At 69.0% G+C, this 55,162-nt stretch carries 53 protein-coding genes and 2 tRNA genes (1 of these 55 cut by a window edge); 17 read left to right on the top strand and 38 right to left on the bottom strand.

Features of this window, described 5'->3' with window-relative positions; genetic code table 11:
* Positions 1-230 carry the 3' portion of an MFS transporter gene (locus MCHT01_RS04755; protein WP_067062995.1) on the top strand. It extends 1,036 nt beyond the left edge of the window, so the window shows 230 of its 1,266 coding nt (coding positions 1,037-1,266); its start codon lies off the left edge, out of view; the stop codon is at positions 228-230.
* 102 nt (positions 231-332) lie between these two features.
* On the opposite strand, the gene ppk2 is transcribed toward MCHT01_RS04755, so the two are convergent.
* Positions 333-1,259, bottom strand: a complete 927-nt coding sequence (gene ppk2 / locus MCHT01_RS04750; protein WP_067062992.1) for a polyphosphate kinase 2 — start codon at positions 1,257-1,259, stop codon at positions 333-335.
* A 25-nt stretch (positions 1,260-1,284) separates the two neighbouring features.
* Positions 1,285-2,901 (bottom strand): inorganic phosphate transporter, encoded by a 1,617-nt coding sequence (locus MCHT01_RS04745; protein WP_067062990.1) that lies wholly within the window; start codon positions 2,899-2,901, stop codon positions 1,285-1,287.
* A 351-nt stretch (positions 2,902-3,252) separates the two neighbouring features.
* Here MCHT01_RS04745 and MCHT01_RS04740 point away from each other — a divergent pair, with 351 nt between their 5' ends.
* The gene (locus tag MCHT01_RS04740) at positions 3,253-4,599 is read left to right on the top strand and encodes an epoxide hydrolase family protein (RefSeq protein WP_067063113.1); all 1,347 of its coding nucleotides are present in this window, start codon (positions 3,253-3,255) and stop codon (positions 4,597-4,599) included.
* Positions 4,600-4,745: 146 nt separating this feature from the next.
* Here the strand turns inward: MCHT01_RS04740 and clpA are convergent, their stop codons facing one another.
* A complete protein-coding gene (gene clpA / locus MCHT01_RS04735) occupies positions 4,746-7,067 on the bottom strand; it encodes an ATP-dependent Clp protease ATP-binding subunit ClpA (RefSeq protein WP_067062987.1) in 2,322 nt (773 codons plus the stop codon).
* On the bottom strand, positions 7,064-7,420 hold the full coding sequence (gene clpS, locus MCHT01_RS04730; RefSeq protein ID WP_067062985.1) for an ATP-dependent Clp protease adapter ClpS: 357 nt from the start codon (positions 7,418-7,420) through the stop codon (positions 7,064-7,066). Before clpS ends, clpA begins: the two co-directional genes overlap by 4 nt.
* A gap of 242 nt (positions 7,421-7,662) precedes the next feature.
* Between clpS and MCHT01_RS04725 the strand changes: the two genes are divergently transcribed.
* Together MCHT01_RS04725 and MCHT01_RS04720 are read left to right on the top strand one after the other, a co-directional pair.
* Complete coding sequence (locus MCHT01_RS04725) at positions 7,663-7,971, top strand: cold-shock protein (protein ID WP_273486924.1); 309 nt, start codon at positions 7,663-7,665, stop codon at positions 7,969-7,971.
* A 117-nt stretch (positions 7,972-8,088) separates the two neighbouring features.
* On the top strand, positions 8,089-8,718 hold the full coding sequence (locus MCHT01_RS04720) for an FABP family protein (RefSeq protein ID WP_067062983.1): 630 nt from the start codon (positions 8,089-8,091) through the stop codon (positions 8,716-8,718).
* Between the two features lie 82 nt (positions 8,719-8,800).
* On the opposite strand, the gene MCHT01_RS04715 is transcribed toward MCHT01_RS04720, so the two are convergent.
* The 4 genes from MCHT01_RS04715 to hemN all read right to left on the bottom strand — a co-directional run bounded on the left by MCHT01_RS04715 (position 8,801) and on the right by hemN (position 13,162).
* Positions 8,801-9,277 (bottom strand): zinc ribbon domain-containing protein, encoded by a 477-nt coding sequence (locus MCHT01_RS04715; protein ID WP_245643154.1) that lies wholly within the window; start codon positions 9,275-9,277, stop codon positions 8,801-8,803.
* A 233-nt stretch (positions 9,278-9,510) separates the two neighbouring features.
* Entirely contained in the window at positions 9,511-10,764 is a 1,254-nt protein-coding gene (icd, locus tag MCHT01_RS04710) for an NADP-dependent isocitrate dehydrogenase (protein ID WP_067062976.1), read from the bottom strand.
* Between the two features lie 108 nt (positions 10,765-10,872).
* Positions 10,873-11,688 (bottom strand): sulfite exporter TauE/SafE family protein, encoded by an 816-nt coding sequence (locus MCHT01_RS04705; RefSeq protein WP_067062973.1) that lies wholly within the window; start codon positions 11,686-11,688, stop codon positions 10,873-10,875.
* A gap of 25 nt (positions 11,689-11,713) precedes the next feature.
* The gene (gene hemN / locus MCHT01_RS04700) at positions 11,714-13,162 is read right to left on the bottom strand and encodes an oxygen-independent coproporphyrinogen III oxidase (RefSeq protein WP_084451839.1); all 1,449 of its coding nucleotides are present in this window, start codon (positions 13,160-13,162) and stop codon (positions 11,714-11,716) included.
* 202 nt (positions 13,163-13,364) lie between these two features.
* Here hemN and MCHT01_RS04695 point away from each other — a divergent pair, with 202 nt between their 5' ends.
* A complete protein-coding gene (locus MCHT01_RS04695) occupies positions 13,365-14,111 on the top strand; it encodes a cyclic nucleotide-binding domain-containing protein (RefSeq protein ID WP_067062970.1) in 747 nt (248 codons plus the stop codon).
* A gap of 2 nt (positions 14,112-14,113) precedes the next feature.
* Here MCHT01_RS04695 and MCHT01_RS04690 read toward each other — a convergent pair whose 3' ends face one another.
* From MCHT01_RS04690 to MCHT01_RS04655, 8 genes are all read right to left on the bottom strand, one after another.
* Entirely contained in the window at positions 14,114-14,404 is a 291-nt protein-coding gene (locus MCHT01_RS04690; protein WP_067062968.1) for a hypothetical protein, read from the bottom strand.
* A 40-nt stretch (positions 14,405-14,444) separates the two neighbouring features.
* Positions 14,445-15,896 carry a cytochrome c oxidase accessory protein CcoG gene (gene ccoG / locus MCHT01_RS04685; RefSeq protein WP_067062966.1) on the bottom strand — a complete coding sequence of 484 codons (1,452 nt, stop codon included), beginning with the start codon at positions 15,894-15,896 and terminating at the stop codon, positions 14,445-14,447.
* Between the two features lie 52 nt (positions 15,897-15,948).
* Positions 15,949-16,851: a cytochrome-c oxidase, cbb3-type subunit III gene (gene ccoP, locus MCHT01_RS04680; protein ID WP_067062964.1), complete on the bottom strand. Its 903-nt coding sequence runs from the start codon at positions 16,849-16,851 to the stop codon at positions 15,949-15,951.
* Positions 16,844-17,023: a cbb3-type cytochrome oxidase subunit 3 gene (locus MCHT01_RS04675; RefSeq protein ID WP_067062961.1), complete on the bottom strand. Its 180-nt coding sequence runs from the start codon at positions 17,021-17,023 to the stop codon at positions 16,844-16,846. Before MCHT01_RS04675 ends, ccoP begins: the two co-directional genes overlap by 8 nt.
* A gap of 12 nt (positions 17,024-17,035) precedes the next feature.
* Positions 17,036-17,662 (bottom strand): cytochrome-c oxidase, cbb3-type subunit II, encoded by a 627-nt coding sequence (gene ccoO / locus MCHT01_RS04670; RefSeq protein WP_067062960.1) that lies wholly within the window; start codon positions 17,660-17,662, stop codon positions 17,036-17,038.
* Positions 17,663-17,686: 24 nt separating this feature from the next.
* Positions 17,687-19,126, bottom strand: a complete 1,440-nt coding sequence (gene ccoN, locus MCHT01_RS04665) for a cytochrome-c oxidase, cbb3-type subunit I (protein ID WP_067062957.1) — start codon at positions 19,124-19,126, stop codon at positions 17,687-17,689.
* A gap of 115 nt (positions 19,127-19,241) precedes the next feature.
* Positions 19,242-19,388 carry a cbb3-type cytochrome oxidase assembly protein CcoS gene (gene ccoS / locus MCHT01_RS04660; protein WP_067062954.1) on the bottom strand — a complete coding sequence of 49 codons (147 nt, stop codon included), beginning with the start codon at positions 19,386-19,388 and terminating at the stop codon, positions 19,242-19,244.
* A 128-nt stretch (positions 19,389-19,516) separates the two neighbouring features.
* Positions 19,517-21,679, bottom strand: a complete 2,163-nt coding sequence (locus MCHT01_RS04655; protein WP_245643153.1) for a heavy metal translocating P-type ATPase — start codon at positions 21,677-21,679, stop codon at positions 19,517-19,519.
* Between the two features lie 224 nt (positions 21,680-21,903).
* On the opposite strand from MCHT01_RS04655, the gene MCHT01_RS04650 reads away from it, so the two are divergent.
* The gene (locus MCHT01_RS04650) at positions 21,904-22,374 is read left to right on the top strand and encodes a DUF192 domain-containing protein (protein ID WP_067062950.1); all 471 of its coding nucleotides are present in this window, start codon (positions 21,904-21,906) and stop codon (positions 22,372-22,374) included.
* Between the two features lie 131 nt (positions 22,375-22,505).
* Here the strand turns inward: MCHT01_RS04650 and MCHT01_RS04645 are convergent, their stop codons facing one another.
* Together MCHT01_RS04645 and xseA are read right to left on the bottom strand one after the other, a co-directional pair.
* Positions 22,506-23,090, bottom strand: a complete 585-nt coding sequence (locus MCHT01_RS04645) for a superoxide dismutase (protein ID WP_067062947.1) — start codon at positions 23,088-23,090, stop codon at positions 22,506-22,508.
* Between the two features lie 224 nt (positions 23,091-23,314).
* On the bottom strand, positions 23,315-24,619 hold the full coding sequence (gene xseA / locus MCHT01_RS04640; RefSeq protein WP_067062944.1) for an exodeoxyribonuclease VII large subunit: 1,305 nt from the start codon (positions 24,617-24,619) through the stop codon (positions 23,315-23,317).
* Between the two features lie 329 nt (positions 24,620-24,948).
* Between xseA and MCHT01_RS04635 the strand changes: the two genes are divergently transcribed.
* From MCHT01_RS04635 to MCHT01_RS04605, 7 genes are all read left to right on the top strand, one after another.
* Positions 24,949-25,662, top strand: coding sequence for a MotA/TolQ/ExbB proton channel family protein (locus MCHT01_RS04635; protein ID WP_084451835.1), 714 nt, complete (start codon positions 24,949-24,951; stop codon positions 25,660-25,662).
* Positions 25,659-26,072 (top strand): ExbD/TolR family protein, encoded by a 414-nt coding sequence (locus tag MCHT01_RS04630; RefSeq protein WP_067062942.1) that lies wholly within the window; start codon positions 25,659-25,661, stop codon positions 26,070-26,072. Before MCHT01_RS04635 ends, MCHT01_RS04630 begins: the two co-directional genes overlap by 4 nt.
* A gap of 13 nt (positions 26,073-26,085) precedes the next feature.
* On the top strand, positions 26,086-27,141 hold the full coding sequence (gene lpxK / locus MCHT01_RS04625) for a tetraacyldisaccharide 4'-kinase (RefSeq protein ID WP_067062939.1): 1,056 nt from the start codon (positions 26,086-26,088) through the stop codon (positions 27,139-27,141).
* Positions 27,122-27,325, top strand: a complete 204-nt coding sequence (locus tag MCHT01_RS04620) for a Trm112 family protein (protein ID WP_067062936.1) — start codon at positions 27,122-27,124, stop codon at positions 27,323-27,325. Before lpxK ends, MCHT01_RS04620 begins: the two co-directional genes overlap by 20 nt.
* On the top strand, positions 27,322-28,080 hold the full coding sequence (gene kdsB, locus MCHT01_RS04615) for a 3-deoxy-manno-octulosonate cytidylyltransferase (RefSeq protein WP_067062934.1): 759 nt from the start codon (positions 27,322-27,324) through the stop codon (positions 28,078-28,080). Before MCHT01_RS04620 ends, kdsB begins: the two co-directional genes overlap by 4 nt.
* 274 nt (positions 28,081-28,354) lie before the next feature.
* The gene (adk, locus tag MCHT01_RS04610; RefSeq protein WP_067062931.1) at positions 28,355-29,008 is read left to right on the top strand and encodes an adenylate kinase; all 654 of its coding nucleotides are present in this window, start codon (positions 28,355-28,357) and stop codon (positions 29,006-29,008) included.
* 181 nt (positions 29,009-29,189) lie between these two features.
* The gene (locus MCHT01_RS04605; RefSeq protein ID WP_067062929.1) at positions 29,190-29,948 is read left to right on the top strand and encodes a 3-hydroxyacyl-CoA dehydrogenase; all 759 of its coding nucleotides are present in this window, start codon (positions 29,190-29,192) and stop codon (positions 29,946-29,948) included.
* Between the two features lie 176 nt (positions 29,949-30,124).
* On the opposite strand, the gene MCHT01_RS04600 is transcribed toward MCHT01_RS04605, so the two are convergent.
* The 12 genes from MCHT01_RS04600 to tadA all read right to left on the bottom strand — a co-directional run bounded on the left by MCHT01_RS04600 (position 30,125) and on the right by tadA (position 46,399).
* Positions 30,125-31,375 (bottom strand): hypothetical protein, encoded by a 1,251-nt coding sequence (locus MCHT01_RS04600; protein WP_067062927.1) that lies wholly within the window; start codon positions 31,373-31,375, stop codon positions 30,125-30,127.
* 86 nt (positions 31,376-31,461) lie between these two features.
* On the bottom strand, positions 31,462-31,893 hold the full coding sequence (locus MCHT01_RS04595) for an ExbD/TolR family protein (RefSeq protein ID WP_174549034.1): 432 nt from the start codon (positions 31,891-31,893) through the stop codon (positions 31,462-31,464).
* A gap of 12 nt (positions 31,894-31,905) precedes the next feature.
* The gene (locus MCHT01_RS04590; RefSeq protein WP_067062922.1) at positions 31,906-32,334 is read right to left on the bottom strand and encodes an ExbD/TolR family protein; all 429 of its coding nucleotides are present in this window, start codon (positions 32,332-32,334) and stop codon (positions 31,906-31,908) included.
* A 23-nt stretch (positions 32,335-32,357) separates the two neighbouring features.
* Positions 32,358-33,212, bottom strand: coding sequence for a MotA/TolQ/ExbB proton channel family protein (locus MCHT01_RS04585; RefSeq protein WP_067062919.1), 855 nt, complete (start codon positions 33,210-33,212; stop codon positions 32,358-32,360).
* Positions 33,213-33,309: 97 nt separating this feature from the next.
* Positions 33,310-33,954, bottom strand: coding sequence for a hypothetical protein (locus tag MCHT01_RS04580; RefSeq protein WP_067062917.1), 645 nt, complete (start codon positions 33,952-33,954; stop codon positions 33,310-33,312).
* A gap of 659 nt (positions 33,955-34,613) precedes the next feature.
* On the bottom strand, positions 34,614-37,355 hold the full coding sequence (locus MCHT01_RS04575; protein ID WP_067062914.1) for a TonB-dependent receptor plug domain-containing protein: 2,742 nt from the start codon (positions 37,353-37,355) through the stop codon (positions 34,614-34,616).
* Positions 37,356-37,865: 510 nt separating this feature from the next.
* The gene (locus MCHT01_RS04570; RefSeq protein ID WP_067062911.1) at positions 37,866-39,755 is read right to left on the bottom strand and encodes an ABC transporter ATP-binding protein; all 1,890 of its coding nucleotides are present in this window, start codon (positions 39,753-39,755) and stop codon (positions 37,866-37,868) included.
* An 11-nt stretch (positions 39,756-39,766) separates the two neighbouring features.
* Positions 39,767-41,230 carry an ABC transporter permease gene (locus tag MCHT01_RS04565; RefSeq protein WP_067062908.1) on the bottom strand — a complete coding sequence of 488 codons (1,464 nt, stop codon included), beginning with the start codon at positions 41,228-41,230 and terminating at the stop codon, positions 39,767-39,769.
* Between the two features lie 35 nt (positions 41,231-41,265).
* The gene (locus tag MCHT01_RS04560) at positions 41,266-42,249 is read right to left on the bottom strand and encodes an ABC transporter permease (protein ID WP_067062906.1); all 984 of its coding nucleotides are present in this window, start codon (positions 42,247-42,249) and stop codon (positions 41,266-41,268) included.
* Positions 42,249-44,594 carry an ABC transporter substrate-binding protein gene (locus tag MCHT01_RS04555; protein ID WP_084451879.1) on the bottom strand — a complete coding sequence of 782 codons (2,346 nt, stop codon included), beginning with the start codon at positions 44,592-44,594 and terminating at the stop codon, positions 42,249-42,251. The genes MCHT01_RS04560 and MCHT01_RS04555 overlap by 1 nt, the downstream gene beginning before the upstream one ends.
* A gap of 150 nt (positions 44,595-44,744) precedes the next feature.
* Positions 44,745-45,782 carry an LD-carboxypeptidase gene (locus tag MCHT01_RS04550; RefSeq protein ID WP_067062901.1) on the bottom strand — a complete coding sequence of 346 codons (1,038 nt, stop codon included), beginning with the start codon at positions 45,780-45,782 and terminating at the stop codon, positions 44,745-44,747.
* Positions 45,779-46,399: a tRNA adenosine(34) deaminase TadA gene (gene tadA, locus MCHT01_RS25420; protein WP_245643162.1), complete on the bottom strand. Its 621-nt coding sequence runs from the start codon at positions 46,397-46,399 to the stop codon at positions 45,779-45,781. The genes MCHT01_RS04550 and tadA overlap by 4 nt, the downstream gene beginning before the upstream one ends.
* A gap of 148 nt (positions 46,400-46,547) precedes the next feature.
* Between tadA and MCHT01_RS04540 the strand changes: the two genes are divergently transcribed.
* Both MCHT01_RS04540 and wrbA read left to right on the top strand, forming a co-directional pair.
* Entirely contained in the window at positions 46,548-47,756 is a 1,209-nt protein-coding gene (locus MCHT01_RS04540; protein ID WP_067062899.1) for a DUF72 domain-containing protein, read from the top strand.
* A gap of 128 nt (positions 47,757-47,884) precedes the next feature.
* Complete coding sequence (gene wrbA / locus MCHT01_RS04535; protein ID WP_067062896.1) at positions 47,885-48,484, top strand: NAD(P)H:quinone oxidoreductase; 600 nt, start codon at positions 47,885-47,887, stop codon at positions 48,482-48,484.
* A 67-nt stretch (positions 48,485-48,551) separates the two neighbouring features.
* On the opposite strand, the gene MCHT01_RS04530 is transcribed toward wrbA, so the two are convergent.
* Both MCHT01_RS04530 and MCHT01_RS04525 read right to left on the bottom strand, forming a co-directional pair.
* Positions 48,552-49,655 (bottom strand): NAD(P)/FAD-dependent oxidoreductase, encoded by a 1,104-nt coding sequence (locus MCHT01_RS04530; RefSeq protein ID WP_067062895.1) that lies wholly within the window; start codon positions 49,653-49,655, stop codon positions 48,552-48,554.
* Between the two features lie 55 nt (positions 49,656-49,710).
* Positions 49,711-50,559 carry an NUDIX hydrolase gene (locus tag MCHT01_RS04525; RefSeq protein WP_067062892.1) on the bottom strand — a complete coding sequence of 283 codons (849 nt, stop codon included), beginning with the start codon at positions 50,557-50,559 and terminating at the stop codon, positions 49,711-49,713.
* Positions 50,560-50,700: 141 nt separating this feature from the next.
* Between MCHT01_RS04525 and MCHT01_RS04520 the strand changes: the two genes are divergently transcribed.
* Entirely contained in the window at positions 50,701-50,994 is a 294-nt protein-coding gene (locus tag MCHT01_RS04520; protein WP_148661373.1) for a hypothetical protein, read from the top strand.
* Positions 50,995-51,066: 72 nt separating this feature from the next.
* Here the strand turns inward: MCHT01_RS04520 and MCHT01_RS04515 are convergent.
* From MCHT01_RS04515 to MCHT01_RS04490, 6 genes are all read right to left on the bottom strand, one after another.
* A tRNA-Val gene (locus MCHT01_RS04515) sits at positions 51,067-51,141 on the bottom strand.
* Between the two features lie 37 nt (positions 51,142-51,178).
* Positions 51,179-51,253: transfer RNA gene (locus MCHT01_RS04510), tRNA-Val, on the bottom strand.
* Positions 51,254-51,365: 112 nt separating this feature from the next.
* On the bottom strand, positions 51,366-52,106 hold the full coding sequence (gene dnaQ / locus MCHT01_RS04505) for a DNA polymerase III subunit epsilon (protein WP_067062887.1): 741 nt from the start codon (positions 52,104-52,106) through the stop codon (positions 51,366-51,368).
* 54 nt (positions 52,107-52,160) lie between these two features.
* Positions 52,161-52,988: a prolipoprotein diacylglyceryl transferase gene (gene lgt / locus MCHT01_RS04500; protein ID WP_067062885.1), complete on the bottom strand. Its 828-nt coding sequence runs from the start codon at positions 52,986-52,988 to the stop codon at positions 52,161-52,163.
* Positions 52,989-53,114: 126 nt separating this feature from the next.
* Complete coding sequence (locus tag MCHT01_RS04495) at positions 53,115-54,212, bottom strand: tetratricopeptide repeat protein (protein ID WP_067062882.1); 1,098 nt, start codon at positions 54,210-54,212, stop codon at positions 53,115-53,117.
* A 156-nt stretch (positions 54,213-54,368) separates the two neighbouring features.
* The gene (locus MCHT01_RS04490; protein WP_067062878.1) at positions 54,369-54,620 is read right to left on the bottom strand and encodes a TIGR04438 family Trp-rich protein; all 252 of its coding nucleotides are present in this window, start codon (positions 54,618-54,620) and stop codon (positions 54,369-54,371) included.
* Between the two features lie 151 nt (positions 54,621-54,771).
* On the opposite strand from MCHT01_RS04490, the gene MCHT01_RS04485 reads away from it, so the two are divergent.
* The gene (locus MCHT01_RS04485; protein WP_067062876.1) at positions 54,772-55,083 is read left to right on the top strand and encodes a c-type cytochrome; all 312 of its coding nucleotides are present in this window, start codon (positions 54,772-54,774) and stop codon (positions 55,081-55,083) included.
* Positions 55,084-55,162: the final 79 nt, after the last annotated feature.

The following is a 55,162-nucleotide window of genomic DNA, read 5'->3' as shown; positions in this document are numbered from 1 at the left end:
TCATGACGCTGGGCGCCGACCACGCGCCCCGCCACGGCCGCGCCTACTTCCTCGGCGTGTGGCGCTTCCTGTCGGACGTGGGCGGCTCCTGCGGGCCGGCGCTGCTGTCGGTGCTGATCGCCGGCGCCTCGCTCTCCGGCGGCATCGCCGCCACCGGCGTCATGGCGCTGGCCGCCGCGGCCATGCTCGGCCGCTGGATCCCGCCCAAGGTCCAGGCCCACAAGACCTGACCCCGGCGCCGCCAACGCGGCGCGGCGCGGCGCCGTCGAGGCGCCGCGAGGATCGATCGGGCGACGGGGCGGACGCCCGCGCGCCATCGTGCCCGGCGAGGCTCAGTACCGCTCGGGGACGAACATCTCCGGCGGCACCGGGTGACGCATGTAGTCGTCGTGCCGCTCGCGCGCCGGCAGCAGCACCTCGGCGCGCTGCACCTCGTGGTACGGGAACTGGTCCAGCAGATGCTGGATGCAGTTCAGCCGCGCGCGCTTCTTGTCGTCGGCGGCCACCACCCACCAGGGCGCCTCCGGGATGTGGGTGCGCTCCAGCATCACTTCCTTGGCCCGGGTGTAGTCCTCCCAGCGGCGGCGCGACTCCAGGTCCATCGGCGACAGCTTCCACTGCTTGAGCGGATCGTGGATGCGACCCAGGAAGCGCAGGTGCTGCTCCTCGTCGCTGATGGAGAACCAGTACTTGATCAGCGTGATGCCCGAGCGCACCAGCATGCGCTCGAACTCCGGCACGGAGCGGAAGAACTCCTCGACGTCGTCGTCCTGGCAGAAGCCCATCACCCGCTCGACGCCGGCGCGGTTGTACCAGCTCCGGTCGAAGAGCACGATCTCGCCGGCCGCCGGCAGGTGCGGCACGTAGCGCTGGAAGTACCACTGGGTGCGCTCGCGGTCGTTGGGCGCGGGCAGCGCCACCACGCGGCACACGCGCGGGTTCAGGCGCTGGGTGATGCGCTTGATCGCGCCGCCCTTGCCCGCCGCGTCGCGGCCCTCGAAGAGGATCACCACCTTCTGTCGCGAGTGCTGCACCCAGTCCTGCAGCTTGACCAGCTCGCGCTGCAGCCGGAACAGGTTCTTGAAGTAGGACAGCCGCTCCGCATGCGCGGTCGTGGGATCGACGTCGGGCTGGTCGATGCCCAGCAGCGCCTCGTCGACCGAGCGGTCCTCGATCTCCAGCTCCAGCTCCTCGTCGTAGCCGTCGAGCAGTTCCTGGCGGATGCGCTCGACCAGGTCGTCTTGATATTCAGGGGTCATGTCTTGCCAGCGCGATCCCGTGGGATCAGAAAAGGTGGACGAAGAGCCAGTACAGCGAGCCCGACAGCGCGATGGCCGCCGGGAGCGTCAGCACCCAGGCCATCAGCAGATTCCGGATGGTGCCCCATTGCAGGCCCGAACGGTTGGCCGCCATCGTTCCGGCGATGCCCGAGGACAGCACGTGCGTCGTCGACACCGGCAGGCCGAAGGCGTCGGCCGCGCCGATGGTGGTCATCGCCACCAGCTCGGCGGACGCGCCCTGGGCGTAGGTCAGATGGGTCTTGCCGATCTTCTCGCCCACCGTCACGACGATGCGCTTCCAGCCCACCATCGTGCCCAGGCCCAGCGCGATCGCCACCACCACCTTCACCCACAGCGGGATGAACTTGGTGGCCGCGTCGACCTGGCGCTTGAAGGCGTCGAGATTGGCCCGGCCGTCGGCGTCGAACGCGATCGAGGGCTCCTTCTGGACGAAGCGGATGGCCTCCGAGGCCAGGTACATGTCGTTGCGCACGTTGGCCACCAGGGTCGCGGGGACCTGGCGCAGCGAGCCGTGCGACCGGACCTGCTCGCCGATGCTGCCGGTCACCGCGGCCAGCGCGGGCAGCAGCTCGGGCGTGGGGGCCTTGGTGCGGACGTAGTCGGACAGCACCCGACGCGGATCGGCCGGCGCGGCGCCGGGCGCGATCCGGGTGATCGAGGCCTGCGTGACCTGCGCCACCGCGGCGAACTGGGTCATCTGGTCGACCGGCATGGCGCGGTTCAGCGCATACGAGATGGGCACCGTGCCGACCAGGATCAGCATGATCAGGCCCATGCCCTTCTGGCCGTCGTTGGAGCCGTGCGCGAAGGACACGCCGGTGCAGGTCAGCACCAGCAGGCCGCGGATCCACCAGGGCGGCGGCTTGTTGCCCTTGGGCTCCTCGTAGAGCTCGCGGTTCTTGACGACGGCGCGCAGCACCAGCAGCAGCAGGGCCGCCAGGCCGAAGCCGACCAGCGGCGACAGCAGCAGCGACCAGCCCACCTTGATCGCCTGGCCCCAGTCGACGCCGCTGGTCCCGTCGCGACCGTGCATCAGCGCGTTGGCCACGCCCACGCCGATGATGGAGCCGATCAGCGTGTGCGAGGACGAGGCCGGCAGGCCCAGCCACCAGGTGCCCAGGTTCCACAGGATGGCCGCGATCAGCAGCGCGAAGACCATCGCGAAGCCCGCGCCCGAGCCGACCTGCAGGATCAGCTCCACCGGCAGCAGCGAGATGATCCCGAAGGCCACCGCGCCGCTGGACACCAGCACGCCCAGGAAGTTGAAGACGCCCGACCACACGACCGCGACGTGCGGCGGCAGCGAGTGGGTGTAGATCACCGTGGCCACGGCGTTGGCCGTGTCGTGGAAGCCGTTGACGAACTCGAAGCCCAGCGCGATCAGCAGCGCCACGCCCAGCAGCAGCAGGGGCAACCAGCTGGACGGCGTCACGCCGGCGTCCATCACGTCCTGGTACAGCGCATGCGCGCCGAAGGCCAGGCCCAGCGCGAGCAGCGCCAGGAAGAGCAGCTTGACCAGCGGCCCGTTCTTCGCGTCCAGATGCGGCTTGCCGCCGGCGGGCGAGGCGGCCACGTCGGCGGGAGTGAGACCTGTGTCCATGGTGGCGTCGCCGGCGGCGGACCGGCGCTTGTCGAGAGGGAGCGGCCATCATTCGAGCCCGCCGTGACGGCGTCGTGACTCGGTCCGCGCCCGTCCCCCGGATCGGGGAAAGCCAGGGGCCCGCCCGGCCGGCGCCCGGGCCGAGGGCAACCTTTGGTAGGGGGTGCCCAACCCTTCGTCGGATGGGCGCTTCCCGGCTTCTTTGGTGTCATCGCTCCCCACCAGACCGCCGCCCCATCCCGGTGCGGCGAGCCCGAACGCGATGAGCCGTTCACATTGATCCAGGGAGATCCCATGTCCGATCCGACCACCCCGCGCCACGCCGAGCAGGCGTCCGCCCCCGCCGGCCTGATGCCGGGCCGCCGCCAGTTCCTCGCCAGCTCCGCGCTCGTCGGGGCCTCCGGCCTCGGTCTGCTGCAGTTCGCCACCGAGGCGAGCGCGGCCACCGGCGCCGCGGCGGGCCACCGGTCCGTCTACACCGGCCCCAGCGACGCGGCCACCGCCGCGCCGGGCGACGACTCGATCCGCGAGTTCCGCATCGCCATTCCCGACGCGGTCCTGGCCGATCTGCGTCAGCGCCTGGCCAAGACCCGCTGGCCCGATCGCGAGACCGTGCGCGACACCTCGCAAGGCGTGCAGCTCGCGACGCTGCAATCGCTGTGCCGCGACTGGGGCACGTCCTACGACTGGCGCAAGGTCGAGGCCCGCCTCAACGCGCTGCCGCAGTTCATCACGCAGATCGACGGCGTCGACATCCACTTCATCCACGTGCGTTCGCGCCACCCCGATGCGCTGCCGCTGGTGATCACGCACGGCTGGCCGGGCTCGGTGCTGGAGATGGTCCAGGCCATCGGCCCGCTGACCGATCCCACCGCGCACGGCGGCCGCGCCGAGGACGCCTTCGACGTGGTCATCCCGTCCATTCCGGGCTACGGCTTCTCCGGCCGCCCGACCGAGCTGGGCTGGGGTCCCGACCGCACCGCCAAGGCCTGGGACGTGCTGATGAAGCGCCTGGGCTACACGCGCTACGTGTCGCAGGGCGGCGATCACGGCTCGGTGGTGTCCGACGCGCTGGCGCGGCAGAAGCCGGCCGGTCTGCTGGGCATCCACGTCAACATGCCGCCCACCGTGCCGCCGGAACTGGTCAAGGGCATCAACAGCGGCGACGCGCCGCCGGCGGGCCTCGCACCCGACGAGCGTCTGGCCTTCGAGACGCTGGCGAAGTTCTTCGGCCGCAACGCCGCCTACGGCGCGCTGATGGTCACGCGGCCGCAGACCATCGGCTACGGGCTGTGCGACTCGCCGGTGATGCTGGCCGCCTTCCTCTACGAGAAGATCTTCGAGTGGACCTACCCGAGCGGCCACCCCGAGGCCATCCTCGGCCGGGACGCGATCCTGGACGACCTCACGCTGTACTGGGTGACCAACACCGGCGCCGCGTCCTCGCGCTTCTACTGGGAGAACAACAACAACAACTTCAGCTCGGCGCACCAGCACACGACCGAGATCACCGTGCCGGTCGCCGTCACGGTGTTCCCCGGCGAGATCTATCGCGCCCCCAAGAGCTGGACCCAGCGCGCCTATCCGTCGCTCTACTACTTCAATGAAGTCGACAAGGGCGGCCACTTCGCCACCTGGGAGCAGCCGGAGCTGTTCGCGGCGGAGATGCGCAAGGCCTTCAAGCCGCTGCGCGGCTGAGGCCGACCGGACCGGCGCGCGTCGCCTCGACATCCGCGCCGGTCGTCGCGCCGGTCCCAGCTGGGCGGCGCGCCAAAACAAAACGGGTGGCCGCAGCCACCCGTTCTTTCATTCCGCGCCGACCGAGGCCGGCGCCCCTTTCGCCATCAATCGGCCGTCGCCGGCTCGGCCTTGGGCTTGTTGTCCTTCTTCAGCGGGGTGATGTCCAGCTGGACCTCGCCCTTGTCGTTGACGTCCACGTTCAGGCGTCCGCCGTCGACCAGCTGACCGAAGAGCAGCTCGTCCGCGAGGGCACGACGGATCGTGTCCTGGATGAGGCGCTGCATCGGCCGCGCGCCCATCTGCGGGTCGAAACCCTTGGCCGCCAGGTGCTTGCGCAGCGCGTCGCTGAAGGTGACCTCGACCTTCTTCTCCGCCAGCTGGCTTTCCAGTTGCAGCAGGAACTTGTCCACCACCCGCAGGATGATGTCCTCGTTCAGCGCGCCGAAGTTGACGATGGCGTCCAGACGGTTGCGGAACTCCGGCGTGAACAGGCGCTTGATGTCGGCCATCTCGTCGCCCTGCTCGCGCTTGGTCGTGAAGCCGATCGTGGACTTGGTCATCGCCTCCGCGCCCGCATTCGTGGTCATGATGATGATCACGTTGCGGAAGTCGGCCTTGCGCCCGTTGTTGTCGGTCAGCGTGCCGTGGTCCATGACCTGCAGCAGCACGTTGAAGACGTCCGGATGGGCCTTCTCGATCTCGTCCAGCAGCAGCACGGCGTGCGGCTTCTTGGTGATCGCCTCGGTCAGCAGACCGCCCTGGTCGAAGCCCACGTACCCCGGAGGCGCGCCGATCAGGCGGCTGACGGCGTGACGCTCCATGTACTCGGACATGTCGAAGCGGATCAGCTCGATGCCCAGGATGTAGGCCAGCTGCTTGGCGACTTCCGTCTTGCCCACGCCCGTCGGGCCGCTGAACAGGAAGGAGCCGATCGGCTTGTCCGGCTTGCCCAGACCCGAGCGCGCCATCTTGATGGCCGCGGCCAGCGCGTCGATCGACGGATCCTGACCGAAGACCACGCTCTTGAGATCGCGGTCCAGGCTCTTGAGCTTGCCGCGATCGTCCGACGACACCGACGCCGGCGGGATGCGCGCGATCTTCGCGACGATGTCCTCGACCTCGGCCCGGGTGATGGTCTTCTTCTGCTTGCTCTTGGGTAGCACGCGTTGCGCGGCACCGGCCTCGTCGATCACGTCGATCGCCTTGTCGGGCAGATGACGGTCGTTGATGTACTTGGCCGACAGCTCCGCCGCCGCCTGCAGCGCGCCCAGCGCGTACTTGACGCTGTGGTGCTCCTCGAAGCGCGACTTCAGGCCCTTGAGGATCTCCACCGTCTGGTCCACGGTCGGCTCGTTCACGTCGATCTTCTGGAAACGACGCGACAGTGCCGCGTCCTTCTCGAAGATGCCGCGGTACTCGCTGAAGGTGGTCGCGCCGATGCACTTGAGCTGACCCGAGGACAGCGCCGGCTTGAGCAGGTTGCTCGCGTCCAGCGTGCCGCCTGACGCCGCGCCGGCGCCGATCAGGGTGTGGATCTCGTCGATGAAGAGCACCGCGCCGGGCTGGTCCTTCAGCTGCTTGATCACCGCCTTCAGGCGCTGCTCGAAGTCGCCGCGGTACTTGGTGCCCGCCAGCAGCGCGCCCATGTCCAGCGAATAGACCACCGCTTCGGACAGCACGTCAGGCACCTGCCCTTCGGTGATGCGCCAGGCCAGGCCCTCGGCGATCGCGGTCTTGCCCACGCCGGCCTCACCGACGAGCAGCGGGTTGTTCTTGCGGCGGCGGCACAGCACCTGCACCACGCGCTCGACCTCCAGCTCACGGCCGATCAGCGGATCGATCTTGCCGTCGCGGGCCATCTGGTTGAGGTTCTGGGTGAACTGCTCGAGCGGGCTGCCCTTGCCGCCGCCCTGCCCCTGGCCCTCGCCCTCCTCTCGCTCGGACTCGGCACCGTTGCCTTCCGGGCCCTTGGGGGGCTCGGGCGGCTCGCTCTTCTTGATGCCGTGGGCGATGAAGTTGACGACGTCCAGACGCGTCACGCCCTGCTGGTGCAGGTAGTAGACAGCGTGGGAGTCCTTCTCGCCGAAGATGGCGACCAGCACGTTGGCGCCGGTCACTTCCTTCTTGCCGTTGCCCGTCGACTGGACGTGCATGATCGCGCGCTGGATCACGCGCTGGAATCCCAGCGTGGGCTGCGTGTCGACCTCGTCGGTCCCGCCGACGGTGGGGGTGTTTTCCTTGATGAACTGCGCAAGCGACTTGCGCAGGTCTTCGATGTTGGCTGCGCAGGCGCGCAGCACTTCCGCCGCCGAGGGGTTGTCGAGCAGCGCCATCAGCAGGTGTTCCACGGTGATGAACTCGTGGCGCTGCTGGCGTGCTTCGACAAACGCCATGTGCAGGCTGACTTCAAGCTCTTGCGCAATCATGCGGCCTCCATAATGCACTGCAAAGGATGTCCGGCGCGCCTTGCGGCCGCCAGGACCATTTCGACCTTGGTGGCCGCCACGTCCTTGGTGAATACACCGCAGACGCCGCGACCGTCGTGATGGATCTTCAACATGATCTGGGTGGCCGTATCCAGGTCATGGCGGAAGTACTCCTGCAAGACCATCACCACGAACTCCATCGGCGTGAAGTCGTCGTTGAGCATCAGCACCTGATACAGGCGCGGCGGCTCGGTCTTCTGAGCGACACGCTCCAGCGTGGTGGACGCGCCACCATCGTCCGGAACCTGAGGCTCCCCGGGACCCGCTGGGGATTGTTGGGAAAGCAAGGACATGAACCGATTCTATAAACAGCGGGAGCTCCCCACATGGGGCCAGCCGACAGCCTATCAAGGCTGTTGCGGCGATGGATTCGGCCGGTTGAAATCCGGGGCGATCACCCGGTGAATTCCGGGATTTCCCGCGCCGGACTGCGCAAGTTTGGCACCTTCGCGACGCCCGACCCCGGGGAGTTCCTCAATTGACACTGGCTTGACACGGATTTGAGAATCCGCCCCGGTGCGACAAGGACACCGGGATGGAGAAAAAGATGGCAACAGGCACGGTCAAGTGGTTCAACGATGCCAAGGGGTTTGGCTTTATTGAACCCGAACACGGGGGGGGCGACGTCTTCGCGCACTTCTCGGCCATTCAGATGGAAGGCTTCCGCACGCTCAAGCAGGGCGGCAAGGTCACCTACGAACTGGTCCAGGGCCCCAAGGGTCAGCTGGCTCAGAACATCCGCCCCGTCGAGGGCGCGGAAGGTGGCGACGAGCTGACCGCTCCGGTGGGTCTGCCGATGATGGCGGACGCGCTGGCCGGGCAGCAGCAGGCTGCCGCGGCTTGATCCGCTGAAGGACGTTCGCTGAGGACCCCAGACCCGCCCGCGCGGGTTTGGCGAGGAAGGCCCGCTCACGCGGGCCTTTTTGCTTTCGCCGCCTCCTCAATCGAGAGGAAGAAGTTCATGCAGAGTTTTTCGGACGACATCTACACCGAGCCGTCACCCGTCGACGTCCACACCCTGGCCAACCTGGGACCGCTGACGCGGATGGCCGGGATCTGGGAGGGCCAGCGCGGCCTGGACGTCAAGCCCAAGGCCGACGGCCCGCGCAAGCAGGCCTTCGTCGAGCGCTGCGAGCTGCAGCCCATCGACCCGGTGACCAACGGCCCGCAGCTGCTCTACGGGCTGCGCTACTTCACCCACATCACCAAGCCCGGGCTGGTGAAGACCTACCACGAGCAGGTCGGCTTCTGGCTCTGGGAGCCGGCGACCCGCACGGTGATGCACACCTTGACGATCCCGCGCGGCATGACCGCGATGGCCGCCGGCCAGGTCGATCCGGACGCCGACAGCTTCGAGCTGGTCGCCACGCAAGGCCTGGACGACTGGGGCATCTGCTCCAGCCCCTTCCTGCTACACGCGTTCAAGACGACCGAGTTCCGGATCAAGGTCAGCTTCAACGCCGAGGGGACCTGGGGCTACGAGGAGGACACGGTGCTCGCCATCCACGGCCAGGCCGAGCCCTTCCACCACACCGACCGCAACCTGCTGAGCAAGGTCGCCGAACCGACGCCGAATCCGCTGGCGCGCTGAGCATCATCGGAATCGAGAATGCCGCGAGGCGGATCAAGGTATGAGGGCCTCGACGCATCAGGGACCGTGCGGCGATTGCCGGTCAGTGCTCCAGCCGCCCCGGGATGACGTGGACATCGAGCACCGTCCTGTGATCGGCGGCCAGGACGCAGGTGTAGATCACTGGCGAGAACGCACCGAAGCCATTCTGGAACTCCGCGCGGTCACCAACAAATGCGATCGCCCCGTTTGGCTCGTCGGCCCATCGGTATCGGCTGAACTTCATGTCCATGACTCCATCGGTCCATCGCACCGAGTGCCTCGCAAGCCGCTCGATGGGGTCCTTGCAGTACGCGCCAGCGGCAATCACGCCCTTCTCCCCCCAGCACGCCAGTTCCTTTCGGCAGGTGGCTTCGTCCTTCACGTTGGCGGCATCGGCGTCATTCGACCCACACGCCTTCACGGCAATCGCGCCCATGATGACGATCGCGACAAGTCCGCAAAGCAAGTCGCGCCGGGAGGTCGACGGGGGTCTCGTCCCGCAGTGGGGACAGGCTTTCGCGTCGGTCGAGATGGGCATCTTGCAGCTCCCGCAGGGCCTCGGTGTCATTGGTGCTCTCCTTTTCCTTTGAATGAACACCTACCGTGGTGGCCGAGAGCCCTTGCGGGTTCGCCCCGCTCTTGACCCAGGCGCACTGGAGCCGCGCGAATCGGCCGCACCCCCTCAGCCTTCTGCACCAGAAACGAAAAAACCCCAGGCGACGCGTCGCGCTGGGGTTTCGCTGTCAACCCGGCTCAAGGCCGGGTGTGAGCTCACATGTTCTCGATCATCACCTGACCGAAGCCGGAGCACGACACTTGGGTCGCGCCGTCCAGCAGGCGGGCGAAGTCGTACGTGACCTTCTTCGACAGGATCGACTTCTCGATCGACGAGATGATCAGGTCGGCCGCTTCGGTCCAGCCCATGTGACGCAGCATCATTTCAGCGGACAGGATCTCGGAACCGGGGTTCACGTAGTCCTTGCCAGCGTACTTCGGGGCCGTGCCGTGGGTGGCTTCGAACATGGCGACGGAGTCGCTCAGGTTCGCGCCCGGGGCGATGCCGATGCCGCCGACTTGAGCCGCCAGCGCGTCGGAGATGTAGTCGCCGTTCAGGTTCAGCGTCGCGACGACCGAGTACTCGGCCGGGCGCAGCAGGATCTGCTGCAGGAACGCGTCGGCGATGCTGTCCTTGACCACGATGTCCTTGCCGGTCTTCGGGTTCTTGAACTTGCACCACGGGCCGCCGTCGATCAGCTCGGCGCCGAATTCCTTCTGGGCCAGGGCGTAGGCCCAGTCACGGAAGCCACCTTCGGTGAACTTCATGATGTTGCCCTTGTGCACGATCGTGACGCTGGGCTTGTCATTGTCGATCGCGTACTGGATGGCCTTGCGGACCAGACGCTCCGTGCCTTCCTTCGACACCGGCTTGACGCCGATGCCCGAGGTTTCCGGGAAGCGGATCTTCTTGACGCCGAATTCCTCTTGCAGGAACTTGATCAGCTTCTTGGCCTTGTCGCTCTGGGCTTCGAATTCGATGCCGGCGTAGATGTCTTCCGAGTTCTCGCGGAAGATGACCATGTCGGTCTTGTGCGGTTCCTTGACCGGCGACGGGACGCCTTCGAACCAGCGCACGGGGCGCAGGCAGACGTACAGGTCCAGTTCCTGACGCAGCGCGACGTTCAGCGAGCGGATGCCGCCGCCGACCGGCGTCGTCAGCGGGCCCTTGATCGAGACCACGTAGTCCTTCAGGACCTGCAGCGTCTCTTCGGGCAGCCACACGTCGGGGCCGTAGACCTTCGTCGACTTCTCGCCGGCGTAGATCTCCATCCAGTGGATCTTCTTGGCGCCGCCGTAGGCCTTGGCCACGGCCGCGTCCACCACCTTGATCATCACCGGGGTGATGTCGAAGCCGGTGCCGTCACCCTCGATGTAAGGAATGATCGGGTTGTTCGGAACGTTGAGCGAGAAGTCGGCATTGACCGTGATCTTCTGGCCGCCCTCGGGCACCTTGATGTGCTGGTACATGGAGTCGTCTCCGCGAATCGCGTGGATGGGTGGGGTAAACCGGAAGCGCCGATTCTATGACAGCGAAACTTTCAAGCGGCTGATCGCGGGCAAGGCCGCCACACCGGCTCAGCCGCAATACGCGCGGACCTGCGCCCAGACGCCATGACCCAGGGCCCACAAGGCCCCCGCGGCCAACAGCCCCCCCGACAGACGCGTCGCCCATCGCACACCGGCGCCGCCCGCCGCGCCCAGGCCGGCCGCGTCGGCAGCAGGGGTATGACCGCTCGCCCCGTCCGTCCGGCCCAGCCGCCCGAGCCGCGCCAGCAGCCACGGCCCGGCCAGCAGTCCCGGCGACGAGCCGACCGCGAAGGCCGCCATCACCCCCGCGCCCTGCCAGGGACCGTTGGCCAGCGCCGCCGTCATCAGGGCCGATTGAAGGAGCCCGCAGGGCCAGGCCAGCCAGGCCAGCCCCGCCCCGAGCGCGCCCGCCAGGCGCGCCGTCGATCGCCCGAGCTTCGATTCCGAGCCTTGCCCCGTCGACGGCCCCGAGGTGGCCCAGGCGACACCGCCCCCCGTCAGCGCCGCCGCCGGCACACCGAGCGAGGTCGGCGAGCGAGAGGCCCACAGCCGGCGCCACCAGAGCGGCTGCTCCGCCCGCCAAGCGAGCACCAGTCCGAGCGCCAGCACCGCCAGATGCATCGCCAGCCACACCTGCCGCAGCCAGCCGGCCGCCGACTCCCAGCGCAGCAGACCGCCCACGCTCGCCGCGACCACGGCACCGCCGGCCGCGTACCCGATCAGTCGCCCCGCCTGGAAGGCGAGCGTCCCGTCGCGCCGTCCGCCGGTGACCGCGGCGCAGGGCGCGACGCACATCGCCGCGCAATGCAGGCTGCCCGCGACGCCCATGAGGAACGCGGACCCGGCCAGGGCGGCATCGAGCATCGCAGCGCCTCGTCGTCAATCCAGGTCAGAGGATGCGGGAGAAGCGCACCGGCGCCGACGGCGCCTCGGACGCGCCTCCGGCCGACGCCGAGGCGACGGGCTCGCGCTTGAGATAGCGGTCGAAGACCATCGCCACCGCCCGTACGAAGAACCAGCCGGTCGGCGTCACCTGCACCGCCCGGGGTTCCAGCGTCACGAGACCGTCCGCCGCCATCTGGCGCAGGCGATCCAGTTCCGGGGCGAAGTAGTCCGTCACCAGCACGCCGTGCGAGCGCTCGATCGGATCGAACTCCAGCCGGCCCTGGCACATCAGCGCCATGATCGCGTCGCGGCGCACGAGGTCGTCCTGATCCAGCTTCAGACCGCGCTCGACCGGCAGCCGGCCCTCGCGCAGGGCGGCGTAATACTCGGGGAGGGTCTTGAGGTTCTGCGAGAAGCTGGGCCCGACCTTGGAGATCGCCGACACGCCCAGCGCGATGAGGTCGCAGTCCGGCTGCGTGCTGTAGCCCTGGAAGTTCCGATGCAGCCGCCCTTCCCGCTTCGCGACGGCCAGCGGATCGGAGGACAGCGCGAAGTGGTCCATGCCGATGTAGCTGTAGCCACGCGCGATGAAGCCCGCGATCGCGCCGGACAGCATGCGCAGCTTGTCCGAGGCCACCGGCAGCGCGCTGGCCTCGATGCGGCGCTGCGGCTTGAAGCGGTGCGGCAGATGCGCGTAGCCGTACAGCGCGACGCGATCGGGACGCAGCGTGGCCACCTGCTCGATGGTCCGCGCGAAGGAGGTCGGCGTCTGCAGCGGCAGGCCGTAGATCAGGTCCACGTTGATGGAGCGGAAGCCCATCTCGCGCGCGGCGCCCATCAGGGCCGCGACACTCTCCACGCTCTGCTCGCGGTGCACGGCCTTCTGCACCGCCGGATCGAAGTCCTGCACGCCGTAGCTGAGCCGGTTGATGCCCAGCGAGCGCAGGTGGCGCAGGCGCTGGACGTCGATGGTGCGGGGATCCACCTCGATCGAGACCTCGGCGTCCGCGGCGATGCGGAAGTGCTTGTGCAGCATCGCCATCAGGCTGGAGAGCTCCGCGTCGCACAGGAAGGTCGGCGTGCCGCCGCCGAAATGCAATTGAGACACCACCGGCCGCTCGCCCATCTGGCGCAGCACCAGGCCCATCTCGGTCTCCAGCGCCTTCAGGTAGTCCGCGGCGCGCTCGTGATGGCGCGTGACGACCTTGTTGCAGGCGCAGTAGTAGCAGACCGACTCGCAGAACGGGATGTGCACGTAGACCGACAGCGGCTGCGTGGCGGACGGGCCGAACGCGCGCAAGGCCAGCGCCTCGCTGGCGGCGACGGCATCATGACCGCCATGGAAACGGTCCGCGGTCGGGTAGGACGTGTAGCGCGGGCCGGCGACATCGAAACGGCGCAGCAGCTCGGGGTCCGGGATGGCGTGATCCCATGGGGTCGGGTCGGCTCTCATGGGACGGGATCCTCACCCTTTGTTGGCAATTGGTCATTGATTGATGTCATTGCCGGCGCCCATCGCGCGGCGAAGAATCCGCCGCTCTCCCCACGCCACCCACCGCCCCGCAGCCGCTCCCGCGCCTGGACCGCTCCGTCCGGTCGAGGCCTCGATCCGCTGTTCCGCCCACTCCGACCCGCGCCCGCCCCGCGCCGCATCCATGGCGAGAACCACCCTGCCCCCACCCGCCTTCCCGCGGCTCGAGCCTTTCAAGGTCGCCTGCTCGAGCTGCTGCCTGCGTCACCTGTGTCTGCCCACCGGCCTGGCGCCGGCCGAGACCGAGCAGCTCGAGCGCCTGGTCCAGGGCCGACGCGTCGTGCCGCGCAACACGGTGCTGTTCCGCGCCGGCGAGCCCTTCGAGGCGCTCCATGTCGTGCGCACCGGCTTCTTCAAGACCTCGGCCGTCGCCGAGGACGGCCGCGACCAGGTCATCGGCTTCCAGATGGCGGCCGAGCTGCTCGGCCTGGACGGCATCAGCGACGGCACCCACGCCTGCACCGCCGTGGCGCTGGAGGACTCCCAGGTCTGCGTCGTGCCCTATGCGCGGCTGGACGAGCTGTCCCGCGACTTCGATCGCCTGCAGCAGCAGTTCCACCGCCTGATGAGCCGCGAGATCGTGCGCGAGCAAGGCGTGCTGCTGATGCTCGGCGCGATGCGCGCCGAGCAACGCGTCGTGTCCTTCCTGATGGACCTGTTGCGTCGCCTGCAGGCGCGTGGCTTCTCGTCGTCCAGCGTCGTGCTGCGGATGACGCGCGAGGAGATCGGCAGCTACCTCGGCCTGACGCTGGAGACGGTCAGCCGCACGCTGTCACGGCTGCAGGACGAAGGAATGCTCGAGATCCGCGCCCGCGAGGTGCGATTGCTCAAGCAACGCCAGCTGTCGCAGCTGATGCGGCAGGCCGCCTAGGCTCAGCGGGCCTGACCGCCCGTGGCCGCGTGGTTGCGGGCCTTCATCGCGGGCTGGTGCGCGGCGGTGCCCGCCTCCTCGCCGGCCTCCTCCGCGGCCTGTCGGACGCTGCCGTCCGAGCCGCGATGCTCGACGACCGGATCCGGGTGCGTCACCGCCAGCGTCAGCGTCGCCATGCTGGCGACCACCACGATGGCCGGCCCGCCCAGCACCAGCCACATCATCGGGTGCCGCCACCAGGGGCCGCTGCTCGGCAGGTCCGCGCCGGCGCGGCGCGTGAAGGTCGTGGTCATGTCAGCTCCTTGGAGAACTCGGGGGTCAGGTCATGCGCGGTCAACGCGGGACGACGAAGGTCGACTTCTCGAGCAGCGACCGATCCGCGACGACCCCGCCGTTGCCGTCCGCCGCCAGACGCTCGATGCGGAAGTGCATCGGATGCACGCCGCCACCGGCTCGCGCGGCGGCCTCGGGCGACAGGCGCAGGGACACGGTGATCCAGCGCGCCTCCGCGGGCGCCAGCGTCAAGGTGCCGCGCGGCGAGCCGACCGTCAGGCCGTCGATGCCCGTCACGTCCAGCCGGAAGCGCTGGGTCGATTCGGCGGCGTTCATCAGCTGCAGGCGATAGAGGTTCTCGACCACGCCATCCTCGATCTGCCGCGCCAGCGTCGCCCGGTCGCGCACCACGTCGACCTTGAAGGGCATGCGCATCGCCAGGCTCCAGACCAGCGCCGTCGACACGGCCATCAGGATCGCGCCGTAGATCAGCACCCGTGGCCGCAGCACGCGCCGCCATTGCTGGGCCGCGGTCCAGCGCTTGTCGATGCCGTTCTGCGTCGCGTAGCGGATCAGGCCGCGCTCGTAGCCGAACTTGTCCATCACGTCGTTGCAGACGTCGATGCAGGCGGCGCAGCCGATGCATTCGTACTGCAGGCCCTGGCGGATGTCGATGCCGGTCGGGCAGACGTGCACGCACTGGGCGCAGTCCACGCAGGACCCCAGGCCCGCCATCGCAGGATCCACCTTCTTCGAGCGCGGACCGCGCGGGTCGCCGCGCGCCGCGTCGTAGCTGATGATCAGCGTGTCCTTGTCGAACATCGCGCTCTGGAAGCGGGCGTACGGGCACATGTACTTGCAGACCTGCTCGCGCAGGTAGCCCGCGTTGCCGTAGGTCGCGAAGCCGTAGAACAGGACCCAGAAGATCTCCCAGCCGCCGAGCGCCCCGCCCAGCACGCCCTGCCCCAGCGCGCGGATGGGCTCGAAGTAGCCGACGAAGGTGAACCCCGTCCACAGCGACACCGCGATCCAGGCCGCGTGCTTGCCGCCCTTGCGCAGCAGCTTCTCGGCGCCCCACCCGGACTTGTCCAGCCGGATGCGCGCGGCGCGGTCTCCCTCGATGCGGCGCTCGATCCACAGGAAGATCTCGGTGTAGACGGTCTGCGGGCAGGCGTAGCCGCACCACAGTCGGCCCGCCACCGCCGTGAAGAAGAACAGCCCGAAGGCCGAGACCACCAGCAGCGCGGTCAGGTAGATGAAGTCCTGCGGATACAGGATGAGGTCGAAGATGAGGAAGCGCCGCGCGTCCAGGTCGAACAGCACCGCCTGACGGCCGTTCCAGTTCAGCCAGGGCAGTCCGTAGAACAGCGCCTGCGTCGCCCACACCAGCACCCAGCGCCACACGGCGAACCAGCCGTGCACCGCGCGGGGATAGATCTTGGCCTCGGCCTCGTAGAGGCGGATCACGCGCGGTTCGGGCCGGGCGCCGGCGTCCGCTCGCCGTCCCGTCATCGCGTCCGATCCGGAGTCGGCCCGGACGGCGGGCCCGGCGGCCGGTCGAGGTTCAGGGACGGTCATGGGACTTGCCCCACACGTACGCGGCCAGCACGCGGATCTGCTCCGGGCTCAGGCGCGAGCCGTGCTCGGGCATCACGCTGTGCTTGCCGTTGTTCACCATCGCGATGACGGCCGCCTCGCCCCAGCCGTGCAGCCAGATCTTGTCGGTGAGGTTGGGCGCGCCCAGCGCCTGGTTGCCCTTGCCGTCCATCCCATGACAGGCCGCGCAGACCGTGAACTTGGGCTTGCCCAGCGCCGCGGCGATGTCGTTGTGCGGGCTGCCCGACAGGCTCAGCACGTAGTGGGCCAGGTTGCGCACGTCCTCGCCGGAGCCCACCGCCGCGGCCATGGGGGGCATCGTGCCCTGGCGGCCGTTCGTGATGGTCTCGATGATGGTCTCGAAGCTGCCGCCGTAGAGCCAGTCGTCGTCGGTCAGGTTGGGGAAGCCCTTGGAGCCCTTGGCGTCGGAACCGTGGCAGGTGGCGCAGTTGTTGGCGAACAGCCGTTCGCCGATGCCCATGGCCTGCGGGTCGCGGGCCAGCGCCTCGACCGGCTTGGCGTCGAAGGCGGCGTAGATGGTGTGCATCGCCTCGCGGGCCTGGGCTTCCTCCGCCTTGTACTGGTCCTCGCTGCTCCACTTCAGCGTGCCGGCGAAGTTGCCCAGTCCCGGGTACAGCGCCAGGTAGACGCCGCCGAAGATCACGGTCAGCACGAACAGCACCATCCACCAGCGCGGCAGCGGGTTGTTGAGCTCGCGGATGTCCTCGTCCCACACGTGGCCGGTGGAGTTGTCGTCGGCCATCACCTTGCGACGGCTGGCGATGATCAGCAGCGCCAGACACAGCACCAGCCCCAGCACCGTGGCCGCGGCGACGAACAGCGACCAGCCGTTCGAAACGAAATCACTCATGTCGACCTCCTTCGGGCGCCGCGTCGTCCATCAGCGGGAGCGCGCCCAGGTCCTCGAAACGTTCACGGTTGCGCCGGGCATAGGCCCAGACGACGATGCCCAGGAACACCAGCAGCGAGATCAGCGTCACCGCCGAGCGCAGCGCATTCAGGTCGAAGTCGTTCGTGTCCATGTCGACCTCCGATCAGCGCTTGAGCGCGGTGCCCAGCACCTGCAGGTAGGCGATGACCGCCTCCATCTCGGACTTGCCCTTGACCTCCTCGGCCGCGGCGGCGATCTGCTCGTCGGTGTAGGGCACGCCCACGGTCCGCAGCGCGCGCATGCGCGGGGCCATGTCCTGCGGGTCCACCGACCTGCCGGCCAGCCAGGCGTAGGCGGGCATGTTGGACTCGGGCACCAGGTCGCGCGGGTTGCTCAGGTGCAGGCGATGCCACTCGTCGCTGTACTTGCCGCCGACGCGCGCGAGGTCCGGGCCGGTGCGCTTGCTGCCCCACTGGAAGGGGTGGTCGTAGACGAACTCGCCGGCGACCGAGTAATGGCCGTAGCGCAGCGTCTCGGCGCGCAGCGGGCGGATCATCTGCGAGTGGCAGTTGTAGCAACCCTCGCGGATGTAGACGTCGCGTCCCGCGAGCTGCAGCGGGGTGTAGGGCTTGAGGTTCTCGACCGGCTGCGTGGTCGAGCGCTGGAAGAACAGCGGGACGATCTCCACGATGCCGCCGACGATCACCGTCAGCAGCACCAGCACGATCATCAGGAAGTTGCTGGTCTCGATGCGCTCGTGGCCGGCGGGTTTGGCATGGGCATTGGCCATGGCGTGCTCCTGGGGTCCGTGCGATCAGGCGGCCGCCGCGAGGGCGACCGGGGGAATGGGCTGGGTGTCGACGCGACCGACGCGGACCGTCATCACGACGTTCCAGGTCATCAGCAGCATGCCGCCCAGGTACAGCAGGCCGCCCATCAGGCGCACCACGTAGAACGGGTAGGTCGCCTTGACGCTCTCGGCGAAGGTCCAGGCCAGCGTGCCGTCGGGATTGACCGCGCGCCACATCAGGCCCTGCATCACGCCGGCGATCCACATCGCGGCGATGTAGAGCACGATGCCCAGCGTGGCGATCCAGAAGTGCAGCTCGATGGCGCGCTTGGAGTACATCTCCGTGCGGCCGTACATGCGCGGGATCAGGTGGTACAGCGATCCCATCGAGATCAGGCCCACCCAGCCCAGCGCGCCGCTGTGCACGTGGCCGATCGTCCAGTCCGTGTAGTGCGAGAGCGCGTTGACGGTCTTGATCGACATCATCGGACCCTCGAAGGTCGACATGCCGTAGAAGGACAGCGCCACGATCAGGAACTTCAGGATCGGGTCGTCGCGCAGCTTGTGCCAGGCACCGCTGAGCGTCATCATCCCGTTGATCATCCCGCCCCAGCTGGGAGCCAGCAGCACCAGCGAGAACAGCATGCCCACGCTCTGCGCCCAGTCGGGCAGCGCCGTGTAGTGCAGGTGGTGGGGACCGGCCCACATGTAGGTGAAGATCAGCGCCCAGAAGTGGACGATCGAGAGCCGGTAGCTGTAGACGGGGCGGTTGGCCTGCTTGGGGATGTAGTAGTACATCATCCCGAGGAAGCCGGCGGTCAGGAAGAAGCCCACCGCGTTATGGCCGTACCACCACTGCACCATCGCGTCCTGCACGCCCGCGTAGGCGGAGTAGCTCTTGGTCAGCGAGACGGGGATCTCCGCGCTGTTGACGATGTGCAGCAGCGCCACCGCGATGATGAAGGCGCCGAAGAACCAATTGGCCACGTAGATGTGGCGCACCTTGCGCACGCCGATCGTGCCGAAGAAGACGATCGCGTAGGCCACCCAGACGACGGCGATCAGGATGTCGATCGGCCATTCGAGCTCGGCGTACTCCTTGCCGGTCGTCAGACCCATCGGGAGCGTGATCGCGGCCAGCACGATCACCAGCTGCCAGCCCCAGAACACGAACCAGCCCAGCGCGGGCGCGAAGAGCCGCACCTGGCTCGTGCGCTGGACCACGTGGAACGAGGTGGCCATCAGCGCGCAGCCGCCGAAGGCGAAGATCACCGCGTTGGTGTGCAGCGGCCGCAGGCGGCCGTAGCTCAGCCAGGGGATGCCGAGGTTGAGCTCGGGCCAGGCCAGCTGCGCGGCGATGACCACGCCGACCAGCATCCCCACCACGCCCCACAACACCGCGGCCAGCGAGAACGCGCGGACCACGCCATCTTCATATCCCGGGGCTCGGACACCCCCTCCCATCGGACCTGTCGTGCCTGACATGTCGGCTCCTTGTGCCTGTCTTTGCAGATGGCGGCGATTGTTCGACCGCGGCACTCGGAGGACCTTGACGACTGTCAAGCTTGCACGCGCGAGTTCAGGCGTGCGCGTCGTCCTCGAGGATTCGTTGACCTTCTCGGTCCAGCGACTCGAGCTGGCCGTCCTGCAAGGCCCAGCCGAAGACGGCCAGCACCACCAGCACCAGCACGACGGAGAGCGGAATCAGCAGATAGAGGATGTCCATGGCAGGTCCTGGTGGCGTGATGCGAGTTGCGAGTTGCGTGAGGCGTGGGGCGAGATGCGAGATGCGAGATGCGGGAGGGGTGAGGCGTTGAGCCCTCGACGCGGGTCGTGCGGCGGCGCGGACCGATGTCAGGCCCCGCGCGACGGCGCGACGTCGCGGCCGAGGCGCGCGGCGTTGCCCACCACGGCGACGGAGCTCAGCGCCATGCCCAGGCCCGCCGCCCAGGGCGGGAGCCAGCCGATCAGCGCGAGCGGGACGCAGACCGCGTTGTAGAGCGCCGCCCAGGCGAGGTTCTGGCGCACGACGCGGTGCGTCCGGCGCGCCAAGGCGAGCGCGGCCGCGACGGCCTCGAGCCGTCCGCCCACCAGGAGCGCATCGGCGCGCGCCTTGGCGAGGTCGGCCCCCTGCCCCATCGCGATCGAGACCTGGGCCCGCGCGAGCACCGGCGCGTCGTTGATGCCGTCGCCGATCATCAGGACGCGGCGGCCCAGCGTCTGCAGCGTGGCGACGTGGGACAGCTTGTCCTCCGGCGTCGCGCTTCCGCGCCAGCGATCGATGCCGGCCAGCCTGGCGATCGCGCCGACACGGGGCGACGCGTCACCGGACAGCAGCTCGACATCGAGGCCTTGGGCGCGCCAGGCCGCGACGGCCTCGCGCGCGCCGTCGCGCAAGGCCTCGCCGAAGTGCCAGGACGCCTGTGCGACGCCGTCGCGGGCCAGCACCAGACTGGCATCCGGGAGATGGTCCGCGGCCGCCCATGCGGCGGCGCCCAGCCGCCACGAGTGCCCTTGCGCGTCGATGCCCTGCATGCCGTGACCACCGATCTCCTGGATGGCCCGCCAGGAGGCCTTGTCCGCATCGCGCGAGAGCGTCTCCAGCAGCGCCCGCGACATCGGATGCCGCGAGCTGCTCGACAACACGGTCGCGGCCTCCAGCGTCTCCGCGTCGAGCGCCGCGGGCCATTGACGCAGCAGACGCGGCACGGACTCGGTCAGGGTGCCGGTCTTGTCGGTCACGATCAGGTCGACATCGGCCATCGATTCGATCGCGTCCAGTCGTGACAGCAGCAGGCCACGCCGCGCGAGCGCGCCGGCGGCGCTCACCCACGCGGCAGGGGCCGCGAGCGACAAGGCGCAAGGACAGGTCACGATCAGCACCGACACGCTCACCGCGAGCGCACGCGACGGGTCGATGAACTGCCACGCCACGGCCGCGCCGGCGGCCAGCACCAGCACTGCCGCCAGGAACCAGCCCGCCACCCGATCCGCCGCGCGCAGCGCCTCGGGACGGTCCTGGAAGGCCTGCGTCATCAATTGCCGGATGCCGGCCAGCCGCGTGTCCTCGCCCACGCGTCGCACGCGCAGCAGCAGCACGCCGCTCAGGTTCACGCTGCCCGCCAGCACCTCGTCGCCGACGGACTTCCGGACCGCCCGCGACTCGCCGGTGAGCAGCGACTCGTCGGTCGCGCTCTCGCCTTGCTCGACACGCGCATCGGCGGGCACGCGCTGCCCCGCGACGACGCGCACGAGGTCGTCCGGCGCGAGGCACTCGGCCTCCACCCACTCCCAGCCCCCGTCGGCGCCGCGCCGCTCCACGGGATCGGGCAGACCGCCGGCGACCGCCTCCAGCGCCTCCGCGGCGCGGTGCCGCGCGCGCAGCTCCAGATAGCGCGCGCCGAGCAGGAAGCTCACGAACATCGTGATCGAGTCGAAGAAGACCTCGTGGCCGAAGGATCCGGCCGGGTCCAGCGTGGCGCCGCTGCCGGCGACGAAGGCCACCAGCAGGCCCAGCGACACCGGCACGTCCATGCCGAGACGGCCGCCGCGCAGCTGCGACCACGCGGCCTGGAAGAAAGTGCCGGCCGACAGCAGCATGACCGGCAGCGTCAGCACCCACTGGCCCCAGCGCAGCAGGGCGGCCTGGTCCTCGGGCATCTCGCCCGGGCCGGCGACGTAGGACGGCCAGGCCAGCATCATGACCTGCATCATCAGGAAGCCGGCGACGAACAGCCGCCACACCGCCTGGCGATGCTCGCGCCGTCGCAGGTCGCGGGCGGGCGCGGCCAGATCGGGGGCGAAGTCGTAGCCGGCGCCCGACAGCGCGGCGCGCAGGGCGTCCAGCGAGGTCGCCTCCGGCTGCCAATCGAGGGTCAGGCGTTGCGTCGCCGGGCTGACCTGGGCGAGCCGCACACCCGCTTGCGCGTGCAGCAGCGACTCGATGAGGCCCGCGCAGCTCGCGCAATGCATGCCTGACAGCAGCAGACGCGAACGCGCGTGGCGTGCGCCCGACACATCGCTTTTCCATTCGGTAAAGAGCGAGAGCCGTCGGTCGCGCTCAGCCGCCGTGCCCCGGTCGCCGGATACGGCCCCGCCCGCGGGAACGCGCGGGATCTCGCAGGCATCGTCGTCGGTGGCGCGTGAGGACCGTGTCGCCGCGCCGTGACCGGCGACGGTCGCCACGGCGGTGGGGGCGGGCGGCATGGCCGCGATAATCCGCCAAACCTCAAGGGTCGACCATGTTCAATATCAAGCCCGCAGCATCGCGCATCGGCCTGGCGGCCGCCGCCCTCCTTCTTTCGACCAGCGCGGCGCTGGCGCAGGCGCAAGGTCCTCAGACCGGCCTGCCCGTCGTCGAGCTCGGTGCCGGCATGCACCTGATCCACGCCGAAGTCGCCCGCACCGACGAGCAGCGCGCCATCGGCCTGATGAACCGCCGCGACATGCCCGCCAACAACGGCATGCTCTTCGTCTTCGAGGACGCCAACGTCCAGTGCTTCTGGATGCGCAACACGCTGATCCCGCTGGCCGTGGCCTTCGTCGCCGACGACGGCACCATCGTCAACGTCGACGAGATGAAGCCGCTGTCCGACGCCTCGCACTGCTCGGCCAAGCCGGTCCGCTACGTGCTGGAAATGAACAAGGGCTGGTTCGACAAGCGCGGCCTCAAGGCCGGCACCAAGCTGCGCGGCGGCCCCTGGCCCAAGTGACGCACTGAAGACGGCGGGCCGGCCCGCTCTGGACCGCCAAACGACAACGGCCCGGGATCGCTCCCGGGCCGTTCTTCATGGTGCCTGCGACAGGCGCCACGTCATGGGCGCCCCTGACGGGCGCCGCGCGATCAGTTGCCGAAGTTGGCTTGCGCGAAGTCCCAGTTGACCAGGCTCTTCAGGAAGGTCTCGACGAACTTCGGACGCGCGTTGCGGTAGTCGATGTAGTAGGCGTGTTCCCACACGTCGACGGTCAGCAGCGCGGTGTCGGCGGTCGTCAGCGGCGTGCCGGCGGCACCGGTGTTGACGATGTCGACCGAGCCGTCGGCCTTCTTGACCAGCCAAGTCCAGCCCGAGCCGAAGTTGCCCACGGCGCTCTTCTGGAAGGCTTCCTTGAAGGCGTCGACGCTGCCCCACTTGGCGTTGATGGCGTCCAGCAGCTTGCCGGTCGGCGCGCCGCCGCCGTTGGGCTTCATGCAGGACCAGAAGAAGGTGTGGTTCCAGATCTGCGCGGCATTGTTGTAGATGCCGCCGCTGGAGGTCTTGACGATCTCTTCCAGCGTCTTGCTCTCGAACTCCGTGCCCTTCTGCAGGTTGTTCAGGTTGTCCACGTAGGCCTTGTGGTGCTTGCCATGGTGGTACTCGAAGGTTTCCGCGCTGATGTGCGGCTCCAGCGCCTTCTTGTCGTACGGCAGCTCGGGCAGAACGTGTTCCATGTGGGACTCCTGTTGGATGAGGTGGTGGACGAATGTCGCGGGCGATTGTAGGCATCCGGATCATGCCCCTGGCGGGAGCACGCATACCGCGCCACCGCATGCTCGCGCGACCGGGCGTTTCCCGGAAACAAGCCCCTTCGCGACCACGGGCCTCTGGGGTCCCGCGGGTCCGTCGGGCCCTCCCGCGAGCCGCCCGCCACGCGCGCCGCCCGAGGTCGGTCCGGTCAGCCCGCCTCGTCCCGGCAGGCGACGCGCCCGACCCGCAGCTCGGCCTCGCCGTCCGCGAGCACCGCGCGCAAGTCCTGACCCTCGGACAGCTGGCGGACCGAGCTCAGCGCCCGCCCCTGCCCGTCGTCCAGCCAGGCATAGCCGCGTGCCAGCACCTGGCGGGGATCCAGCGCCTGCAGGCGGGCCGCGAGCGCGTCCAGCCGGTGGGCGCCACGCTGCGCCTGCGCCGGCAGGGCGCGGGCCAGACGGTGATCCAGGTGATCGAGCCGCTGCGCCTGCAACGCCACCCGCTTCGGGGCGACCTGCCCCAGCCGCTGCGACAGCAGGTCCAGCCGGCGCCGCTGGCGGGCCAGCGCGTCACCCGGGCGGGCCAGGCGCAAGGCCAGCCGATCCAGGCGCTGCGCCGCCGCGTCCAGGCGCTGCTCGACACGGCGCACCAGTTGGCGCTCGAGCGCCTCCAGCGTCTCCAGGCACTGCTGACGCGAGACGGTGGCCAGTTCCGCCGCCGCGGTGGGCGTCGGAGCCCGCAGGTCGGCGGCCAGGTCGGCCAGGGTGATGTCGGTCTCGTGGCCGACGCCGCAGATCACCGGCAGCGCCGAGCCGGCGACCTCCGCCACCACGCGTTCGTCGTTGAAGGCCCACAGGTCCTCCAGCGAGCCGCCGCCGCGCACCAGCAGCAGCACCTCGGCGTCGCGGCGCGCGTTGGCCAGCGCCAGCGCCCGCACGATCTGCGGCGGGGCCTCGTTGCCCTGGACCAGCGTCGGATAGATGAAGACGCGCGCATGCGGCGCCCGGCGCCGCAGCGCGGTCAGCACGTCGTGCAGCGCCGCGCCCCCTGTGGAGGTGATCACGCCGATCCGCCGGGCGTACGGCGGCGGCACGCGCTTGCGGTCGGCGTCGAACAGCCCCTGCGCCTCCAGCCGCGCCTTCAGGCGCAGAAACTGCTCGTAGAGCGCGCCCTCGCCGGAGCGTCGCATCGCCTCGACGATGAACTGCAGTTCGCCGCGGGGGCCGTACAGGTCCAGCCGGCCGCGCAACTCGACGGTCATGCCGTCCCGGGGGGCGAAGTCGACCAGGCTGGCCGCCCGGCGGAACATCGCGCAGCGCAGCATCGCCGGCTGGCCCTCGGCGTCCTTCAGGCTGAAGTAGCAATGACCGCTGGCCGCGCGCGTGAAGCCGGAGAGCTCGCCCTGCACAGCAATGACGGGGAATCGCGCCTGCAATGCGTCGGAAAGGGCCGTCAACAGGGCCGACACCCCCCAGACCATCCGTGGCGATGCGGGTTTCAAGGCGTCAACCATGCGCAAACCCAATGCTGGCGCGGGTTCGGAACTCCACAGCCGCGCCAATGCTGGCTCCGCGGGCCATGTTGCCCGTCACTGCCGCGTCACATATCGATAAGCGCTTGTTTTTCAAAAGCTTTTTCCTGCCTGTTTTTCGGGCAACCTGTTCCGCGCCGTGTGCTGATCGGCGCTGGCGCCGATTCCCGGAGACTTGCCCACAAAGTTATCCACAGCTTCGGTGGATGTTTGTAAGGGCTTGTGATGCGGGTCGGGAGTGGTCGGCGCGGGGGCGGCGTGGCGCCATAATCGCGCCGCCGGGCCGGAGATGCCCGAACGGAGGGAATGCCTTGTTTTCGATCATACAAGCGGCCGGCTGGCCGATCTGGCCGCTGCTGCTGTGTTCCGTGGTGGCGCTGGCCCTGATCATCGAGCGTCTGGTGAGCCTGCGGGCCGCCCGAGTCGCCCCGGCCAGCCTGATCGAGGAAGTGCTGGGCGTGACCCAGCTGCAGATCCCCAGCAACGAGGTCGTCGGCAAGCTGGCCGAGAACTCGCTGCTCGGCCAGGTCCTGGCCGCCGGGCTGCGCGCCTCGCAGGTCGATCCGCGCGGCGGCGAGGCCCGCCTGCGCCAGGTCTTCGAACTGGCCGGCCGCCACGCGATCCACCAGATGGAGCGCTACCTGAACACCCTGGGCACGATCGCCGCGGCCGCGCCGCTGCTGGGCCTGCTGGGCACGGTGGTGGGCATGATCGAGATCTTCGGCAGCCAGAGCCCCACCGGCAACAATCCCGGCCTGCTCGCGCACGGCATCTCGATCGCGCTGTACAACACCGCCTTCGGCCTGATCGTGGCGATCCCGTCGCTGATGATGTACCGCTACTTCCGCGGCCGCATCGAGGCCTACGTCATCGACATGGAGCAGGCCAGCGAGCGTCTGCTGACCCATCTGGTCAACCGCGCGATGCCGTCGGGTCCGGTGACCCACGCCGGCCCCGCCACGGTGCCGCCGCCGGTCGCCGCGCCCGCGCCGGCCCAGGGCAAGCCCGCGAAGGCGGCCAAATGAAGTTCCGCCGTCGTCAGAGCGAGGAACCGGAGATCAACCTGATCCCGTTCATCGACGTGCTGCTGGTGGTGCTCATCTTCCTGATGCTGTCCACCACCTACTCGAAGTTCACCGAGCTGCAGGTGACGCTGCCCACCGCCGACGCGCAGCAGCTCAAGGACCGGCCGGCCGAGATCATCGTCGCCATCGCGGCCGACGGCCGCTACGCGATCGACCGCCAGGCGGTCGAGGGCCGCAGCGTGGAGCTGCTGACCGCCGCGTTGCAGCAGGCCGCCCAAGGCAAGCCCGAGCCGGTGGTGATCATCTCCGCCGACGCCGCGACGCCGCACCAGGCGGTGGTCAACGTGATGGACGCGGCCCGGCGCGCCAACCTGCCGCGCCTGACCTTCGCGGCCAACAAGCCGCAATGACCCGCCCCCGGACATGAACCGGGCCGCGCTCGAGCACCGGCTGCAGCGCGCGTGGCGGGACGACGACCGCCTTGCCCACCTGCTGCGGCCCCTGGCCGCGCTGCATGGCGCGATCCTGCGCCTGCGCGTCGCGCTGTACCGCCACGGGATCAAGAGGAGCGCCACGCTGCCGGTCCCGGTGATCGTGGTCGGCAACTGGGTCGTGGGCGGCGCCGGCAAGACGCCGACGACGCTCGCGCTGCTGGACACGCTGACGCGCCTGGGCGTGCGCGCGGGCGTGGTCTCGCGCGGCTATGGCCGCAAGGATGAACAGGCGGTGCGCGTCCTCGCCGACGGCGATCGCGCCGAGGACGTGGGCGACGAGCCGCTGCTGATCCGCCTGCGCGCCCGCGTGCCGGTGGCCGTGGGCCGCGACCGCATCGCGGCGGCGCACGCGCTGCTGGCGGCACATCCCGAACTCCAGGTCCTGGTCGCCGACGACGGCCTCCAGCACTGGCGGCTGCCGCGCCAGCTCAGCATCCTGGTCTTCGACGAACGCGGGCTGGGCAACGGCCGTCTGCTGCCCGCGGGCCCCCTGCGCCAGGCCCGTGACCTGCCCCCCCCGCCCGGCTCCTCGCCCGACCGGCTGGTGCTCTACAGCACCGGTCGGCCGAGCACCGCCCTGCCCGGCTATGTCGGACACCGCCAGCTCGCCGGCGCCGTCTCGCTCGCCGACTGGTGGCGCGGCGAGCCCGGCCGGATGGAGCGCCTGCACGCGCTGCGCGGCAAGCCGCTGACGGCGGCCGCCGGCCTGGCCCGGCCGGAGCGCTTCTTCGACATGCTCGGCCAGCAGGGCCTGAACTTCCGCGCCCTGGCGCTGCCCGACCACGCGACGCTCGATCCCCTGCCCTGGGCCCGCACCGACGAGGTCGTGATCACCGAGAAGGACGCGGTCAAGCTGCGTCCCGAGGCGCTGCAAGGCTGCCGCATCTGGGTGGTGGCGCTAGACTTCCGCCCCGAACCCGCTTTTGAAGAGGCGTTGCAGCGCGAGCTGCGGCGACTGCTCCCCCATGGACCATCGACTGATTGAGATGCTGGTGTGCCCCGTCTGCAAGGGCCCGCTGGAAGACCGCCGCAACGCCCCCGGCACGGGTCTGCCCGACCGCGAGCTGGTCTGCCCCGCCGACCGCCTGGCCTTCCCCATCCGCGACGGCATCCCGGTGATGCTCGCGGTCGAGGCCCGCTCGACCGACGGCGAGGGCGACGCGGCGTGAGCGTGCCCTTCCATATCGTCATCCCCGCGCGACTGGCGTCGACGCGCTTGCCGAACAAGCCGCTGGCCGACATCGGCGGCGCGCCGATGATCGTGCAGGTCGCCCGCCGCGCCGCGACGGCCGGCGCCGCGCAGGTGGTGGTGGCGACCGACGCCGAGGAGGTCCGCGCGGCCTGCGAGGCCCACGGCGTGCGCGCGCTGATGACCCGCGCCGATCATCCCAGCGGCAGCGATCGCCTGGCCGAGGCCGCCGAGTTGCTGGGCCTGGCCGACGACGCGCTGGTGGTCAACGTCCAGGGCGACGAGCCGCTGATCGCGCCCGGCATGATCAGCGCCTGCGCCGAGCTGCTGGCCGGGAAGCCGCAGTGCGCGATGGCCACGGTCGCCCATGCGATCGACGACGATTCGGAATTCGCCAACCCCAACGTCGTCAAGCTGGTGACCGACGCGCAAGGGCTGGCGCTGTATTTCTCGCGCGCGCCCATCCCGTGGTGGCGCGACGCGCCAGGCGGCGGCGCCCGGGTGAAGACGGACGCCGTGTTGCGTCACGTCGGCCTCTACGCCTATCGCGCCGGCTTCCTGCGCCGCTTCCCGACGCTGGCGGTCAGCCCGCTGGAACAGATCGAGGCCCTGGAGCAGCTGCGCGTGCTCTGGCACGGCGAGCGCATCGCGGTGCACGTCAGCGCCGAGCGACCGGGGCCCGGCGTCGACACGCCCGAGGACCTCGAGCGCGTGCGCCGACTGATCGCGGGTTGAGGGTCGGCGGACCGCCCGTCGAGCGCTGATCGACCGTCGGCCGATGGCCGCCCGATCGTCGTCATGGCGACGATCGGCAGAGGCGCCGATCGCGGCGGACCCCGATGAACACGGCCCCGCGCGGGGTCGCGGCACCGTAGCCCGACAGGGTTACACCTCAATTCATTCGGCCGCCGCGTCAGCGGGGCGAAGGCTGGCCCATGCTATCCTCGCCCGCAGTTTTCGAGGGCGCGTCGTTCCTGCGGCGCGCCCTCTCCACGTATCGAGGAGACCCATGCGACTGATTCTTCTGGGCGCCCCTGGCGCCGGTAAAGGCACCCAAGCGGCCTTCATCTGCCAAAAGTTCGGCATCCCGCAAATCTCCACCGGCGACATGCTGCGCGCCGCGGTGAAGGCCGGCACCGAGCTGGGCGTGGCCGCCAAGAAGGTCATGGACGCAGGCGGTCTGGTCAGCGACGACATCATCATCGGCCTGGTCAAGGAGCGCATCACGCAGCCCGACTGCGCCAAGGGCTTCCTGTTCGACGGCTTCCCCCGCACCATCCCGCAGGCGGACGCCATGAAGGCCGCCGGCGTGAAGCTGGACTTCGTGCTCGAGATCGCCGTCCCCGATGAAGCCATCATCGAGCGCATGAGCGGCCGCCGCGTGCACCCGGGCTCGGGTCGCAGCTACCACCTGAAGTTCAACCCGCCCAAGACGGCCGGCAAGGACGACGTCACCGGCGAGGACCTGGTCCAGCGCGACGACGACAAGGAAGAGACCGTGCGCAAGCGCCTGGAGGTCTATCAGGCCCAGACGCGCCCGCTGGTGGACTACTACTCGACCTGGGCCGCCAGCGGCGACGCGCAGGCCCCGCAGTACCGCCGCATCGAAGGCATCGGCAGCGTCGACGAGATCACCGGCCGCGCGCTCGCCGCGCTGGGCTGATCCGGCGCGCTTCATGGCGCGACGGAACGATGGCGGCCCGCGAGGCCGCCATTTTTTCGTCCACAATTGACGTTTACGTCAACGGCAACTTCGAGTGCCGATCGGCGCGTGACGACCCCGGTCGAAGGCGCGCCGACCCGAACGACATCGACAACGTGAGCAACGTGGAAGGAGACATCTGATGGACATCGCGAACAAGGTCTTCATCGTCACCGGCGGCGCGTCCGGCCTGGGCGAAGGCACGGCCCGCATGCTGGCGCGCGAAGGCGCGACGGTCGTCATCGCCGACCTGCAGGTCGAGCGCGGCGAGGCCCTGGCCAAGGAACTGAACGGCGCTTTCGTGAAGTGCGATGTGAGCCAGGAGGCCGATGGCCAGGCGGCGGTCGCCAAGGCGGTCTCGCTGGGCAAGCTGATGGGCCTGGTGAACTGCGCCGGCATCGCGCCGGCCGCCAAGACGGTGGGCAAGGACGGCGCGCATCCGCTGGCCGTGTTCTCCAAGACGATCACGGTGAACCTGGTCGGCTCCTTCAACATGATTCGCCTGGCCGCCGAGGCCATGGCCAAGAATGAGCCGGAAGCCACCGGTGAGCGCGGCGTGCTGATCTCGACCGCCTCGGTGGCGGCTTTCGACGGCCAGATGGGCCAGGCGGCCTACGCGGCGTCCAAGGGCGGCGTGGTCGGCATGACGCTGCCCATCGCGCGCGACCTGGCCCGCAACGGCATCCGCAACATGACCATCGCCCCCGGCATCTTCGGCACGCCGATGCTGTTCGGCATGCCCCAGGAGGTGCAGGACGCGCTGGCCGCCAGCGTGCCCTTCCCCTCGCGCCTGGGCCGCCCGGAGGACTACGCCAAGCTGGTCCACCAGATCATCACCAACGACATGCTCAACGGCGAGGTGATCCGCCTGGACGGCGCGATCCGCATGCAGCCCAAGTGAGGGCGGCGCGAGCGACCTCCCGCGCGACCTGATCCGGTCGCACCAAAGAGAAAGGCCTCCCGGCTTGCGCCGGGAGGCCTTGTCGTTTGGGGGCGCCGGTGAGCACTCGTGTGAGCCCCACGCGCGCCTCGGCGGCCGACGAGCAGCGCGCTCGCGCGCGCCCTCGTTCCGCGCGATCAGTTCTTCGCGCTGCGCGCGTAGACCGACCACAGGCCGGCGAGGTCCGCCGAGCCGTCCGTGCCCTTGACGGTGCGCCACGTGGCTTGCGCCTTGGCCTTGTCACCGCCCAGGAACTGGGCCAGGCCCAGGTAGAGCTTGGCATCGTCCGGACGCTTCAGGTTGCCCTTGGCGATGCCTTCCTCGATCAGCTTGATGCCGGCGGCCGCCTGGCCGCGCTGCACTTGCGCGAAGCCGACCTTCACCAGCTCGTCGCCCTCACGGGCGCCACGGGCGGCCGTCTCGGCGGCGGCGGCACCGGCCTTGGCTTCGGCGATGCGCTTGTCCAGCAGATCGGCCAGACGCTTCGGACGGGCGTTGTCGTCGGTCGGCTTCAGGGCGCCGGAGGCGAAGCCCTTGTCCAGCACCTTCTTGCCTTCGTCCGGATAACCGGCGGCACCGGCCAGCTGGGCCAGCTCCATGAAGTCACTGCCGTCCTTCATGTTGTCGGTGGCCAGCTTCAGACGCAGCACGTCGACCTGGTAACGGCTGGCGGCGAAGCCCTTCTTGCTTTGCAGCGTGCCCAGCGACTGCGCCCACAGCTGCTTGGTCGGGTAGTAGTTCAGCAGCTTCTGGATGAGGACGGACTCGGTCGCGCCGTCACCCTTCTTGTTGGCGGCCCACAGCGCGGTGTTCAGCTTCTCCTGCGAGGGAGCGCGGCCCGCCTTCTCGTCGGCCGCGATGTCGGCCATCGTGTCCTTCAGGATGGTGGTCACGTCGCCCGAACGCAGCTGCGCCGCGGCCTGGATCTGCTTCATCGCCGGGCTGTTGCCACCTGCGGCGTTGTACCTGTTGACCCACTCCAGCGCCTTGGCGCCATTGCCTTGACGCAGGTAAGTGCCGGCGATGGCTTCCATCGTGGGCAGCTTGTTGGCCGCGGGCAGCTTGCCGGCGGCGCTCAGCGCATCATAGGCCTTGACCATGCCGTCGGCATCGCCCAGGCGGGAGGCGGCGGACAGGCGCAGGCCTTCCAGCGTCGCGTTCTCGTCGGCGTTGCGGCCGGGGACCGCTTCCGCCTCACGGATCTTGCCCATGGCTTCCTGCGCCTTGCCCGCCTTCAGCAGGTCGGACGCGGCCTTCAGGGCGCCACCGACTTGCGGACGCACTTGGGCGGCGGCTTGGGACAGGACGCTCAGGCTGCCCGAGGGACCCTGACCCAGGACCAGGGCGGCGGCGCCCACGGCGGCGGTTGCCAGCAGTTTGAGTTTCATTCGATTGCTCTCCTACGAAAGAAAAAAACGCGCGACCCTCGCGGGCAGCGCGTTTCGTGCAGACATCGTCAGACGGACATCCGGTCTCAGTTCAGGAACTGCTCGTTCCCGACCATCGCCATCTTCTTGACGCCCAGACGCTGCGCCGACGCCATCACATTGGCGACGTAGCCGTAATCGGCCAGCTTGTTCGGCTTGATGTGCACTTCCGGTTGATCCGGAATCGCCACCACTTCCGCCAGCTTGGCTTCGAGCGCCGCGTGGTTGGGAACGGCGGCGCCGTCCCAGAACACGGTGCCGTCGAAGTCGACCGCCACTTCATGGACGATCGGGTCCACGTGCGGCTGGTTCGGCTGCGGAGGCGGCATGTCCAGATTCACCGAGTGCAGCTGGATCGGGATGGTGATGATCAGCATCACCAGCAGCACCAGCATCACGTCGATCAGCGGCGTCGTGTTGACGTCCAGCATGGTTTCGGGATCTTCACCACCGCCGGAGCTTCCAACATTCATACCCATTGTTCAGCTCCTTCAGCCACCACGAGCCGGCGGCTCGGTGACGAACTTGATGGACATGATGCCCGCGCGCTGGCACGCGACCATCACCTTGCCCACGTTCTCGTAGCGCGTCTTTTCATCGCCACGGATGTGAACTTCCGGCTGAGGATTCAGAACCGCCACCTTCTTCAGGCGCGCGACCAGCGTTTCCGTGTCCGGAACTGGCTGCACGCCCCAGTAGATGTCGCCATCCTTGGTCACCGCGATTTCGATGTTTTCCGGCTTGGTGACGCGGATGACGTTCGTCTCCTTCGGCAGGGTCACCCCCACCGATTGCGTCACCACCGGAACGGTGATCAGGAAGATGATCAAGAGCACCAGCATCACGTCCACGAGGGGCGTGGTGTTGATGGTCGAGACCACTTCATCGTCGCCACCGGACGAACCTACGTTCATCCCCATATTGCGTCTCCGCTCGTATGGATTTAGCGGCCCGCGACCTTGCGGCTGCCCATCAGGACACCGTGCAGGTCAGCGGCGAAGGCACGGACTTGACCCATGACCGACTTGTTGCGGTTGACCAGCCAGTTGTAGCCCAGCACGGCCGGAACGGCCACGCCCAGACCGATGGCGGTCATGATCAGCGCGGCGCCCACGGGGCCGGCGACCTTGTCGATCGACGCTTGACCGGCCACGCCGATCTGGGTCAGCGCTTGCAGAATGCCCCACACGGTACCGAACAGGCCGATGAAGGGAGAGGTCGAGCCGACGGTGGCCAGGAAGCCCAGGCCGCCTTGCAGGCGCGAGTTCACTTCGCCGACGGCGCGGTCGATGTTCATCGTGACCCAGGTGTTGTGGTCGATGTTCTCGGTCAGGGCACCTTCGTGGTGGTCCGAAGCCTCGACACCGGTCTGGGCGATGTAGCGGAACGCGCCGGTTTCGCTCAGGCCCTTGATGCCTTCGGCCAGCGACGCCTTCTTGAAGAAGGTGGCGCGGACGTCCTTGGCTTCACGAGCGATCTTGGAGGTGTCCCACAGCTTCGTGAAGAGGATGTACCAGGAGCCCAGCGACATCACGAACAGGATCGCCAGGACGATCTGGTCGACGATGTTGCCGTGGGCGACGATGTTGCCCAGGCTGTAGGGATTGTCGACGGGCTTGGCGGCAGGAGCTTCGGCAACGGCGGCGGGAGCGATGTCGGCAGCGGGAGCGGCGGTCGTGTCGGCGGCGGAAGCGGCGGCCGAGGCGGCCTGGTCTTGCGCTTGGGCAGCCAGCGGGGAGACGGCCAGGGTCGCGGCGCAGGCGACGGCCGCGAACAAGGCAGACAGACGAGAGATCATGGAGTTAGCTCCTACGCAAAAAGTCTTGAACTCAGGTTGAGGGGTCGGGGCGCGGTGGCCCCTTCATTCGGTCGATCGGATCGGAGCGATCCGCCGATCATTCCATGTTGAACACGAATTCCTGTTCCAGGATCGCGTCGCCAGGGCATTCGTACGTCTCGGCCAGCGCGGAGGTGATCGCGCTCTTCAGAGCACGGTCCGCCTTGCGGTCGTTGGCGCCGCGCAGCGTCGCCAGCGAGATCTCGGTGATCTTGCCGGCCTTGACGGTGAACGTGGCCTTGTAGCTCGCGGTGCCGCTCCAGTTGAGCGCCGGCATTTCCGGCTTGCCCATCTTGGTGCAGCTGCCGATGGCCGAACGGACCTTGGTCGGCGACGGGGCCGGAGGTGCCGGAGGCGTCGGAGCGGGCGTCGGACGGAAGTCCGTCTGCGGCGGCGGCGTGTTCGACTGCACCGCGACGGCGGGCGTCGGCGGCGGCGGAGCCGTCACCACCACTTCCGGCGGCGGAACGAACGGCGGCGGCGGCGCCTTGATGTCCGGCGGGGGAGGAATGACCTTCTCCGGCGGCGGCGGCGGCTTGACCTTCTCCTCGACGACCTTGACGTCGATCGGCCCCTTGACGGCTTCCTTGATCTTCGTCGCCAGGCCGCTGGCCAGGGCGCCGATGATCAGGACGTGGACCAGCACGACGAGGCCGAGGCCCGTCAGACGCGATGACCCGCCTTTATCCTGCGCAAAGTTCATGCGCGCTCCTTCATCAAACTGCGAATTTCTTTCATCGAGACTACAAGGGGAGTTCGACTCGACACAGCGTGGGGTCTGTTCAGACGTTCTCGCCGCAACCTGGGGTCAGCAGCGCCTGTCTTGCCGGCTGTGCGAGCGGCGAGCCATGCGGATGCCGAGCCGCCGAAGCGCCAGGGACCGCTGACCTGCCGAATGCAGGGATGGGACACACGAAGACTCGAAAACCCAGGGCACGATACGAACCCGACTCAACAAAAATGCCCGTCAGCTTGTGGCCGCGGGCGTCTCAAGGATCGGTCAAATTCTTGTAGCAAAACTACAGGATTGACCACCTTTCGCGACCTTGATCATAAACGACTTGGCAGAACCGCAAGTCATGGGGTTTGCCCCAGCATGCGAACCTCGCCCAGCATCTTGATCACCCCATGTAACTCGCCGGGACCTGCTCTTCAACGCCCACGGTCCGGCTGTGGGCGGGCTTGATAGGTGTCCTGGTATCTTACTGGTATTGACCTGACGCCCTGCCCGCCCCGTCCTAGAGATAACCCCTAGAACGCACCACACCGGGGCGGATCTCGTCCGAAAACGAAAGCCATCGCCCAGAAGGTGAAAGACCGCCCGAAGGCGGTCTTGGGGGAGCAAGGCGCGTGCCCGCCCGATCAGAAGAACTTGTAGTTCACGCGGCCGTACAGCTGGCGGCCGATCGGGTTGGTGTAGGTCGCGTCATAGCCCACCTGGAAGTTCAGGCTGTTGCGCGACGACGGCGGTTCCTTGTCGAACAGGTTCTTCACGCCGAAGGTGAAGGTCAGCGCCTTGGTCGGCGACAGCGAGGCCTGCGCGTCCCAGGTGGAGTAGTTGCCGACCTTGCGCACCAGCGGGTAGTCGGGGCCGACCGACGTGGGGTCGGTGTAGTCCTCGTAGCCCTTGGTGAAGTTGTTGGTCAGCGAGACGTCCCAGAAGCTGCGCTTCCACATCACGGTCAGGGCATGGCGCCAGCGCGGCACCGCGCCGAAGTCCTTGAACTTGCCCAGGTCGGAGGTCTTGGGCAGGCCGATGTACTGGTAGCCGTGCGTCAGCAGCAGCATGCCGTCGAACTGGGCGCCGAAGGTGCCCCAGTCGCCGGCCTTCAGGCGGTAGAGCGCGCTGAAGTCCAGACCCGACGCGTAGGTCTTGCCCGTGTTCTCCTGCGGCAGGTACACGTAGGCGATCGGGAAGTCCTTGTTCTGGCTGCCGGCGATCGGGTGCGCGGCGTCCGGATCGTTCACCGGGTCATAGCGGTAGATGTACTGGGCGTAGGCGCTGGGGTTGCTCAGCACCTGGATCTCCGACTTGGCGACGATCGGGTCCTTGATGTCCACATTCCAGTAGTCGATGGAGGTGGTCAGGTCCTGGATCGGCGAGAAGGCGATACCCAGCGAGAACTGCTTGGACTTCTCCGGCTTCAGGTTGCGGTCGCCCGAAGTGGCGGCGTCCAGCTGGACCTCGCACTCGCTCTTGTAGAAGTCGACCGGGTTGACGGTGTTGGTGATCGCCACGCCGCCCGGGCAGCGGATCGGGTCGCTCCAGTTGGCCGCGGTGTTGTTGCCCGTGGTGAAGGGGCGCAGGTTCTCGTACAGCGTCGGCGCGCGGTACCCCTTGGCCACCGAGCCGCGCAGCACCAGGTCCTTGCTCACTTCATAACGCAGCGTCGCCTTGGGGCTGAAGCTGGTGAAGCTGGTGCCGAAGTCGTTCTTGTACTTGTCGTAGCGACCGGCGAAGTTGGCTTCCAGGTTCTTCAGGATCGGGACCACCAGCTCGCCGAACACGCCGAAGACCTTGCGACCACTGGACACGCTGGGCACCGGGCCGTTGCCGCCGACCACGTCGCCCGAGGCCAGCACCGGCTCGGAGAACTGGTCCAGCTTTTCCTTGCGGAAGTTGGCGCCGAACGCCGCGCCGACGGCGCCCGCGGCCAGTTGATAGATCTCGCGAGACACGCGGAAGTCCACCTCGGTCGACGTGGAGCTTGCCTGCTGCTGGCGGCCGGTCAGCTGGGCGCTGTCGAGCGCCGCCTTGCTGGTGGCGTCCTGCGGGCCGAAGACGTTGATGGCGCCCGCGGCCACCAGCGGGGTCAGCTTGGCGTAGCTGTACTGGCCGGGGCCGAAGAAGATCTCACCCTCGTTCTTCGAGTACGTGAGCGCGGTGTCGTAGTCCCAGCCCGCGATGGTGCCCTTGGCGCCGATCAGGGCGCGGGTCATCTTGGTCTCGGTGATGTCGGAGCGGCCGCCACCGGCGACCGTCCGCCAGGTGCCGCTGATCGGGCCGGTCGGCGTGACCTTGGTGCCGTCCGGCAGCGTGATCGAGGACGGGTAGAAGCGGCCGGTCGTCGGGTACACCATGTTCACGGTGTAGGGGGCCGGCGAGTAGAAGGACTGGACGCGATCGCGGTTCTGCATGACCTCCGCGATGATCTGGTTGTCCTCGTTGACCTGGAAGACGCCGCGGGCCGTGCCGTTGACGCGCCACTGTTCGGGGATCAGGTCGATGAAGCGGGCGTAGTCGGTGCCGCACTGCGTGGCGTTGCGGATCACCAGCGCGAACTCGGTCGAGTTGCAACCGCCGAAGCGCAGCGGGTTGACGCCCACGTACTTGTTGCCGTTGGTGTCGCTGAAGTTCAGGTTCGGGATGCCGTTGCGAGGCGAGGACTTGTTGATGCCCAGGTCCGGACGGACCGCGGTCTTGGCGAACTCGCGGTCGACGGCCTTCAGCGCCGTGATCTCTTCGCGGCTGGCCGAGACGATCACGTTGAAGCGGTCCTTGGCCAGATCGCCGAAGCCCGCCAGGCCGGTGACGATGGACGAGTTGCCGCCATTGCCGTGCGTCCCCTTGTACTCGGCGTAGCTGGCCTCGGCACCCTGGTAGTCCTTGCGCAGGATGAAGTTGATGACGCCCGCGACGGCGTCGGCGCCGTACAGCGAGGAGGCGCCGTCACGCAGCACTTCCACGCGCTCGACGGCGGACAGCGGGATCGAGTTCAGGTCGACCGGGTTGTTGCCGAAGGCGAAGTTGGCGATACGACGACCGTTCAGCAGCACCAGCGTGTACTTGGAGCCCAGCGCGCGCAGGTTGGCGGTGGCCGCGCCGCCGGTGGCGCCCACGTTGTTGGACACCACGGTGCCGCCGAAGCTCGACGGCAGCAGGCCGATCAGGTCCTGGGCCGTGGTGGCGCCGGTGCGGGTGATTTCCTCGCGGGTGATGGTGGTGACGGGCAAGGCGGTCTCGGCCGCCGCGCGACGGATCGAGCTGCCGGTGATTTCCACGCGCTCGAGCTGTTGCGAGGACGCTTCCTGCGCCTGCGCCCCGATCCCCGCCAGACTCAGCGCCGCCAGAGCGGCCGCGCTGAGCGTGTTTCTTTTGAACATGTGTCGCACTCCTAGATGTGTTGGGACCGCCGCCGAGGGTGTTGGGGGTCGGTCTCCACCGGGTGAGCATCCGTCTCACGCCAGCGTGCGAGCGAGTGTCAGGGGGGTCACCGCCGTTAACCTCCCCGTAATCTCCCTAAATAGGCTAGCAACTCCTTGTAGGCGCTAGGAAAGCGCGGGAAAACACCAAGCGTGCGGCATACGCTCAGCGTTGCACGGCAGCAACGGGCGATGAACGCCCTAACGAGTCGTCAACAAACGTAACGCTCCTCAGAGCGCCCGAATCGGGGCGGAATTGACCGGATTCCGGACAGGAAAAAGGAAGTCATGGATCCGTTCGCGCACAGGGGGCGGGCGCTGTTTCATCGAGGTTCGGACGTACGAAACGGACACGATGCGCGCGAGGCGCTTCGTGTCGTTCATGTAACGTTCAGGATTCCAGGGCCGTCGAGGGCCGAAAGGGACGCGCGGGCCTCTCCCGAGGCGCGCGCCGGACCGCGACAGGGCCGCTCAGGCGGCGGTGCGACGCTCCACCCGCGGCACGGCCGCGAGCAGCGTGCGGGTGTAGGCCTCGCGCGGCTGGCCGAGGACCGCGTCGCAACGCCCGGATTCGACGATGCGGCCGGACTGCATCACCGCGACCTCGTCGGCGATGTACTCGACGACCCCGATGTTGTGGGTGATGAACAGGAAGGACAGGCCGCGGCTGCGCTGCAGCTCGCGCAGCAGGTTCAGGATCTGCGCCTGGACCGAGACGTCCAGCGCCGAGGTCGGCTCGTCGCAGACGATCAGTCGCGGCTCGACCGCCAGCGCACGGGCGATCGCGATGCGCTGGCGCTGGCCGCCGGAGAACTCGTGCGGGAACCGACCCAGCGCGTCGCGGCGCAGGCCCACCTGGTCGACCAGGTCATGCAGCAAGGCCAGCCGCGCGGGCGCGTCGAGCTCGGGCCGCAGCGCGAGCAAGCCCTCCTCCAGCACCTCCTGCACCCGCAGCCGCGGGTTCAGCGAGGCGAAGGGGTCCTGGAAGATGATCTGCACCTGACGGCGCGCCTCGCGCAGCGCCTCGCCGTCCAGCGAGAACAGGTCGCGCGGCGCTCCGCCCTGCCCTGTCGCGACGTCCACCGGCGGATGGAGCAAGGCCTGACCCTCGATGGTGGCCACGCGGCGCAGCAACTGCACGATGGCCTTGCCGGTCGTCGTCTTGCCGCAGCCGGACTCGCCCACCAGCGCCAGCGTGCGCCCGGACTCGATGGACCAGGACACCCCGCCCACCGCGTCGAACCAGCGCTTGGCGCCGCCGAAGAGTCCGCTCGACAGCGGATAGCGGACCTTCAGATCCTTGACCTCCAGCAGCAGCGGCCGCGAGGCGTCCGCATCCGCGGGCGGACGCCCCGCCGCGGCGGGCTGCGGGGCCGGCCGGACCAGCGCCTCGCGCGGATCCGTGTACAGCAGGCAGCGCACCTCGTGGCCGGCTGGCCGATCCTGCACCGCCGCCAGCGACGGGCAGGTCGAGCCGCAATGGACCATGGTCCGGTCGCAGCGCGGCGCGAAGCGGCAACCGTCGAAGTCCTGCCACAGCGGCGGCACGGTGCCGGGAATGGCGGCCAGCGGCTCGCCGCGACGCTCGGCGTCGGGCAACGCGCGCAACAGCAATCGCGCATACGGATGCTTGGGCGCGGCGAAGAAGTCCGCCGCCGGGGCGACCTCGACGATCTGACCCGCATACATCAGCGCCACCTGGTGCGCCATGCCGGACACCACGCCCAGGTCGTGGGTGATCAGCAGCAGGCCCAGGCCGCGCTCGCGCTGCAGGTCCTTGAGCAGCTCCAGGATCTGCGCCTGGATGGTCACGTCCAGCGCGGTGGTGGGCTCGTCGGCGATCAGGAAGTCGGGCTCGGCCGCCAGCGTCATCGCGATCATGATCCGCTGCTTCTGGCCGCCGGAAAGCCGGAACGGGTACTCGTCGATGCGGCGCTCGGGCTCGGGGATGCCGACGCGGCGCAGCCAGTCGATGGCCTTCTGGCGCGCGGCCTCGCCGCGCAGCGGCGTGTGGGCCTCGATCGCCTCGACGATCTGCGCGCCCACCTTCATCACCGGATTCAGGCTGGTGCCCGGCTCCTGGAAGATCATCCCGATGCGCCCGCCGCGCACGTCGCGCATGCGAGCCTCGCTCAGGTCGAACAGGTCCTGGCCGTCCAGGTCCAGGCGGCCGCCGGCGATGCGGCCGTTGTCGGGCAGCAGTCGCATCAGCGCCAGCGCGGTCATGCTCTTGCCGCAGCCGGACTCGCCCACCAGCGCGAAGGTCTGGCCTTGCGCCAGCGTCAGCCGCATGCCGTCGATGGCGCGCACCAGGCCGACGTCGGCGTCCAGGTGCACCCGCAGGTCGTCGATCTTCAACATCTCGTCGTTCCTCAGGCCTGCGCGCCGCCGGCCTTGGCCGCGGCTTTCTTCTTCAAGGAGAGCACCTGCGGCCGCAACTTGCGCGAGCGCGGATCGAAGGCATCGCGCACGCCGTCGGCGAACAGGTTGGCCGCCAGCACCAGGCTCACCATGAAGCCGAAGGCGGCGATGAAGCTCCACCACACCACCGGGTCGCGGCTCATCTCCGAGCGCGCCAGGTTGATCATCCCGCCGAAGCTGTTCATCCCCGGATCGACGCCCACGCCGACGTAGGTCAGCACCGCCTCGTACAGGATCAGGTCGGAGAAGTTCAGCACCAGCGAGATCAGCACCAGGTGCATCACGTTGGGCACGATGTGGCGGACCATGATCGTGGTGTCGCGCACGCCGAAGGCGGTCGCGGCCTGCACGAAATCGGCCTCGCGCAGCTTGAGCGTCTCGCCGCGCACCAGGCGACACAGCGTGGCCCACCCCGTGACGCCCAGGATCGCGCACAGCAGGAAGATCTTCAGGTCGGCGCGCTCGGCGCCGGTGGCGAAGGCCTCGGGGTGCTTGTCCAGGAAGACCTGCACCATCAGCACGCAGGCCGCGATCAGCAGCACGTTGGGCACCGAGGTCAGCACCGTGTAGAAGTACTGGATGACCTCGTCGACCCAGCCCTTCAGGTAGCCCGCCAGGATGCCCAGCACCAGCGCGAAGGGCAGCGTCGCCAGCGTCGACAGCGCGCCGATGACAAAGGCCGTGCGGATGCTCTTGAGCGCCTGATAGAGCACGTCGTTGCCGGTCTGGTCGGTGCCGAACACGTGGTAGTGCCCCATCAGCGCGATGGTCGGACCGGCCAGCAGCGCCGTCACCGACAGCGTCGCCCAGGCGGCGCGCCACGGGTAATGCGTGCGGTCGCCCAGCAGGTCGCGCAGGCCGCGGCGGAAGCCGCCGTGATGCGGCGCCAGGGTCGCCGCGATGGCGAGCGCCATCAGCACCGAGGCCAGCGCCCCGCCCGCCAGACCCGCGAGCGCGCGTCCGGTGACGTCCGCGGCCCACTCGCGCTCGGGATCCTTCAGGTGCGCGCCGCCGAAGGCCAGGCGCGGGAACTCGCGCACGATCTCCTTGCCGTGCTCGACGCTGTCCATGTTGAAGCCCTGGTACGCGAGCGGCGCCGAGTAGCTGGTCTCGCGCATCTCGATCTGGCGCGCCAGGATCAGGTCCAGCACGGATTCGGTGCGGGTCTCGTAGAACTGCTGGCCGCTGGGGCTGTCGGCGAGCGCGCGGCGGAAGTGCAGGCTGTCCAGGGCGGTGAGGCCCAGGAACAGCGTCAGCACCACGCCGGCGCTCAGCGCCGCCGGGTCGCGCAGCACGCGCTGCCAGTTGGCGCGCAGATGCGGGCGGCGGACCAGCCGCACGATGTAGAGGACCAGCGCCGCGAACATCGCCCACAGCGCCGCGTCGGTCCAGAGGATGACGACCTTGAATCCCATGTCGAATCTCTATCCAGTGCTTCGCGCCGGGCGCGTCAGGTCAGCCGCACGCGCGGATCGACCCAGGTGTAGATCACATCGATCAGCGCGTTGCTGGCGATGTACAGCACCGCGCCCAGGAACACCATGGTCCGCACGATGGCGAAGTCCTGGCCGGTGATGGCCTCGATCACGAAGGCGCCCAGGCCGGGGATGCCGAAGAAGCTCTCGAACACCAGGCTGCCCAGGAAGACGTAGGGCAGATAGGCGCCGGCGCTCGTGATGATGGGGATCAGCGCGTTGCGCAGCACGTGGCGCATCAGCACCACGGGCTCGGACAGCCCCTTGGCACGCGCGGTCCGGACGTAGTCCTTGCCGACTTCCTCCAGCAGCATCGCGCGGTACAGCCGCGCCTCGCCGCCCAGGCGCGACAGCAGCGACAGCACGATGGGCAGGGCCAGGAAGCGGATCGCGTCCAGGCCCGGCTCATAGCCGTTGATGGGCACCAGCCGCAGCACGCGCGAGAAGAAGTACTGGCCGACGATGATGTAGAAGAGGCTGGAGATCGACAGCATCAGCACGCACAGCACCACGCCCCAGAAGTCGATGCGCGAGTTGCGGAAGAACGTGAGCAGCAGCGCGAAGGCCACGCTCACGATCAGCTGCAGCACGAAGATGGGCACCGCCAGCTGCAGGCTCACGCCCATGCGCTTCTTGATCTCGTGGCCGATGTCCACCGCCTGGCGCGCGTCGGAGCGGCCGAAGTTCAGCAGCATCAGCGAGACCGAGCGCTCCCAGAAGACCGTGTGCGTGACGCGGCCGGCACCCTGCTGAGAATCGTCCCAGTACAGCGGCTTGTCGTAGCCGCGCTCGGCCTTCCACTTGTCGATCTGCTCCTGCGTGACGCGCTTGCCGCCGATGTTGAGCCGGGCCATGTCGTCCGGCGTGTTGACGGTGAAGAACAGGAAGAAGGTCAGCAGGTTCACGCCGACCAGGATGGCCAGCCCGTAGGCCAGCCGTCGTGCGAGGTACTTGAGCATCAGTCGGCTCCTCGCGGAGCGGTCGAGGTCGTGACGGGATCGGTCGGCGCGGCGGTGCCGCGCGCGGTCGCGGTCTCGCGCGCCTGGAAGCTGCGGCGGGTCATCCAGACGATGGCCACGCCACCGACGACCAGCACCAGCAGCGGCCACCACACCGGGTGATTCCATTCGGACTGCAGCGCGGCGCGGCGCGCCGGGTCGATGCGGTAGTAGCGCACCGGGTCGCGGATCACGATGCTGGGCTTGCCGTTGTGCACCCAGCTCTGGTACGCCTGCCCGGTCCAGGCCCAGTAGCCGAAGGCCCAGGGCGCGTCCTGCTGGACGATCTCCACCATGCGGTCGATGACCTTCTGTTTCTCGGGGCCGTCGTCCAGCACTTGCACCTGCTTGAACAGGCGGTCGTACTCGAGGTTCTCGTAGTTGGCCGAGTTCTCGCCCTCATGCAGCGACTTGCTGTTGGGGCCGTAGAGCAGGAAGAGGAAGTTCTCCGCGTCCGGATAGTCCGCGAACCAGCCCCACCAGAACACCTGGTGCTTGCCCTGGCGGACCTTCTCCTGGAACTGGTTGTAGTCGGTGGCGCGCACGTCCAGCTGGATGCCCAGTTTGGCGAACTGCTTGACCAGCCAGTCGTTCTCCGCCTTCACCTCGGGCGTGACCGTGCGCATGAAGTCGTAGTTCAGCACCAGCGGCTGGCCGGTCTTCGCATCGCGGCCGTCGGGATAACCGGCCTCGGCCATCAGCTGCTTGGCGTCGTCCAGCGAGCGCCGCTGCACCTGGCCGTCGACGATCTTGTGCGTGACCGGATTGAAGAAGCCGCGCTGCGCCTCGCGCGAGCCGAACACGCCCGGAGGCACGGGGCCGAAGGCGGTCACGCCGCCGCGGTTCTTGAAGATGCGGCCGTAGCCTTCTTCCCAGTCGATCGCGATGGACAGGGCCTGGCGCAGTTTGCGGTGGCGCGCCTCGTCCTCGGCCGTCTTGCCCTTGCCGATCACCGGGTCGAGCATGTTGAAGCCCAGGTACCAGTTGTTGGGATCGGTCGAGCGCGGGAAGGCGAAGCCGCGCTGCTTGAAGAAGTCCTCGACCTCGCGCGAGTCGCTGGCGTCGGCGTAGAACTCCACGCCCCAGTCGCCGCGTTCCAGGTCGGGGACGTCCAGATAGCCCTGCTTGAACAGCTCCTTGCGGGGCACGCGCTCCTTGACCAGCGTCGCGACGATCTTGTCGATGAAGGGCATGGGCTTGCCGCAGTCGGCCAGGCGGCCGGCGGGACCGTCGTCGGGCATGCCCTCGCAGGGATAGAGATCGTCCTTGCGGTAGTTCGGGTTGCGCGACATCACGTGACGGCGGTCCTGCTGGTACTCCGTCATCATGTAAGGGCCGGTGCCCACGGGCCACTGGTTCCAGGACAGGCCGTGCTCGGCCATGCCGGGCTGGGCGTAGAACAGGTCCACCTCCCAGGGCACCGGGGCCAGGAAGGTCGTCGACAGCCAGTAGGACCACTGCGGATACTTGCCCTTGATGCGGATGCGCAGCGTGTGCTTGTCCACCGCCTCGGCCCCCTCGAGCGGCCAGCGGCGGAAGTCCAGGAAGGGCTTGTCGGGCGAGCTCTCGGGCAGGCCCTGGAGCAGCTTGGCGTTCTCGGCGCGGATCAGTTCCCCGTAGGCCTTGAGCCCGATCACGTGCTCCGAGAACAGGCCGAAGATCGGCGCTTCCACGCGCGTGGTGGCCTGGCGCTTGATCGCGTACACGAAGTCCTCGGCCTCGAGCTCGCGCGTGCCCTGATGCGCGAACTGCCAGGGCGAGCGCTTGTCGCCCAGGTCCTTGGCCGTCAGGTGGTGATAGCGGTAGTGGCCCTGCTCGTCCTTGGCGAAGGCGGGGCTGGGCGCGTACTTCGTGCCGGGGCGGATGGGCACGTCGTAGACGCTCTGCGCGATCTGCTCGACCGGCGCGTCGTCGGGCAGGCGCTGGCCGGCGGCGTTCAGGTAATAGGGCTTGATGACGCGCGCGGCGGCACGCGGGATCAGCTCGTAGGGGCGCTTCAGATAGTGGTAGCCGTAGGGCGGCTCCATGATCTGGTAGGTGTAGACCGATTCGGGCGAGGTGTAGGACGCCGTCGGATCGAGATAACGAGGGGAGCGCTCGTCGAAGGACAGGTACAGCGTGTTGTCCTTGGCCGAACCGGCCGGGTACGGGCTGTTGTTGCAGGCCGCGAGCAGCACCGCGGTCGCGCCCGCCGCCAGCAGGGCCAGCCCTCGCCGGGTTCCTCGTGCCAAGGACCGCGTCCCTCGCGCCAGTTGGCCCCGCCAACCTTGTGCGTCACGCGACGCGCTCCACAGCCCCGACGACATCGTCATCCTTCCAAAAACAAAGCCGCATCGTCCGGATGCGGCATTGCCAGATCATTGCCTGGGCCCTGCCCTCGTGGGGCGCGGCTGGCGCTGGGCCCGGATCATAGCGGCGGCGCCGCGCGCGGTGTGCGCGGCGGCGTCAGGAACGCGTCAAGAGCCGCGGCGCTTGCGGCCGCCATGACCATGGTCATGCGCGTGATCGTGACCCTCGTGGTCGTGGTCGTGATGCGCGTGGTCGTGGTCACCGTGCCCGTGATGGTCGTGGTGATCGTGCGCATGGTCGACGTGGCCCCACGCGACGATCACATCGCGGCCCTCGACCATCATCTCGGCCTTCGCGCCTACCGGCAGGCAGACCTTGGTCGGCACGTGGCCAAAGGGCAACCCGGTCAGGATCGGCACCTTGACGCGCTCGCGCAGCGCCTCGACCACGCTCTTCATCGAGTAGCCGCGATCCAGCGGCGACTTCTTCCAGCCGCTGAAGCTGCCCAGCAGCACGGCCTTCTGCGCGTCCAGCACGCCGGCCTGGGCCAGCTGCAGCAACATGCGCTCGACGCGATAGGGATGCTCGTTCACATCCTCCAGGAAGAGGATGCCGCCCTTGATCTTCGGGAAGTGCGGCGTGCCCAGCAGCGAGCACAGCACCGTGAGGTTGCCGCCCCACAGCGTGCCGCGCGCCTCGACGCCATCGAGTCCGGCTTCGGTGCGGAAGCCGACAGCCTCCAGCGATCCGTCCATCGCCTCGAGGAAGCAGTCGCGGGTGATCTCGTCGACGCCGCCGTCGGCCTCCGAGCGGCCGAAGTCGTCGCAGGCGATGGGGCCGGCCCAGCTGGTCTGCTTGGTGTGGGCGAGCAGCGCCAGCTGCAGCGCGGTCACGTCGCTCAGGCCGACCCAGCGGGTGCCGCGCTCGACGCTGCGCGCCATGCGCGTCCAGTCGATGCGGTCCAGCAGGCGCGTGAGGCCGTAGCCGCCGCGCGTGGCCAGCGCCACCGAGGGCGCCGCGTCCGCGACGCGGTGCAGCGCGGCCAGCCGCGTCTCGTCGTCGCCGGCGAAGCGCTGATGCCTGGCGAGCGCCGCGTCATCGATGGCCACGTCGAAGCCGAGCGCCGTCAGCCGCTTGGCGGCGCGCTTGAGCGGCTGCGCCTGCGCGAGGACGCCGGAGGGGGTGTAGAGGATCAGGGAGCTCATGGCTTCGGATCGTCCTGCGAGGGATCGATGTTCAGGGTCAGGTATTGCGCGTCGCCGACCGGGATCTCGGGGAACTCCTGGACTTCCGGCAGCGCGGGCAGCACGCCGAAGCCGTCGGTGGCGAGCGAGGTGTCCCGGCCGGCCTCGCCGGCGGCGCGGCGGCGCGCCTCGCGGGCCTGGCGCGCGGCCTCGCGGCGTTCGGCGAAAAACTCGCGCAGCAGCTTGGCGGAGGGCTCGGCCAGCACGCCGCCGCACAGCGCCGTGTGGTGGTTGAGCTGCTTCTGCGCGAAGAGGTCCAGCACCGAGCCGGCCACGCCGGTCTTGGGATCGGGCGCGGCGAAGACCACGCGCTTGAGCCGCGCATGCATCATCGCCATCGCGCACATCGCGCAGGGTTCCAGCGTCACGTAGAGCTCGCACTCGGGCAGACGGTAATTGCCCAGCAGCTGCGCGGCGTGGCGCAGCGCGACGATCTCGGCGTGGGCGGTGGGATCGTGCGTGGTGATCGGACGGTTGTAGCCAGTGGCGATCACCTGGCCGTGACGCATGATCACCGCGCCCACGGGCACCTCGCCGACGAGCCACGCGTTCTGGGCCTGGTCGAGGGCGAGCCGCATCGCGTACTCATCGGCGGGAGCGATGGCGGCGGACCCGGCCGCGATGGCATCGGCGCTCGCGGGCAGGTCGGGGGAGGAAGAAGAGGACTCGATGGTCATGGTGGGGACTCGCGCGGCAGTGTAGCCGCCGCGGCTATGCTGCCGCCCCATGCATCCGGAGTCCGACGCCCATCAGAACGATCTCTTCGGCGACCTGCCGATCCCCGCCGACGCGCCAGCGCCCAAGCCCGCGCGGGCTCGAACGAGGACCGCGGAGACGGACGCCGATCGCGTCGACGATCGCGATGAGGTGATCGACGCGGCGGGCGATGACGACGACGAATCCGCCGATGGCGACGCGTCCGGCGCCAGCGGCGATGGGGCCGGGTCCGGCAAGGTGAAGCAGGGCCACCGCGCCGGCATCCAGCCGCAACCCGCCGATGACGAGCTGCTGGCGCTCGCGGAGCGTCTCTCCCCGCGGGTCTGGCTGGGCACCTCCTCGTGGAGCTATCCCGGCTGGCAAGGCAGCGTGTGGGCCGGACGCCATGGCGAATCGAATCTCGCCCGCAACGGGCTGAGCGCCTATGCGCGCCATCCGCTGCTGCGCGCGGTCAGCATCGACCGCGGCTTCTACCAGTCACTGACGGCGAGCCAGTACGAGCGCTATGCGCAGCAGGTGCCGGAGGGCTTCCGGTTCACGGTCAAGGCGCCCGCCCTCGTCACCGACGCGCAGGTCCGCAGCGAGGACGGCCGCGGCAAGCAGGCCAACACGGCCTTCCTCGATCCGCGACTGGCGATGCAGGAGTTCGTCGCGCCCGCGCTCGAGGGCCTGGGAGCGCGCATCGGCGCGCTGGTCTTCCAGCTCAGCCCGCTGCCGCTGGCGATGCTCGACCGGATGCCTGAGCAGCTCGACCGCCTGCACGCGATGCTCGCCGCCCTGCCCTCGCTGCGCGACGTGGCGCCGGAGGCGGTCGTCGCCGTCGAGGTCCGCGACCCCGAGTGGCTGACGCCGGACTTCGTCGCGGTGCTCAAGGACACCGGCGCCCGCTACTGCCTGGGCCTGCACCCCAAGCTGCCGACGATCCAGGAGCAGTTGCCGCTGCTGCGCGCGATGTGGCCGGGGCCGCTGGTCTGCCGCTGGAACCTGCATCGCCTCCACGGCCCCTTCGGCTACGAGGACGCGGAGAAGAAGTACGGCGAGTACGCGGAAGTCCTCGACCCGGATCCGGAGACACGGGCGGTGCTCGCGAAAGTCATTCGCGCGACCGCGGCGGCGGGCCATCCGGCCTACGTCACCGTCAGCAACCACGCGGAAGGCTCGGCGCCGCTGAGCGTGCGGGCGCTGGCGCGGGAGATCGTCGACCCGGGCGCCGCCTGAGCTCACGCGGCCTCTCTCGAAAGGGAATGCCCCTTCTCCCTCCATGAGCGCTTGCGCGCGGCGGGCACGCCGCTAGCCTGTCGGATGGTCCAACCACAGGCGGACGCGCGTCCGCAGCGAGGAACGTCATGAGCAAGGTGCTGGTCCTGTATTACTCGTCCTACGGCCACGTCGAGCAGATGGCCACCGCCATCGCCGAGGGCGCCCGCGCCGGCGGCGCGACCGTCGACATCAAGCGGGTGCCCGAGCTGGTGCCCGAGGAGATCGCGAGGAAGAGCGGGCTCAAGCTCGACCAGGCGGCGCCGATCGCCAAGGTCGAGGACCTGACCCAGTACGACGCCATCATCGTCGGCACGCCTACGCGCTTCGGGAACATGGCCGCCCAGATGAAGAACTTCCTCGACCAGACCGGCGGCCTGTGGGCCAAGAACGCGCTGGTCGGCAAGGTGGGCAGCGTCTTCGTCAGCACGGCGACGCAGCACGGCGGCCAGGAAACGACGATCACCAGCGTGCACACGGTGCTGCTGCACCTGGGGCTGGTGATCGTGGGGCTGCCCTATTCCGAGACTCGCCAGATGACGCTGGGCGAGATCACCGGCGGCAGCCCTTACGGCGCGTCGACGATCGCCGGCGGCGACGGCAAGCGCCAGCCCAGCGAGAACGAGCTGGCCATGGCCCGCTACCAGGGCGAGCACGTGGCGAAGATCGCGGCGAAGCTGGCGGGCTGAGCGCGCGCCGGGAGAGCGCGGGCATCGGGCCAGCGGCCACGGGCATGTGGCCGGGGGCGAGGCGCGCTCAACCCAGGCGCGCGAGCGCCTCCTCCGCGACCGCCAGCGCGCTGGTCAGGCCGGGCGACTCGATGCCCATCAGGTTGACCAGGCCCGGCAGGCCATGCTGGGCCGGACCGTCGATGCGGAAGTCAGGCGCCGGCTCGTGGGGCGCGTGGATCTTGGGGCGCACGCCGCTGTAGGCCGGCACCAGCGCGCCATCGGGCAACGCGGGCCAGTAGCGGCGCACGTCGTCGTAGAAGACCGCGGCGCGGGCGGGATCGACTTCGTAGTCGAGCTGGTCGGGGTGCGTGAGTTCGGGCAGCCATTGCGCGTCCGGACCGAAGCGCGCCTGGCCGCCGAGGTCCAGCGTCAGGTGCACGCCCAGCCACGCGTCCTGCGGCAGCGGATAGACCAGTCGAGAGAACGGCGCCCGCCCCTGCAGCGCGAAGTAGCAGCCCTTGCTGAAGCGGGCCTTCGGCGGAGGCGGCAGGCCTTCGATGGCAGCGGCGACGAGCGGCGCGCTCAGGCCGCTCGCGTTCACGACGATGCGGGCGCCGAGCTCGATGTCGCCGGCGCGCACCACGTGCAGCGCACCGTCGCGGCGCACCCCGTTCACCGCCGCGCCGAAAGCGACGGCGCCGCCATGGCGCTCCAGATCGCCTTGGAGCGAGAGCATCAAGCCATGGCTGTCGACGATGCCGGTCGACGGCGACAGCAGCGCTGCCTCGCAGCGCAGCTGGGGCTCCATCGCGAGGGCTTCCTCGCGGCTCAGCCAGCGCAGGTCGTCGACGCCGTTGGCGGCGGCCTTCGCCCGCAACGCGCGCAGCCCGTCCAGTTGATCGGGCGAGGTCGCCACCACGAGCTTCCCGCAGCGCCGGTGCGCGACGCCGTGGGATTCGCAATGCGCGTAGAGCAGCGCCTTGCCCCGGACGCACAGCCTCGCTTTCAGCGAGCCGGCCGGGTAATAGAGCCCCGCATGGATGACCTCGCTGTTGCGCGAGCTCACGCCCGTGCCGATCGCCTGCTCGCGCTCGAGCACCAGCGTCTCCAGTCCGCGCATCGCCAGCGCCCGGCCCACCGCGAGGCCGACGACGCCCGCCCCGATCACCACCGCATCGACTTGATCCATGGCGGACGATTGTCACCAGCCCGCGCCGGCGGCGGCTGCGGACAACCCGTAGGCCTCAGGCGCGCAGGTCGGCCAGCGCCTGGGGATGCTGGAGGCCGAAGGCGCTCACCGCGGCCGCGTCGTGGCTGAACTCGCCGGCGGCGAGCCGCTGCGCCAGCGACTCCAGGTCGAGGGTGAGGAACTCGCTGACCTCACCGTCTCCGTTGCTCGGCGCGAAGCCGGCGGGCAGACGCAGGCTGTAGACATGGAGCACCTCGTCATGCAGCCCCTCGGGCTCCATGCGTGTGCTGCGCAGGGCGCCGCGCGACTCGATCGCGGCGCTGATCGCGGCGGGAACGCCCGCCTCCTCGAGCAGCTCGCGGCGCGCGCAGGCGACGAGATCCTCGTCCGCCGTCAAGCCGCCGGCCGCGAGGTTGTCGAGCCGTCCCGGATCCGTCGCCTTGCTCATCGCACGGCGGCCGCAGACCAGGCGCGCGCCCGGCAGGAAGCCGTTGACGTGGACCGCGCGGCTCATCAGCCCGAGGCAGCGGAAGGCCGCGCGTTCGAGCCGGAACAGCACCTCGCCGCGCGCGGTGCAGGGATCGTCGACGGGATGTTCGAAGGCGTAGCGCTCGCCGCGCCAACCGGTGATCGCCCCGCGCTCCCTCAAGGCCAGCGCCACCGCGCCGATGCGATCCGAGCGCGCCTCGACATTCAGCGAGGTCGCATCCCAGACCAGCGCGCCGTCCTGCGGGAGGAGCTCCGGCCAGACCTCGCGCAGCAGGGCCTGTCGCATCGGGTGGATGCGCCCGATCGGCAGCTCGCCAAGCCGCAGCGCGATCAGCCCCGCCGGCACGGGCTGTCGCACCGATTGCAGGCAGCGGGGAATGACAGCCACCAGAGAGGGGGGAAGCAGCGACATCATGGGGGGAGATTCTCGTCGCCCTCTCCCCCGAAATTGACAAATCCAAGTCAGGTGACGGGCGCCGCTCCTCGCGGGAAGATCTCGACTCCCCGCTACCACGCGTACCCAGCGTCCAGACAGGCACCGATGGAGTCCTCGCCCATGAAACTCGCATTGCACAAGGCGTTCAGACAGGTCGGCGCCACCGACGAGCAGGCGCATCAGGCCGCGGAGACGATCGACAGCGCGCTCGACAAGCGCATCAAGGAGAGCCAGACCCACTTGGCGACCAAGTCCGACATCCACGAACTGAAGGTCGAGATCGCCAACGTTCGTACCGAGATGTCGTCGATGAAGGCGGAGCTCATCCGCCTGTTCCTCACCGGCCAGGTCGCGACCATCGGGATCAACGTCACCGTGGTCGTGGCAGCGATCCGGATCCTCGCCAAGTCCTGAATCACCCTGCTGGGCGGTTCAGGGGAACGCCCAAAGAAAAACCCCATCAACTGACGCTGATGGGGTTTTGTCTGGTGGGCGGTGCAGGGTTCGAACCTGCGACCCCTGCCGTGTGAAGGCAGTGCTCTACCGCTGAGCTAACCGCCCGGTATTCGGACCGGGTTCCGTGGACATCCAACAAACTTGGTGGGCGGTGCAGGGTTCGAACCTGCGACCCCTGCCGTGTGAAGGCAGTGCTCTACCGCTGAGCTAACCGCCCGGTCTTGTCATCCCCGACCACTGCGTTTCAGCAGCAATCCGGTCTGTCCGGGAAAGACAAAGATTATGCCATGGATTCTTGAGCCCACTCAAGAACCCGGCGCAAGATTTCTTCAGGTCGCGGGAACCGCCGCTTCCGCCGGCGCGGCGACCTGCCAGATCCGGTTGCCACCGCTGGCCTTGTCCAGCTCGGCCAGAACCTTGTCGTGCAGGACGAGTTCCTCGGCCGTCGCGGCGATCACCGGCAAGTCGAAGGCGCTGAGGTCGATGGCCGCGACCTCCAGGTCCCCGCCCTGCCCCGGCGTCGGCGTGGCGCTGTCGTCGATGACCAGCGAGTCCTGGCCGCGCGTCAGGCGGATGTAGACCTCCGCCAGCAGCTCCGCGTCCTTCACGGCGCCGTGCAGGCCGCGGTTGCTGTTGTCGACCTCCAGTCGGCGGCACAGCGCGTCCAGCGAGTTGGCCTTGCCCGGGAACATGTCCCGCGCCATCAGCAGCGTATCCCGCACGCCGGACACGCAGTCATGCAGCAGCGGCCGGCCGCAGCGCTTGAGCTCGGCGTTGATGAAGCCCACGTCGAAGGCGGCGTTGTGGATCACCAGCTCCGCGTCGCGCATGAACTCCAGCATTTCGTCCACGACCTGCGCGAACTTGGGCTTGTCCGACAGGAACTCGCTGCTCAGCCCGTGGACGCGGAAGGCCTCCTCGGGCATGTCGCGCTCGGGGTTCAGATAGAAGTGCAGATGACGGCCGGTCAACTGCCGGTTCACCATCTCCACGCAGCCGATGTCGACGACGCGGTCGCCCTGCTCGGGATTCAGGCCGGTGGTTTCGGTATCGAAAAAGATCTGACGCATGGGCTTCGGATTCGGGAGATGCAGGTCGTGAACTTCAGGGCTTCGCAGCCGGCCTCAGCGCGCCACCGGCGACGCGGTGCGCGCGGCGCGGCGATAGGCCCAGATCAGCATCAGCGCGCCGACGACGATCATCGGAATGCTCAGCCATTGACCCTGGCTCAGATGCAGCGGCTGCTGGTCGACCGGCAGGAAGCTGTCGGGCTCGCGGAAATACTCGACGACGAAACGGGCGATCCCGTAGCCCACCAGGAACAGCCCCGACACCGCAGCCGTCGGCCGCGGCTTGCGCGCGAACAGCCACAGCACGATGAACAGCAGCAGGCCCTCGCCCAGGAACTGGTAGATCTGCGAGGGGTGGCGCGGCAGCCGGTCGGGCGCCTGCGGGAAGATCATGGCCCAGGGCAGACTCGGGTCGGCCGGCCGGCCCCAGAGCTCACCGTTGATGAAGTTGCCCAGGCGGCCGGTGGCCAGGCCCGTCGGCACGCAGGGGGCGACGATGTCGCCGACCTCCAGGAAGCTGAAGCCGCGCCGCCAGGCGAAGAAAGCCAGCGCGGCGATCACGCCCAGCAGACCGCCGTGGAAGGACATGCCGCCCTGCCACACGGCGAGGATCTCGGCCGGATGCTGCAGGTAGTAATGCGGCTTGTAGAAGAAGACGTAGCCCAGCCGGCCGCCCAGCACCACGCCCAGCACACCGTAGAACAGCAGGTCGTCGATGTCGCGCCGGGTCCAGCCGCGGGCGGCGTTCCAGGGGCGCGACACCACGATGTTGCCCAGCCACAGGAAGAGGCCGAAGGCCGCGAGGTACATCAGGCCGTACCAGTGGATGGGCCACTTCCAGATGTGGAAGGCCACCGCGTCGAACTGGGGATGCACCAACATGTCTGAGATTGTCCTGACCGGGAAACTGCATGCGCGCGGCGCGCCCGGTTCACGCCGCGAAGGCGCGAATCATAGTGCGGCCCGCCTGTCCGTCCGGCCGCAGCCGGTCGTGCCGATCCCCGTCGATCAGCCCGCCGCGCCCAGCTGCGTCAGGCGCTTGCGGCAGTCCTCGACATCGCCGGCGCTTGCCCGACGGTTGTCGACACAGCGCTGCAGCGCGGTCCGGGCCTGGGCCGCGTCGCCCTTGGCCTGCAGCGCGCTGCCCAGCCGGCGGTCGAGCCCCAGTTGCTCCGCGCCCTGCTGCGTCCGCGCGCGCTCGAAAGCGGCGACGGCCTTGTCGTACTGGCCCAGCGCGTCGTAGGCGCGGCCCAGGCCGTAGGCGCCCATCGCCTGGGTCGGCTGGCTCTTGACCAGCTCCTCGAACCAGGGGACAGCCTTCTCGCGCTGGTCGCTGAACATCAACTGGCGACCGTAGTCGCTCCACAGCACGCGCAACTCGAGCAGCAGTTCCGGTCGCTGCGTGCGCACCGCGCGCAGCGCCTTCTCCATCGCGGGCCAGTCCTTGCGCGAGGCGGCCACGCGGGCGCGCATCAACTGCAGCTGCGCCGCGTCCTCCACGCCCTGCTCCAGCGCGCGGGCCTTGGACTCGCCGCCGCCGACGAAGCTGGGCAGCGCCAGGTAGTACTGCTGCAACGCGCTGCGGGGTTCGGGCGCGTCGGGCATCAGGGTCATCGCGCGTTGGGCCAGTTCGCTGACCCGACCCAGGGAGCCGAGCGCCTTGAACTTGCTGCCGCCGCGCGCCTGCATCACCAGGGCCAGCGCCAGCGCGTAATGGCAGGCGCCGTCGTCGGGCGTGCGCTGCAGGCATTGCTCGAGCCGCTGCGTGTCGCGCCGCAAGGCCGCGGGATCGGCCAGATCCAGCTGTGCCAGGGTGAGCGCCGCGGCCGCCTGACCGTCCTCGGGCTTGGCCTCCAGGCGGCGGCCGGCCACCTTCTCCAGCTCGTCGGCGCGACCGGCGTCGAGCAGCGACTGCAGCTCGGCGTCCTTGAACACGGCGGCCTGGGCCGGCGCGGCGAAGGCCAGGCTCATCAGCAGGGCCGCGCCGCTGGCGACGCAGACCGCGCCCGCGATGCGCCGCCACGCGGCCGGTGCCGCGCGCCGCCCATCACGCGTGCCTCGCGCCTGAACCGTCTCGCTCGTCTTGCCTGTCTTCGGTGTTTGCATCGAACTGCTTCCTGCGCTGGCGCGACCGGCGGGGTCGCGAAACGGCGTCATCCTCGCAGAACTCGGGAGAACCCGCGGACGAGGCCCTCCGGCTTTACCTGCGCGCAAGAGTGAAACCCGATGCGTCGATCGGGCGGCCGCCGCGAGACCGTCGACTCAGCGGCGCTTGCGCTGCTGCTTGTCGCCCTGACCCAGGGCCTCGAGCGAACGCTGGCGGCGCGCTTCCTTGCGGGCGTCCATCTTGTCCATCTGCTTGCGCTGCGTGTAGCCCACCTTGTCGGCGAACTCCCACCACAGGATGGCCAGCACGAAGGGGGACAGCACCCACCACCAGCTGATGTCCACCATCGGGCCGACGTCGAGCGCCTTGAGCAATGTCAACAGGACCCCAATCACCACGAACCACATCGTTGTTCTCCCCGTGCACCACGCTTTTCCGCGCGGCCCCCAACACTACAATCGCGCCAGCCCGGACCTGCCCCAGCCACCCCGTCTTCCTCGCGAAGCGGCGACCGTGGCGGGCGGTCCGAATCTATCCGGCAGGATCTGAAAGGATGCCATGAAAAACGCCCTGTTCGCTTGTGCGGCGCTCGCCGCGGTCATGTGCGCGCCCAGCGCCTACGCCAACCAGGAGTTGGCGCAGAAGAAGAACTGCATGGCCTGCCACTCGGTCGACAAGAAGCTGGTCGGCCCGGCCTACAAGGACGTGGCGGCCAAGTACGCCAAGGACAAGGACGCGGTGAAGAAGCTGTCCGAGAAGATCGTCAAGGGCGGTTCCGGCGTCTGGGGCCCGGTGCCCATGCCGGCCAACACGCAAGTGAGCCCGGCCGAGGCCGAGCAGCTCGCCAAGTGGGTGCTGACGCTGAAGTGAGCGTCCTCGGCGGTTCGGCAAGCCGACCGCGCATCGCATGAAACAGGGGCCCCTCGGGGCCCCTCGTCATTGGCGGATG

Source organism: Mitsuaria chitosanitabida ATCC BAA-476 = NBRC 102408, from assembly GCF_001598255.1.
GTDB classification, from domain to species: domain Bacteria; phylum Pseudomonadota; class Gammaproteobacteria; order Burkholderiales; family Burkholderiaceae_C; genus Roseateles; species Roseateles chitosanitabidus.
The sequence above is the reverse complement of the archived record's forward strand: the minus strand, read 5'-3'. Positions and strand labels throughout refer to the sequence as shown.

Bases quoted from the DNA above. Each gene is read 5' to 3' on its own strand.
- ppk2 (WP_067062992.1), bottom strand. From the start codon at position 1,259: ATGACCCCTGAATATCAAGACGACCTGGTCGAGCGCATCCGCCAGGAA.
- MCHT01_RS04745 (WP_067062990.1), bottom strand. From the start codon at position 2,901: ATGGACACAGGTCTCACTCCCGCCGACGTGGCCGCCTCGCCCGCCGGC.
- MCHT01_RS04740 (WP_067063113.1), top strand. From the start codon at position 3,253: ATGCCGGGCCGCCGCCAGTTCCTCGCCAGCTCCGCGCTCGTCGGGGCC.
- clpA (WP_067062987.1), bottom strand. From the start codon at position 7,067: ATGATTGCGCAAGAGCTTGAAGTCAGCCTGCACATGGCGTTTGTCGAA.
- clpS (WP_067062985.1), bottom strand. From the start codon at position 7,420: ATGTCCTTGCTTTCCCAACAATCCCCAGCGGGTCCCGGGGAGCCTCAG.
- MCHT01_RS04725 (WP_273486924.1), top strand. From the start codon at position 7,663: ATGGAGAAAAAGATGGCAACAGGCACGGTCAAGTGGTTCAACGATGCC.
- MCHT01_RS04720 (WP_067062983.1), top strand. From the start codon at position 8,089: ATGCAGAGTTTTTCGGACGACATCTACACCGAGCCGTCACCCGTCGAC.
- MCHT01_RS04715 (WP_245643154.1), bottom strand. From the start codon at position 9,277: ATGCCCATCTCGACCGACGCGAAAGCCTGTCCCCACTGCGGGACGAGA.
- icd (WP_067062976.1), bottom strand. From the start codon at position 10,764: ATGTACCAGCACATCAAGGTGCCCGAGGGCGGCCAGAAGATCACGGTC.
- MCHT01_RS04705 (WP_067062973.1), bottom strand. From the start codon at position 11,688: ATGCTCGATGCCGCCCTGGCCGGGTCCGCGTTCCTCATGGGCGTCGCG.
- hemN (WP_084451839.1), bottom strand. From the start codon at position 13,162: ATGAGAGCCGACCCGACCCCATGGGATCACGCCATCCCGGACCCCGAG.
- MCHT01_RS04695 (WP_067062970.1), top strand. From the start codon at position 13,365: ATGGCGAGAACCACCCTGCCCCCACCCGCCTTCCCGCGGCTCGAGCCT.
- MCHT01_RS04690 (WP_067062968.1), bottom strand. From the start codon at position 14,404: ATGACCACGACCTTCACGCGCCGCGCCGGCGCGGACCTGCCGAGCAGC.
- ccoG (WP_067062966.1), bottom strand. From the start codon at position 15,896: ATGACGGGACGGCGAGCGGACGCCGGCGCCCGGCCCGAACCGCGCGTG.
- ccoP (WP_067062964.1), bottom strand. From the start codon at position 16,851: ATGAGTGATTTCGTTTCGAACGGCTGGTCGCTGTTCGTCGCCGCGGCC.
- MCHT01_RS04675 (WP_067062961.1), bottom strand. From the start codon at position 17,023: ATGGACACGAACGACTTCGACCTGAATGCGCTGCGCTCGGCGGTGACG.
- ccoO (WP_067062960.1), bottom strand. From the start codon at position 17,662: ATGGCCAATGCCCATGCCAAACCCGCCGGCCACGAGCGCATCGAGACC.
- ccoN (WP_067062957.1), bottom strand. From the start codon at position 19,126: ATGGGAGGGGGTGTCCGAGCCCCGGGATATGAAGATGGCGTGGTCCGC.
- ccoS (WP_067062954.1), bottom strand. From the start codon at position 19,388: ATGGACATCCTCTATCTGCTGATTCCGCTCTCCGTCGTGCTGGTGCTG.
- MCHT01_RS04650 (WP_067062950.1), top strand. From the start codon at position 21,904: ATGTTCAATATCAAGCCCGCAGCATCGCGCATCGGCCTGGCGGCCGCC.
- MCHT01_RS04645 (WP_067062947.1), bottom strand. From the start codon at position 23,090: ATGGAACACGTTCTGCCCGAGCTGCCGTACGACAAGAAGGCGCTGGAG.
- xseA (WP_067062944.1), bottom strand. From the start codon at position 24,619: ATGGTTGACGCCTTGAAACCCGCATCGCCACGGATGGTCTGGGGGGTG.
- MCHT01_RS04630 (WP_067062942.1), top strand. From the start codon at position 25,659: ATGAAGTTCCGCCGTCGTCAGAGCGAGGAACCGGAGATCAACCTGATC.
- lpxK (WP_067062939.1), top strand. From the start codon at position 26,086: ATGAACCGGGCCGCGCTCGAGCACCGGCTGCAGCGCGCGTGGCGGGAC.
- MCHT01_RS04620 (WP_067062936.1), top strand. From the start codon at position 27,122: ATGGACCATCGACTGATTGAGATGCTGGTGTGCCCCGTCTGCAAGGGC.
- adk (WP_067062931.1), top strand. From the start codon at position 28,355: ATGCGACTGATTCTTCTGGGCGCCCCTGGCGCCGGTAAAGGCACCCAA.
- MCHT01_RS04605 (WP_067062929.1), top strand. From the start codon at position 29,190: ATGGACATCGCGAACAAGGTCTTCATCGTCACCGGCGGCGCGTCCGGC.
- MCHT01_RS04600 (WP_067062927.1), bottom strand. From the start codon at position 31,375: ATGAAACTCAAACTGCTGGCAACCGCCGCCGTGGGCGCCGCCGCCCTG.
- MCHT01_RS04595 (WP_174549034.1), bottom strand. From the start codon at position 31,893: ATGGGTATGAATGTTGGAAGCTCCGGCGGTGGTGAAGATCCCGAAACC.
- MCHT01_RS04590 (WP_067062922.1), bottom strand. From the start codon at position 32,334: ATGGGGATGAACGTAGGTTCGTCCGGTGGCGACGATGAAGTGGTCTCG.
- MCHT01_RS04585 (WP_067062919.1), bottom strand. From the start codon at position 33,212: ATGATCTCTCGTCTGTCTGCCTTGTTCGCGGCCGTCGCCTGCGCCGCG.
- MCHT01_RS04580 (WP_067062917.1), bottom strand. From the start codon at position 33,954: ATGAACTTTGCGCAGGATAAAGGCGGGTCATCGCGTCTGACGGGCCTC.
- MCHT01_RS04575 (WP_067062914.1), bottom strand. From the start codon at position 37,355: ATGTTCAAAAGAAACACGCTCAGCGCGGCCGCTCTGGCGGCGCTGAGT.
- MCHT01_RS04570 (WP_067062911.1), bottom strand. From the start codon at position 39,755: ATGTTGAAGATCGACGACCTGCGGGTGCACCTGGACGCCGACGTCGGC.
- MCHT01_RS04565 (WP_067062908.1), bottom strand. From the start codon at position 41,230: ATGGGATTCAAGGTCGTCATCCTCTGGACCGACGCGGCGCTGTGGGCG.
- MCHT01_RS04560 (WP_067062906.1), bottom strand. From the start codon at position 42,249: ATGCTCAAGTACCTCGCACGACGGCTGGCCTACGGGCTGGCCATCCTG.
- MCHT01_RS04555 (WP_084451879.1), bottom strand. From the start codon at position 44,594: ATGTCGTCGGGGCTGTGGAGCGCGTCGCGTGACGCACAAGGTTGGCGG.
- MCHT01_RS04550 (WP_067062901.1), bottom strand. From the start codon at position 45,782: ATGAGCTCCCTGATCCTCTACACCCCCTCCGGCGTCCTCGCGCAGGCG.
- tadA (WP_245643162.1), bottom strand. From the start codon at position 46,399: ATGCGGCTCGCCCTCGACCAGGCCCAGAACGCGTGGCTCGTCGGCGAG.
- MCHT01_RS04540 (WP_067062899.1), top strand. From the start codon at position 46,548: ATGCATCCGGAGTCCGACGCCCATCAGAACGATCTCTTCGGCGACCTG.
- wrbA (WP_067062896.1), top strand. From the start codon at position 47,885: ATGAGCAAGGTGCTGGTCCTGTATTACTCGTCCTACGGCCACGTCGAG.
- MCHT01_RS04530 (WP_067062895.1), bottom strand. From the start codon at position 49,655: ATGGATCAAGTCGATGCGGTGGTGATCGGGGCGGGCGTCGTCGGCCTC.
- MCHT01_RS04525 (WP_067062892.1), bottom strand. From the start codon at position 50,559: ATGATGTCGCTGCTTCCCCCCTCTCTGGTGGCTGTCATTCCCCGCTGC.
- MCHT01_RS04520 (WP_148661373.1), top strand. From the start codon at position 50,701: ATGAAACTCGCATTGCACAAGGCGTTCAGACAGGTCGGCGCCACCGAC.
- dnaQ (WP_067062887.1), bottom strand. From the start codon at position 52,106: ATGCGTCAGATCTTTTTCGATACCGAAACCACCGGCCTGAATCCCGAG.
- lgt (WP_067062885.1), bottom strand. From the start codon at position 52,988: ATGTTGGTGCATCCCCAGTTCGACGCGGTGGCCTTCCACATCTGGAAG.
- MCHT01_RS04495 (WP_067062882.1), bottom strand. From the start codon at position 54,212: ATGCAAACACCGAAGACAGGCAAGACGAGCGAGACGGTTCAGGCGCGA.
- MCHT01_RS04490 (WP_067062878.1), bottom strand. From the start codon at position 54,620: ATGTGGTTCGTGGTGATTGGGGTCCTGTTGACATTGCTCAAGGCGCTC.
- MCHT01_RS04485 (WP_067062876.1), top strand. From the start codon at position 54,772: ATGAAAAACGCCCTGTTCGCTTGTGCGGCGCTCGCCGCGGTCATGTGC.